We start from the raw sequence: 43088 nt of genomic DNA, 5'->3' as shown, positions 1-43088 counted from the left end.
TTGGCGGTCGAGCCGCAGGTACTGCTGATGGATGAGCCGCTGTCGAACCTCGACGCGCTTCTGCGCCTGGAGATGCGGACCGAGCTTAAGGCCGTATTGCAGGCATCAGGAACGACCACCGTCTATGTCACGCATGACCAGACCGAGGCCATGGGTCTCTCAGACCGTATCGCGGTCATGTACAACGGCCGTATCGAGCAGGTGGGGCCACCTGTCGAGATCTACAGCCATCCGGCGACCCGCTTCGTCGGCGGCTTCATCGGAAATCCGCCAATGAATTTCATCCGGCTGCCGGTCGAAGGCGGAGCGGTGAAGCTTGGGAGCCAGGCACAAGCCGTGCCGCAGGCAAGCGGCGATATCGTGCTTGGCCTGCGTGGCGAGGACGTAGCGCTTGCGCCTCTCTCCGAAGGCCTGCCGCTTGATGTGCGCGTCTCCGAGCCGATGGGCTCGCACCTGCTACTGACCGGAACGATCGCCGGCCAACCCGTCCGGGTGATCCTGCCGCCGGGCGAAAAGGTCAGAGCCGGCGACAGGATCGGGCTGAGGCCGGATCCAAGTCGTCTGACCTGGCTCTCGCCGGACACCGGCGTCGCGCTCAACGCCGCCGCCAACTGACCAGAATTCCATATAGGACCACGACATGACGGATTTTATCGCCCAGGCCCGCGCCATCCTGAAGACGAATGATCGCGGCGGCTACACGGTGCCGACCGACCGGCTCTATCCCTTCCAGTGGAACTGGGATTCCGCCTTCGTCGCGATGGGATTTGCGGCCTATGACGTACCCCGCGCCTATCGCGAGCTGGAACGCCTGGTGGAAGGCCAGTGGGCGGATGGCATGATACCTCATATCGTTTTTCATGCTCCGAGCGACAGCTACTTCCCTGGTCCGGATGTCTGGCGGACATCACATATTATCGCAACATCCGGCATCACCCAGCCGCCCGTCTTTGGCATGGCGCTGAAACGCGTTCATGATGCTGCGGTCGATAGCGGCCTTGCGAATGCCGCAGACCGATCCGCCCCGCTCTTTAAGGCAGCGCTGCGCTGGCATCGGTGGTGGTATGCGGCGCGGGACCCTGAGCATACAGGGCTTGTCGCCCTGCTGCACCCTTGGGAAAGCGGCAGCGACAACTCTCCGGCCTGGGATATCGGGCTGGCACGCGTGCCAACCACAACAGAGACCGCTGTCGTGCGCAAGGATACCGGCCATGTGGATCAGGCCATGCGCCCACGCGACGAGGACTACCGGCGGTTCATCCACCTCGTCGACACCTATGCGGCCTGCAGTTGGGATCCCGCGCACCAGTGGAAGGCGGCCCCCTTCAAGATCGCTGAGGTGCAGACGACTGCCATTCTCCTGAGGTCCGGCGAGGAGTTGGAGCGTCTTGCCGTCGCGCTTGGCCGAATTGAAGAAGCAGCCGAGCTGCGGCAGATGAATACACTGTCGAGAAAGGCATTGTTGGCACAGTGGCGCCCGCATCTGCGCCGCTTCGTCTCGCGCGATCTCATATCTGAAGAGGATGTGGAGGCTCCGACCCAGGCCGGGTTCATTCCGCTGCTGGCGCTTGATCTGGAACCTGCCATTCTTGATGCTGCCTGCGCGGAGATGGAAAGCTGGGCGAGTGGTCTGGCGGTGGCTTTTCCGTCAACACCGCAAGCCTTTGCCGGGTTTGAAGCCAAGCGCTACTGGCGCGGCCCGGTATGGGGCGTGATAAACTGGCTGTTGATTGCCGGCCTTCGCCGCAATGGCCGTGTCGATCTGGCCGAAGGGCTGCGCGCCGCGACGGTTCAGGCGGTCGAGCGACAGGGGTTCGCGGAGTATTTCGATCCACTGACCGGCGAAGGCTGCGGCGGCCTCGATTTCTCGTGGACGGCCGCAGCCTATATTGAGTTCACGCGAAAGGCGGCTTGAGGTTACTCGGTCGACGTCATGGTCGCCTGAGCTGATCTGTCGTTCGCTGGCAGATCGCGCCGGCCCCTGCATAAAGGGCCGGCGTGTCGCTGCGAGCCACGGTCATTTGCTGTGGCAGCAGTTCCCTTTTTCTTCCGACGATGACGGCTGCCGGTTGTCGATGCTGTGATGGTTTGTCTCGGCCGGCAGGTTCATTGCGATATTTTCGCCAAAAAAGCCGTTCGGCTTCAGCGTGAAGCCCGCATATTCGACCGGCATGATGGGAAAGTCCTCCGGCTTGCAGACATGCGTGTGGCCGAAGGAGTGCCACAGGACGACATCCGCGTTTTCAATCGGCCGGTTCTGCTTCACATAGTTCGGCAGTCCGTCACCGCCGGCATGGACGTTCGGATAGTCGCCGCTTGCATATTTCTCCTTGGGATCGAAGGCCGTGACCCAGATGTGCTTGGTCGCAAAGCCGCCGCGCTCGCGAACGGTCGAACCTTCCTGTGCCAGCATCAGCGGGCTCGGCATGACGGCGATCTTGTAGCCGGGAGCACGGCCGACGCTGTTTTTCTGGTTCGGGTTGCTGATCTTCCAGTATTTGCCGGTGATACCGTCGGCGACGGCAGGCGAATCCAGTTCGCGTGCCAGCACCTTCGTCGTGGTGTCGAAGACGTTGCCGTAAGGATTGTCCTTGCCCCAGGGGCGCGGCACGAATTCGTGCTCGCTCACCGTATTGCCGCCACCGTCGACATCCATGTGCAGGCGTGCGTTGAAGAAGTGCTGATGGGTCGGGCCGCCAAGGTTTTCGTCCACCATGCCGCCCCACGGATAGGTCTCGCCGGGCGCGACCGCCGCCGTCTGGATGATGCCGGTCAGCTTGGCCTCCAGCTGGATGGTGCCGTCCTGATAGAGATACCAGTAGAAGCCATAGTCGTAATTGCCGACCGTGGCGAAGAAGCTGATCACCAGGCGGCGCGAGCGGCGCACTTCGAAGATGTCATTGCGGAACTCGTAGTGCTTCCAGAGGATGCCGTAGTCCTCTTCGTGCATGCAGACCGCATTCTTCATGACGAACGGCTGGCCGAGGTCGTCGGTGGCCGGAATATCGAAATAGTGGATTTGCCCCAGGCAGTCGCAGCCGAGTTCCAGCGAGTTTGCCAGCCGGCCGAGGCCGTATTCACCGGCGTCGAAAGCGCTCTTCCAATAATGGTTCGCGGTCGGATCGGCATAGGGGACCACCATTTCCGTGACGCTGGCGCGGAAGATGACCGGCCGCAGCCGGCCCTTGTCGTTGATCGCCAGTTCGTGCAGCACAAGCCCCTCGCGCGGCGTGAAACCAACGCGGAAGCTCCAGTTCTGCCATTCGACCTTCCAGCCGTCGACGCTGAAGCTTGGACCGTCCGGCTGAACGATGTTGAGCGGCTTGACGTCCTTGCGCGTCTCCGGAAAGGCTTCGCGGCCATAGTTTCGCTTCTTCTTCGGAACCGGGGGCGCCTTCTCGTCATCGACGAGATCGACCACCTTGTTGCTGATCAGATCGACCACCGCGACGACACCCTCGATTGGGTGGGCGTAGCCGTTGTCGCGAATATCCTCGCGCCAATAGCTGACGGCACGGACGATGCGCTTGCCCTTCTCGAAGTCACAGCCGAAATAGCCCGAGGAAAAGGGATCGATTTGGACGAGGGGAATGTCTTCCTCGGTAATGCCGCGGCGCTTGACCGCCGCACGCCAGGCCGGATCGTTCTTAACGATCTCCTCGCAGCGCATGAATTCCTCGATCATGACAGGAGGCTGGCCGTAGGGCGCTTGATCGAGCGGCAGGCGCTCGAAGCTGTGCACCCGCTTGCGACTGAGATCGACAATCGCTTCAGTGACCTCGCCGGACAGGGTATCGAGTATCAGAATGAAAGCGAGACGCGGCAGCGTCGCACCGGATTTCCAACCGGCGATATCCACCTTCGTCGGCTCTTCCAGCCGGACGATCGGGAAGCGGCATTGCGGTCCGAGCTTGCGCTCCCCCCTGACGATCAGCACCGCTTCCTCGATTTCGATGAGGCCCAAGGGATCGAGTGGATGGGTGACGGAAACCTGAGCGTCCATGAAACTGTCCTTTCTGAATAAAGCGGCGATGACGGCTTTGGTGTTGGGATGATGGCAGCCCACGGCTGCCCTCAACGGCCAGCCGTGGCGGCGTGGCAGATATCGGCAGGCATCATCGCGTCTTCGCCATGAAGGCAGACGATGCCGCAGAGGAGGTGGAAATGAACGGACGCTGCAAAGAGCATCGCGATCACGGTGGTGGCGATGACCGCGGGAAACCCGCGATCATCGAAGGAGGGAAGAAGAGCCTGCATCATTCGAAGACCTTCCCGAGCGAAGCGTAGAGGGTAGGGCGGCTGGACTTCAGCCAGACTGCGAACGCAGCGCCCAACAGGCCGACAAGCGCAATGAGATAGGGGAAGGATGCGACGATCAGGCTTTCCGAGCCGGAGAGCAGCGACAGGTTGGCGCTGACGAGCCCGAGTGCACCGAGAAGGCCAAGCAGGCTGATCGCCGGAGCGATCAGGGTCTTCCAGAGGCTCAAGTCGCTCTTCGCCTTGCGGAAGAAGAGGATGATCGCCACGCAAACGAGTACCTGAACGGCGAGAATGCCGATCGTCGCCAGGGCCGCCATCCACGAGAAGACTACCGCATAGGGATCCTGCTCGCCGATGACGAAGCCCGCCAGGATGACTGCGGCTATGGCACTTTGAACCAGACCGGCAATATAGGGCGACCCATGCTTGGCGTGCACCGTGCCGAGGACTTGGAGCACGATCCCCTCGCGACCAAGTGCGAAGAAATAGCGGTTGATGGTGTTGTGGAACGACAGCACGCAGGCAAACAGGCTGGTGATCAGCAGGATGTTCATCACCTGCACCGACCAACTGCCCAGCACGGCGCCGGCGGCGTTGAAGAAGAAGGTGTCGAGGCCGGCTTGGGCCGCTCCCGAAACCTTCGATGGCCCGTAATATTGCACGATCGCCCAGGTGGAGAATGCGTAGAAGACGGTGATCAGCAGCACCGCGACATAGGTCGCGCGCGGAATGGTCTTCTCCGGCGTCTCGGCCTCTTCGGCGAAGATCGCCGTCGCTTCAAAGCCGATAAAGGAGCCTATGACGAAGACGAGCGCTACGCCGAGACCGGGTCCGAGAACGGTGGCGGGCGCAAAGGAGGTCAAACCCATGCCTTCCGGTCCGCCGCCGGAAAAGACGATGCCGATATCGAGCAGCAGCAGGATGGCGATCTCGGCGATCATGCAGACACCGAGAATATGACCACTGAAGGCGATGTTTCGCTGTCCACACAGGGTCACGATGACGATCGCCGCAAAGGAATAGACCCACCATGGCAGCGTCATGCCGAGCGGCGCGAGAGCCCCGCCGACAAACACGCCGAACAGCGCGTAGATCGCGATCTGGACGGCGCTATAGGTGACGATCGCCATCATCGCCCCGCCGACGCCGGCCGGTTTGCCGATGCCCTGTGCGATATAGGTGTAAAAGGCGCCTGCACCGCCGACATAGCGGCTCATGGCCGTAAAGCCGACGCTGAAGATCAGGTACAGCAATCCGGACAGCACAAAGGCGCCGGGGACGCCCGCACCGTTGCCGAATGCGAAGGCGGCGGGTGATGCGCCGACCACCGCCGTCAGCGGCGCTGCCGCCGCGACGACGAAGAAGACGATGTGAAGAAGACCGATCGAATTCTTCTGAAGCCGGCCTGATGGTTGATTGGGCATGCTCGTTTCGACAGACATGAGAACCCCTCTTTTTAGCTTTTATCAGCTCAGGCTAGGGATTCTGGTCTGGTCCAAGAATTGCAGGATACGCCATAGTTTCGATAAACCGCGCCACGCGGCGCCATGAAGGTGAATTGAATGGCAGGTGCATCCGATTTCAGCAGGCGCCCTCCCGCGATTGCCGCAATTCGCGCCTCCGTGCTTGTCCCTCTGGTTCAGGAACTGGATAAAAAACACGGCAAAACCGACGTTCTTCTCGCCTGCCACGGGATTTTACGGTCGCAGCTCGACGATCCCTACGCTTTTGTGCCACTGGCGCGCTATGTCGCCATCTTCGAAGAGGCCGCCGAAATCCTGCGTGAGCCGACGCTTGGCGCCCGGCTCGGCATCTCGTTCAAGCCGGCCGATATCGGTCCGTTGGGCATCTTGTTTTCCGCTTCCTCGACCATCCGGTCCGCCTTTCAACGCCTGTCGAAACACGTCGTTGCGCTACAGGGCGTGACGCGCGCCGGCCTGATCGAGGAAGGCGATCATCTGCTCTGGAGTTACAAATTGGAGGATCCGCGGCTTTGGCCGCGCCATCAGGATACGGAATATTCCCTTGCCGCATCCTGCCAGCTCGTCCGCAGTTCCTTCAGCGCGTCCTGGCGGCCCGTCGAAATTCACTTCGAGCATGCGGCGCCCCGCGACCGGGAGCCACTGCAGAGGATCTTCCGCGCGTCGCTTCTGTTTTCGCAGTCCAGCAACCGCATTGTCATGTTAAAGGCGGACGCCGACCGCCATTATCGCAACGAAGATCGCGATCTGACCGCCATTCTTGAGCGCCATATCGGCGATCTCTCCTCGGGCGATGTCGATCAGGACAGCGTGCGGGATCAGGTATTGTCGGTCATAGCGATCTATCTCGGCCATAAACCGATCACCATCGCAGCCGTTGCCGCGGAACTGAAGCTTTCGGTCAGGACCCTGCAGCGGCGCCTTAGCGACGAGAATACGTCGGTTCGTGCCCTCGTGCGGGAATATCGCGCCGGGATCGCGCAGCTCTATCTCAGGGCCGGCACATCGGGCTACTCCCGCCTCGCCGATACACTGGGCTATGCGGACAGTACGGTGTTCTGGAGGGCGTTCAAGGGTTGGACCGGCCTATCGCCGTCGACGGTGGCAGCGCAGGACGAGCGCATGCGGTCGTCCTGATCTCTTCTTTCCGATCAGGCGGCATGCCGGACAGAACACCCGACATGCCGGTGGAAAATGAACGCTACCGTGCCAGCGCGGCCTCGGTCAGCTTTGCCTTACGTAAGGCGGTCTGCCGGTTCAGCGCATCCCGTTCCGGATAAGGCGTCTGTGTCACGGGGTAGGCATAGCCATCGCGGAAGCGCATGAAAGCGCCCTTGTCGCTGACCGTTGTCTGCTGCCACCGCGGCAGCCCGTCGCCATTGGGATTGCCCGTTTTCACGAAATTGACGAGGTAGGACGACATGGTGTCGGCCATTCTGTAATCGGCGCCGGTCCATTTCCGCTGTCCCGGCACGTCCCGCATCGAATTGAAGAAATACCAGAGATCCGAGGAGTGGAAGGAGCCGTAGAATTCCGAGTTGCGGCCGGGCGGTGCGTGATTGAAGTAGAACGTATAGACGTTGAAATCCTTGTTGTGCGCCTTGGCATATTCCGCCGAGACGATGAAGTTCTGGAGATTATAGTCGGCACGCGCCCGAAGCCACAGGCGATAGGCGTCCTGGTCATTCGAGGGACGATAGACTTCTTTCCAGGCGTCGTCATAGCCGATCGTCTGGATCGCCTTGGCAAAATCCTCCGGCGCTAGCGTCTTGTCAGGCCCGCCCTCAAGCGAGGTATATTCGTCCGACGTACCGCCGATCATGATGTCGTGGCCGTTCAATGCATCGGGTTTCAGAAGGTCTATCGAATTCTTGGTGAAGACATAGCCGTCCAGCGTGTACTGCGACGTCTTGTTGATCGCGCCGTGCAGGGCATCGTAGAGCAGCGTTTTGCCATCCGACATGGTCTGCGTGACGATCGTGTCGGCAGGAATGGCGCGAAGGTCGGCAAGGCTCGTCGGCTTTCCGAAGACCGTTTCCATGGCCTTGGCGTCAACGGCTTCCCGCTCCTTCAGATCCATCATCGGCACCGGCATGAAGCCGGATGAGCCGCTCTCGATGACCGCGCGGCGGAACAGACCCTTGGCCAAGGGCGTGCGCAGCAGCATTGTCGTATTGCGCGCGCCCGCCGACTGGCCGCCAATGGTCACCTTCGATGGGTCTCCGCCAAAGCCGGCAATGTTGTCCTTCACCCAATGCAGCGCCTTGACCAGATCAAGCGTCGCATAATTGCCGGAGACGTGCTGCGGGCTTTCGTCTGAGAGTTCCTTCAGCGCCAGGAAGCCGAGCGCGCCGACCCGATACTGAACCGATACGACAACAATGCCCTTCGCCGCCAGCTTCGACGCATAGAACTCCATTTCCGAAGCGTAACCGTGGTGATTGGCGCCACCATGGATCCAGACATAGACCGGCAATTTGTCGCCGGCACTCTTTGCCGGGGTCCATACGTTCAGGTTCAGCCCGTTTTCGCTAGCTTTCGGCAGGAAGGCGGGGTCGAAATAAAACTCGTCTCCCCAGAAGGCCCCGACCGGATTGGTGTGAATATCCTGAAGCGCCTGGTCTCCCCATTGATCGGCAAGCTTCACCCCCTCCCAGGGGACGACCGGTTGCGGTGCGCGAAAGCGATTGTCGCCGCTTGTGGGGCCGGCAAACGGAATTCCCTTGAAAACCTGGACGCCGGAAATGTCGGTGGCCACCCCTTTGACCTTGCCCCCTTCGACGGTAACGGTGTCGACGCTAGCTTTTGAAGAGGCAGCCTGTGCCCAGTCCGGCATATGAATCACTCCGACCGCCAGCCCGATTGCCAGGGCGGCGGCATATGAAATTCTTATAAGCGACATCATTAGCACTCTCCTCGATGTGCAGAAATGGCGGTTCAATATTGCTCATCCCGTGATGACGGACAGAGATGGCCGGTTAGCCGTGCGGGGTGAACAGACCGCAGTGATGATCCCGCTGATACTGCTCCTCCGAGATCAGGCTGGTCTCTCCGCCCGGCAGGAAAAGCAGGCGTTGCGGCGATTGGGCGCCATAGGCCGGCCATGTAGGCAGGCCGCTGCCGGGGATGCCTTTCTTGCTGGCGAGACTGGTCCAGTAGCCGGTCATCAGCTTTGAAAGTTTCTGCTGCTTTGATGTCAGCGGCGTCATGACGTCGGATCCCCAGACAAAGGGGAGCTCCGAGGAATGGGCGCTGCCAATCTCGAATGATGCCGGCACCGTCATATAGGGGCGGATCGGCGCTGTCTCGTCGCGAAATTCATAGACATAAGTGGGCACCCATTTCGACAGCGCCTGTACCACGCCCGTGGTCGGGCAGGCCCAGCCGGCGTCCGTGCTGACATTGGCCATCGCCTCGCCGGGACTACGGGCTTCGACGGAAGCATAGGTCTTCAATACGTCATCAGCCCTGCCGGAATAGGTTTTGCGCACATACCCCTCGTAATCCTCCTTGGTCACCGGCTGGTTGGTGAGGTCGTTCGCCTCATAGGTAAAGGCGCGGGTCTCGTGCCGGTTGTTGCCGAAGATCACCGGGATCCGGATGAAGTTGCCGCTGCGATAGGCCTCCAGGGCCGGTTGCGGCTGCGCCCACCCGCCGGAGGTCGGCCGCCACGTCGCGCTCGAAGCCTTCTGCGCATCGAGGATCTCAGCCGGGCTTCTGCTGCGAAGGCAGGCCGCACGATCCTTGTCGTCGGCGCAGCCGATCGTCTTGATGAAACTCTCGCCCGAGGCCAGCGCGTCGGACTTCGGTATATTGGCACAATCGCGGATGCTCTCGATAACGGCACCCTGGATCAGTTCTTTCGCCGCCGGCGAGGCAAGGATCCAGCAGACAGAGCCTGCACCCGCCGATTGACCACCAATGGTCACCTGATCCGGATTGCCGCCGAAGGCTTTGATGTTCTTGTGAATCCAACGCAGAGCCTCGATCTTGTCGAGATCGCCATAATTGCCGCTGCTCTGCTTGTCCCGGGATTCGCTGTCAAATTCGGGAAGCGCCAGATAGCCGAGCGCGCCGAGGCGATAGTTCACCGTCACCGCGACATAGCCGGCACGCGCCAGTTCTTTCGGATCCCAGTCGGTCTTGGAGCCGTTCACCCAGCCGCCGCCATGAAAACCCACCATCACAGGCAGATCGGAGCCGCCTGTCGCCGGCGTGTAGACGGTGAGATTGAGGCAGTCCTCGGTCCAGCTTGCCGGCTTGCCGGGGCGCCAGAATGTCGCCAGTTGCACACATTCGTTGCCGGATTTGTCGGCACGGAAGGGTGTTGTCATCTTGTCGATGGGCTCAGGTGCGGCCCAGCGCAGCTTGCCGACAGGTGGCTTGGCATAGGGAATGCCCTGATAAAGATGTAATCCTTTGGCGTTGGTGCCGATATAGATACCATCGGGCGACGATACCTCAGCTGCCAGCGCCTGCCCGCCAGCCAACAACACAGTGAGGGCTGCCGCTGCCTGTACGGCACGTCTTGAATTCTTGATAATTCTTCGAATCATTGCACTCCTCCATGGATTGATCCGGATCGATGGGGCGCGCTCGAAATAGGCCGGCCGCAGAGCCGAACATCAGGCCGGGCGTCGCTCCTTGACGTTCATAGGAATTGTTTTGGCCTAGCCTCCATCACCAGACCTTCCGGGCAGATGTACATGCGGACTTTCGCCGCGAGCACGAAAGCAGCCGACACCCCCAGATATTTGCGATGTCGGCAATCATTTTGACTTTGCGCAATCCTCCCCGACCGTCAGCAAAGCCTCTACATTTTGCGAATGTGTGTTTATTGTCGACAATTGACAATATGAGGGAATAGTGGCGGGGTCACCCTAAAAGTCAAGGCGATAACCGTGAATTTGAGGTAGAAGAGCCGGTATGAACGCATCCATCGACGCACTTCAGATTCTCCAGACTCACTCGGTTTCCGATCTCGTGCGTGAGGAAATACTTCGGCAGATCAAGGCCGGCGAGCTTGCCGGCGGCGACAAGCTGAACGAGATCACCTTCGCACAACGGTTCAAGGTCAGCCGTGGACCTGTCCGCGAGGCATTCCGGGCTCTGGTGGAGGTCGGTCTCGTGAAGCTGGAAAAGAATCGCGGCGTCTTCGTGCGCGAGATAGGCGAGCCAGAAGCGCGAGAGCTCTATGAGTTGCGGGCAACGCTTGACGAGATGTCCGGACGGCTCCTGGCGGCCCGTATCACGGATGCGGACATTGCCGAGCTGCGCATCTGGCTCGTTCGTCTTGCCGAGTTGCCGGAGCATGAGGAGGGCGCGCAGTCTTTCCCGATGAATATCGCGTTCCATGACCGCATTGTCGAAATGGCCGCCAATGCCACGCTGCTGGAATTCTATCGACGGGTGGTCGACCGTATGCATCTGTTGCGGCGGCGGAATTTTTCGAGTGCCTCGGGCCGTGAGGTCTCCCAGGCTGAGCACGAGGCGATTGTCGATGCCTTGGCGACGCGCGATCCGATGCGCGCCGGGGACGTGATGCGCGCTCATGTCATGAACGGCTACCGCCGGTTCACATTGCATGCCGACAGGAAATGAGATGCGTCGGCATCCACGGCGCTAAACCTGCGTGGCAGGTGAAGCTTGGAGGTCCATTATCAGGCGGCCGATATAGCCGGCTATGGCGCCGACCATGTCAAAGGAGGTCGGATCGCGCAGCCAGAGCATCTGCAGGCCGTCCATCATGGCGATCACCTCGGCGGCGATCGCCGGACAGTCGACATCCCGCTTCACTTCGCCCCGCAGGACGCCATTTTCGAGTTTCGACGCGATATTCGCTTGCAACTGCTGTGCGCGATCGCTGAACCAGGCCTTTGCCGGATGGTTCTGCGTCAGGCTTTCGGCATTGAGGATCGCAAAGGCGCGGACGACCTCCGGGATGCTGGTGTTGTATTTCGCGATCTGGATCAAGCCGAGCAGGAAAGCGTGCCAATTCGCCTGACCGACATCGATCGCGACCGAACTTTCGAGATCCCGTTTGTCGAGGATCGCCAGCAGCAGATCCACCTTGGTCGGAAAATGATGCAGCAGGCCGGGAAGGGACAGGCCGACATCCTTGGCGACATCCGCGATGGCGGCGCTCTGGTAGCCGTCCCTGGAGAAACGGTGCATGGCGGCGGCAAGGATCGCCTCGCGCCGTGAAGCGCCCTTGGCGGAGTTCCGCCGCCGTATGCCTTTACCTTGAGTTTCGATGCCCGGTCCGACGGTCATTCTCTCTTCCCCCGATTTCGTTCCGTTCTACAGCGATTTGCATGGCCCGGCCAACCTGTCAGTACACATCTCTTGACTCTTTAAAAAGACCGATTACTCAGTAGGTTTAAGAGTGGAGGATATCTCATGACCATTGTACATGCCAGCCTCGGCAATACGGATGCCCATCAACCGGGCGCTCCGAGCAAGGCTGTCGGCATTCCGTTTATCGCCGGCTTTGCGCTCGCCAATCTCGGTTTCTTCATTGCCGTGATGACGCCGATTGCCGTCACCCTTGCTATTCGCGTGAGCGCGCTCGATCCAGTCGGCAAAGGCGCCAGCCTCGGTGCGATTCTCGGTAGCGGTGCCCTGTTTGCTCTGTTCGCCAATCCGATATTCGGGCAGCTTTCCGACCGTACGCGCTCTCGCTTCGGCCGCCGCCGGCCGTGGCTCATCGGCGGCGTCATCGTGGGCAGCCTTGCTCAGCTCGTGATTGCCTATTCCTCGAGCCTCCTGATGATAGGTATTGCCTGGTGTGCCGTGCAGGTCGCCTACAATGCGATGCTTGCGGCTCTGGTTGCCGTCGTGCCCGATCAGGTGCCGGAACAGCAGCGGGGGATGATATCGGCGCTTGCCGGCATGTCGGTCTATGTCGCCTTGCTGATCGGCAGTGCCGTCGTATCGCTGACGGGAACTGGCAGCAACGCCATGTTCCTGGTGCCGACCGCGATCGGCCTCGTCACGATTATCGGCTTCGCCCTGCTGCTGGATGATCGCCCCACCGACAATGAGCCGGCACCCAGAGGCAACCTGTTGGGCGAATTGGCGGCGAGCTTCTGGGTCAATCCGGTCAAGTATCGTGATTTCGGCTATGCCTGGCTCAGCCGCTTCCTGGTGTTCTTCGGCTTTGCAGTGCTGACCTCCTATCAGGTCTATTATCTCACCGACCAGCTCGGGGTCGCGGAGGCCGGCATCGGCCAGACTATGTTCTTCTCGATCCTGATCACCACCTGCTGTGTCGTCGCCTCCTCGATTGTGTCCGGCTATCTGTCCGATCGGACAGGCCGCCGCAAACCCTTTGTCTTTGCCGCCGCCGCCACCTATGCACTTGGCATCGCCGTGATCATGATGGCGCCCGACCTCACCATGTTCTTCGTCGGCGTCGCCATCTCCTCGCTCGGCTTTGGCGTGTATTATGCCGTGGACCAGGCGTTGGTCGTGGATATCCTGCCGGATCGCGAAACGAATGCGGCAAAGAACCTCGGCGTGCTCAACATCGCCAATGCGGTTCCGCAATCGATCGCGCCGGCCATCGCGCCGATCGTGCTCGCTATCGGCTCGGGACAGAATTACACGCTGCTCTATGCTGTGGCGGCGGTCAGCGCCTTCCTTGGCGCGCTGGCGATCGTGCCGGTTCGCGGCGCGCGCTGACAAGATCAATATTTCGGGCGGCAACGCCTGCCTGATGGTCCCGACAGGACCGGGTTAAGATGAGAGGATTCCCTATGATCGACGATATTCTCGACAAGATGACACTGGAGGAGCAGGTGTCGCTGCTCTCAGGCGCCGATTTCTGGACGACCGTTGCAATCGAGCGGCTCGGTGTGCCGAAGATCAAGGTCACCGACGGCCCCAATGGCGCACGCGGCGGTGGGTCGCTGGTCGGCGGCGTTAAGTCTGCCTGCTTCCCGGTTGCAATCGCGCTTGGAGCGACCTGGGATCCGGCGCTCATAGAGCGGGCCGGCGTGGCGCTCGGCGGACAGGCCAAGAGCAAGGGCGCGTCGGTGCTTCTGGCGCCGACCGTTAACATCCACCGTTCCGGCCTTAACGGCCGTAACTTCGAATGCTATTCGGAAGATCCGGCGCTGACGGCCGCCTGCGCCGTCGCCTATATCAAGGGCGTGCAGAGCCAGGGCGTGGCGGCAACGATCAAGCACTTCGTCGCCAACGAGTCCGAGATCGAGCGGCAGACCATGTCCTCCGATGTCGATGAGCGGACGCTGCGCGAAATCTATCTGCCGCCTTTCGAGGAGGCGGTGAAGAAGGCCGGCGTGAAGGCCGTCATGTCCTCCTACAACAAGCTCAACGGCACCTATACGAGCGAAAATCCCTGGCTGCTGACGAAAGTCCTGCGCGAGGAATGGGGCTTCGACGGCGTGGTCATGTCCGACTGGTTCGGCTCGCACTCGACGGCTGAAACCATCAATGCCGGGCTCGATCTGGAGATGCCGGGGCCTTGGCGGGATCGCGGCGAAAAGCTGGTCGCCGCAGTCCGGGAAGGCAAGGTAAAGGCCGAGACCGTGCGCGCTTCGGCACGGCGCATTCTCCTTCTGCTCGAACGCGTCGGCGCCTTTGAAAAGGCGCCTGATCTCACCGAAAACGCGCTTGATCTGCCGGAAGATCGTGCGCTCATCCGCCAGCTCGGTGCGGAGGGTGCTGTACTCCTGAAGAATGACGGAGTGCTGCCGCTTGCCAAATCGTCCTTCGACCAGATCGCCGTCATCGGCCCCAATGCGGCTTCCGCACGCGTCATGGGCGGAGGAAGCGCGCGGATTGCCGCGCATTATACGGTGAGCCCGCTTGAGGGCATTCGCGCGGCGCTGTCCAACGCCAACAGCCTCCGCCATGCGGCCGGCTGTAACAACAACCGGCTCATCGACGTCTTCAGCGGCGAGATGACGGTGGAATACTTCAAGGGACGCGGCTTCGAGAGCCGTCCGCTCCATGTCGAGACCGTCGAAAAGGGCGAATTCTTCTGGTTCGATCTTCCGTCCGGCGACCTTGATATCGCCGATTTTTCGGCGCGCATGACGGCGACCTTCGTACCGCAGGAAACCGGTGAACACATCTTCGGCATGACCAATGCTGGGCTTGCCCGCTTGTATGTGGACGGCGAACTGGTGGTCGATGGCTATGACGGTTGGACGAAGGGTGAGAACTTCTTTGGAACCGCGAACAGCGAGCAGCGTCGGGCGGTAACGCTTGAGGCCGGACGCCGCTACCGGGTTGTGGTCGAATATGAGGCGCCGAAGGCCAGCCTGGACGGCATCAACATATGTGCGCTCCGCTTCGGTGTCGAAAAGCCGCTCGGCGATGCCGGGATTGCGGAGGCGGTCGAAACCGCCCGCAAGTCCGATATCGTACTGCTCCTCGTCGGCCGCGAGGGCGAGTGGGACACCGAAGGTCTGGATTTGCCCGACATGCGCCTGCCGGGTCGCCAGGAGGAGCTGATCGAGGCGGTCGCCGAAGCCAATCCCAACGTGGTCGTGGTGTTGCAAACGGGTGGTCCCATCGAAATGCCATGGCTTGGCAAGGTGCGCGCGGTGCTGCAGATGTGGTATCCCGGCCAGGAACTCGGCAATGCGCTCGCAGATGTTCTCTTCGGTGACGTCGAGCCTGCCGGCCGCTTGCCGCAGACCTTCCCGAAGGCGCTCATTGATAATTCCGCCATCACCGGCGATCCGTCGATCTATCCCGGCCAGGACGGTCATGTGCGCTACGCGGAAGGGATCTTCGTCGGCTATCGCCATCACGATACAAGAGAGATCGAGCCACTCTTCCCCTTTGGCTTCGGTCTCGGCTACACCCGCTTTACCTGGGTTGCCCCGCAACTCTCGGGAACGGAAATGGGTCCGGATGGACTTACAGTAACGGTCGATGTCACCAATATCGGCGACAGGGCGGGATCGGACGTTGTGCAGCTCTATGTTCGTTCTCCCCATGCCAGGGTCGAGCGGCCGTTCAAGGAACTGCGTGCCTTTGCGAAGCTCAAGCTGGATCCGGGCGCGACCGGTACGGCGGTGCTGAAGGTCATTCCCCGAGATCTGGCTTACTTCGATGTCGAGGCCGGTCGTTTCCGGGCGGATGCGGGCAAGTACGAGCTGATCGTGGCGGCCAGCGCCATCGATATCCGGGCAAGCGTAAGTATTCACTTGCCGGTCGATCATGTGATGGAGCCGTAGCGCAAGCATTCAATATGAGCCGCGCCGCCTATCTTAGAAGGAGGCGGCGCGATCCGCGAAGTGAGTGGGACAGGGCCTGGCGATTGCTCTCTTAATGTACATACCTGGGATGTACATTTCCAGGCCGATGCGCTATGGTACATCCATGTACACACATGGGAGCATCCCGCTATGCAGATGACCAAGGCATTCAAGAACGGCAATTCCCAAGCCGTACGCATCCCGGCAGAGATTGCCTATGAGCGCACGGACATGGAGCTGGAGATTGAGCGGGTAGGCGATGAAATCCGCATTCGTCCTGTCCGCCAGTCGTTGGCCGGCGTCATGGATGTTTTCGCACGCTTTTCCCCCAATTTCATGAGCGAGGGCAGGGGTGACCAAGAGCAGGACGAGCGCGAGAAGATCTGATGCCGCGCTATATGCTCGATACGAATATGTGCATCTATCTGATGAAGAACCAGCCCGAGCAAGTCGCTCGTCGTTTTGCCGCTTGCTACGTCGGTGACGTGGTGATGTCGGCCATTACCTTCGCGGAGCTGGATTACGGTGTTGCCGCGTCTGATGCCCCGGAACGGGAGCGCGGCAACCTTGATGCCTTGGTGACCCTCATTGCGGTAGAGCCGTTCGATATCGCCGCTGCCCGCGCTTATGGCCCAGTACGCATGGCAACGCGAGAGCGCAAGAAAGACCATCTGGACAAGCTGATCGCATCACACGCCATTGCCTTGAATACGGTGCTTGTTACCAACAACACACGGGACTTCATGGCCTATCCCAACCTCAAAATCGAAAACTGGCTGGATACCTGAGGCTGCGTTCGCTGCTTACGGCAGCGCCGACTAAAGGGAACCATCGTCCCCTTTAGTCATCTCAGATCCATGCCTTCATCGGCATTGCGATCATGACACACGGCTCATTTCAGACTTGGAAACAGCCTAGAACAACCGCTCCAGCCAGCCGTGCTTGTCGGGCGCACGTCCGTTTTGAATGTCGAGGAGTGCCGCCTTCAGGCGCGTGGTCACCGGACCGGCGCCGCCGTCGCCAATGGTGAAATTGTGCTTGCGGCCCTTGAGCTTGCCGATCGGAGTCACCACCGCAGCTGTGCCGCAGGCGAAGGCTTCGCGCAGCCGGCCGCTGGCTGCATCCGCCTGCCACTGGTCGATCGCATAGGGCTCCTCGCGTACGGTGAGGCCGAGCTCGCGCGCCAGTATGATCAGGGAATCGCGGGTGATGCCCGGTAGGATCGTGCCGGTCAGCGGCGGGGTCTGGAGCGAGCCGTCATCGAAGACGAAGAAGACATTCATGCCGCCGAGTTCCTCGATGAAACGACGCTCCACCGCGTCGAGGAAGACGACCTGGTCGCAGCCTTCTTGGGTCGCTTCCGCCTGCGCGGAAAGGCTTGCCGCATAGTTGCCGCCGCACTTGGCTTCGCCGGTGCCGCCAGGGGCGGCGCGCGTATAATTCTCGGACAGCCAGATCGTCACGGCCGATGCGCCGCCCTTGAAGTAGGCGCCAACGGAGGAGGCAATGACGCAATAAATATAGTCGGAGGAAGGCTTTACGCCGAGCAGGCTTTCGGTCGCGATCATGAACGGCCGCAGATAGAGTGCAGCGCCATCGGTCGTCGGTATCCAGTCCCGATCGATCTTGACCAATTCTCGCACGGAATCGAGGAAGAGCTCCTCCGGCAGCGGCGCCATCGCCAGTCGCGTCGCGGAGTTGCGAAAGCGTCGCGCATTGGCGTCGGGACGGAAGAGCGTGGCGCCGCCGTCAGGCAGGCGATAGGCCTTCATGCCCTCGAAGATTTCCTGGCCATAGTGGAATACCAGCGTCGCCGGATCGAGATTGAACGGCTTGCGCGCCTCGATCTTTCCGTCATGCCAGCCGCGGCCCTCGGAATAGCGGATCGTCGCCATGTGATCGGTGAAGACACGACCGAAACCTGGGTTCTGGAGCAGCGCTTCGCGCTCGCTGGCCGGAACGGGGTTCGAATTTCTCTCAAATACCAGGGTCTGCGGGCCGCTGTCACTCATCGTCTATTCCTGTCTGTTCCTCATTCGTGGCGGGCCGATTCCCCGCTCGCTCCTGCAGGCTGGTTTAGCCTAAATCGAGTGGCATTTGTTTGCTTTTATATTTGTTCAAATGAAAGTTTTCGCGTTCTTCATCCCATTTTTCGCCATTTCTAGTATTTTCTGCTCGTGGCGGATAATTGGAGCATCGATCTGCTCTGATGTATTGGCCTCTCGTTTCCGGCAATATGGATGCGATCGAGAGCGGGCCGGATATCCATTCCGAGGCGCTGCGGCATTATACCGGCGATCTCAAGCACGAGCTTTCGACGGATCGCGACCGCATAATCCTCGATCCTGTCCGGGACAATCACGAAGGATCTCGGGCCGCCGATGACCTGCTGCCGGAAATAGCCGGGGAGATCGGCAGTAACTCCCGGTTCGCTGCGGGCAACGGCGATGACGTTGATCACGTAGCCCTTTTTCATGGCCGCGTCGCGGCTTTGCTCGACCGGCAGGCCGTCATTGTTGGTGCCGTTCGAGGATATGTCGATGATCTTCCTCGTGGCGTGTCCCGGCCAGCGTTCGAGCAGGAAGCTGCTGATGTCGATGGCAAAGGACAGCGAGGTCCCGCCGCGCCCCTGCCGCTTCAAACCTGCATTGCTGCTATGAAGGATAGCGTCCGCAGCAGCCTCCAGATCCGAGCGGCTGCATAGTTTCGTCCATGGCAGGACTGTGTCCAGGTCGCCGACGCCTGCCCATTCGACATAGGTGACTGCAATGCAGCCCGTCATCCCGCCCTCGATCGCGGACAGAACTTCTTTGGAACGAAGGGCGGTGGCATGACCATTGCGCTGAAAATCGGCCGTGGCTGGATCGATCGAGGAGGATTTGTCGACGGCCAGCACGATGGCCGCGTCGACCGTTCGCGGATCGGGGCTGGCCGCGAAAGAGGATATGGCAGGAATAAGCAGAGCCAATACGCCGACGAGAGTCGATAGACCCAGCCGCCAAGGGTGGCGGTGTCTTGTATCCATGGCGGGTGAGCATGCGCCCCTCGACCGGGAGATGTGTTGCCACCAGATCATGTCTCTTTCTCCTTGTTGATCAGCCATGTCGCTGTACGAGCGTGACGCCAAGCACGATGAGAATGGAGCCGCATGTTCTCGGCACGAGCCTCCCGAGACCGCCGCCGGTAAGCCGTCCGAGCGTCAGCGAGGCGAGGCCGACAGCGGCGATGTCGGCTGCCGAGAAGATGATGTTGACGACCGCGCCGAGGACGAGGAACTGCGTCCAGACCGGTATTGCGGCGACAGGATCGACGAATTGCGGCAGGAACGTCAGAAAGAAGAGCGCGGTCTTCGGATTGAGGATCTCGACGACCATGCTGTCACGCAGGACGGCGGGCTTGTGGTCGGCAGTTTCGCCGCCACTTTCGTGCCGGCCAAGGAGCATCGTCACGCCCAGCCAGACGAGATAGGCCGCGCCGGCGAATTTCATGACCGCGTAGACCGTTGGGGCCTGATCGAGGAGAGCAGCAAGGCCGATGGCCGCAGCGGCGATATGAACATAGCAACCGAGATGCACGCCAAGTGCTGCCATCAATCCGGCGCGACGGCCATGCGCTAGCGTCTGCGCGGTCATGTAGACAATGGCCGGTCCGGGCATACAGGCAAAGACAAGCGTCGCAAAGGCGAACGAAGTCCAGTATTCCAATGAAAGCATGGCGCATCCTCCGTTTTTTGAAGACCGCTCTCCTCACATGGAGCGGTTCGAAGCGGATGGACCCGTATGGGTTGCCGCTCATCGGAAGAGATACGCCTTGTGCGTGCCGAGACATATACGACGCCTGTCGTATTTCAGCGCGGGTGGAGGCTGATTATGGTGGGCTGGTCAAGGGGACGATATTCGGGCGCAAGCCGTCCAGGGAAGCGCGCATGCATGCTTTAACCAGCGGGCAATCCAAGGCGGACGGCATAGGCCGTGACCTCGGCCGTGCTGTGAAGATTGAGCTTGCGCATCAGGTTCTCCCGGTGCTTGCGCGCCGTCAGCGGGCTGATGCCGAGACGTTCCGCCATCTGCCTGGAAGTCTGCCCCTGTGCCGACAGAAGCAGGACCTGCCGCTCCCGCAATGTCAGCGGAATGGGCGATACGATCTCACCGGTGACCGGCATCTTGCCCAGACGTTCCGGATCGGCGACCGCAAACCGGATCGATTTCGCCAGATAGGTCTTGCCGCTCTTCACGGCATCGATGGCCGTATCGAGCTCCTCGGGGTCGCCGTCCTTGGTCAGATAGCCGTTCGCGCCGGCATCAAGCGCGGCCCGCACCGTCCTCGGTTCGATATTCGCCGTCAGCACCAGGATCTTCATGCGCGGCGCCAGTGCCCGTATGTCGGAGATGAACTGGATCCCGGCGACGCCCGGCATGCCGAGATCGAGGATCAGTAGGTCGGCGCGGGTGCTGCGCACGAGATCGAGCAACGTGTCGCCATTGGCCGCCTCGGCAACGATCGACACATTCGTCATGGCCGAGATCAGCAGCTTCAACCCTTCGCGCACGATGGCGTGGTCGTCGGCTATGATGGCGGTAAAGGGGCGATTCATCTGGATACCACTTATGGATGCGCGGCTTAAATTCTTTAATCGCTAATTTATTTGAAACAGGTTACCGATAAATCAACCCTACCGGGAAAGGTTGTTTTCAAGCCTTTGTTCGGCGAACTGGAGGGATCCCATGCAGGACGGCAAGATACGCCAGGCTTTGGTCGAGCTCCTGTATCGAAATTCCTATGGCGTGGTCGTCTCCAACATCGTCATTTCTCTGGCGGCCGCCTATATTCTGAGAACAGCCGTTTCCTCCACTTGGCTTCTCGGCTGGCTTGGTGGCCTGTATCTGCTGACCGCCATACGTGTACTTGCCTCCCGCAGCTTCTTCAGCCGTGAGCGAGAGCCGGGGTCGATCGCGTGGTGGGCTTGGCTCGCAGCAGCGTTTTCCTGGATCTCGGCTCTTCTGTGGGGCGCGATGGGGTGGGTCGGCTTTCTTCCCGAAGAGCCTGTCGTGCTTTCCTTTACGGTTATCGTGCTGACGGGACTTGTTTGCGGCACGGTGCCGTCGCTATCGGCTTTCCCACCGGCACTGATCGGCTCGATCATCATCACGGTGATACCGATCGCCCTGCGGTGCATCCTCAGCGGCAGCGACATGTCCGGCGCCTTTCTGTTTCTGCTCGTCTCCATGGTGTTCATCAACATCTACTATTGCCGCATCACCTACCGCATGCTCCGCGAAACCGTCGCGCTACGGCTGGAAAACGAGGAACTGGTCGTGAGCCTGCAGGAGGAACGCGACCGCGCCCAGACGGCCGATCGGTCGAAAACCCGTTTCCTGGCGGCGGCGAGCCACGATTTGCGCCAGCCGACCCATGCCTTGAGCCTGTTGGTGTCGACGCTGGCAATCCTTGGGCAGCGCGGCGATGTGGCCTCCCGTACCGCGCGCGAACTGGCGGCCAAGGCCAAAGCCGTCGTCGGCAATCTCAGCGGCTTGCTGAACGCCCTACTCGACATTTCCCGTCTCGATGCCGGCGTCGTCACGGTGACGAAGGAGCCAGTCTCGCTGAACAGGCTTTTCGCCGAGCTTCGTGATGAGTTCGCGAATGCCGCCGGGGAGCGCGGCCTTGGGTGGCGAACGGTGGACAGCACACTCTCGGTCGATAGCGACCCGATCATGCTCAAGCGCATTCTCGATAATTTGGTTTCGAACGCATTTCGATACAGCACAAAGGGGCGGGTTCTGCTTGGCTGTCGCCGCCGTGGCGCTTCGGTCGAAATCCAGGTCTGGGATACCGGCGCAGGCATCCCCGCCGATCAGCAAAAGGCGATCTTCGAGGAGTTCGTGCAGCTGCACAATCCGGAGCGCGACCGCACGCAGGGCCTCGGGTTGGGTCTGGCGATCGTGCGGCGAACCGCCCAGCTTCTCGGCCATCCGTTGCGTCTGGTCTCCACGGAGGGGCGTGGCTCCCTATTCGCCCTCACTGTGCCCGTTGCCGCTTCTGTTACTTCTGAGGCAAGGACTGACAATAGCAGGATCATAACTGAGAGCGCACTCGCGATTGCCGTGATCGACGACGAACGCGATGCGCTTGATGCGATCAGCTTGCTGCTCGAAACCCTTGGTTACAGGGTCTATGCCGGGCGCTCGGCGGCGGAGGCATGTCTTGCCCATGCCGAGGCGTCGCCGGATGGCACAGCACCCATCGATCTCGTCATCACCGATTATCGGCTGGAAGCCGGTACGACCGGCATCGAGGCGATCGAAGAGGTTCGTACCCATGCCGGACGTCGTTTGCCGGCGATCATCTTGACCGGCGATACCTCGCCGGCCCGCCTGCGGCAGGTCACCGAAAGCGGCCACCTGCTACTGCACAAGCCCGTCGATGCCGAACAGATGCTGCAAGCAATCACCGAATTATGTTCTCTGCAGCCGCTGGACAGTCGTGGAGGGTCGAGCAAAGGCTGATTTATTCCGCGCGGCTGATGCCGGTGCTGCGGGCGACCGTGTATTTCTTCCGGGTGATCGATCCGCTTGCTTCGCGGGGCTTCTGCTGGTAGTGAGCGCTCCCGCAGCTTTTGAAAAGCTCAGGTATCCGGTCGCAGCCCACCCGGTCAAAACAAGGGATCATAGATTATGAAGACCATCGTCGTCTGCTCCGGCGGACTGGACTCCGTTTCGCTCGCCCACAAGGTCGCCGCGGAACATCAGCTTATCGGCCTCGTCTCGTTCGACTACGGCCAACGGCACCGCAAGGAGCTGGATTTCGCCGCCGCCTGCGCCAAGCGCCTTGGCGTGCCGCATGAGATCATCGACATCACCACCATCGGCAAGCATCTGACCGGCTCGGCGCTCACAGACGACGTCGATGTGCCGGATGGGCATTATGCCGAGGAAACGATGAAGGCGACGGTCGTGCCCAACCGCAATGCCATCATGCTGGCGATCGCCTTTGGTCTTGCCGCCGCGCAGAAGGCGGATGCGGTTGCCGTCGCCGTTCATGGCGGCGATCACTTCATCTACCCGGATTGCCGGCCCGGTTTCATCGACGCCTTTCAGCAGATGCAGAACCAGGCGCTGGACGGCTATGCCAGCGTTTCGCTCTACGCGCCCTTTGTCATGACCTCCAAGGCTGACATTGTGACGGACGGCGCCCGCCACAAGACACCCTTTGCCGAGACATGGTCCTGCTACAAGGGCGGTGAGCGCCATTGCGGCCGCTGCGGCACCTGTGTCGAACGGCGCGAGGCCTTTCATCTCGCCGGCGTCGAGGATCCGACGGACTATGAGGATCCGGATTTCTGGGTGACGGCGACATCTGGCTTTTCGGCCCAAGAGGTGAAGTGATGTTTCGCATCACCAAGGAATTCCACTTTTCCGCCTCGCATCAGCTCACGCATCTGGCCGATGATCATCAATGCGCCCGCATGCATGGGCACAATTATATCGTCGAGGTCGAGCTTTCGTCCGCCGAGCTCGATGCCAATGGCTTCGTGCGTGACTATCATGAGCTCGCACCCCTGAAGCGCTATATCGACGGCAATTTCGATCATCGTCATCTCAACGACGTCCTCGGTCACGGCCGTGTCACCTCGGAATGTCTGGCCAAGCATTTCTATGACTGGTGCAAGGCGATGCTGCCCGAGACCTCGGCGGTACGCGTCAGCGAAACGCCGAAGACATGGGCGGAATACCGGCCATGAGCGAGGCACGCGAGGCCCGGATCCGCATCAGCGAGATATTCGGGCCGACGATCCAGGGCGAGGGCATATTGATTGGCCTGCCGACTGTCTTCGTGCGGACCGGTGGCTGCGATTATCGCTGTTCCTGGTGCGATACGCTGCATGCGGTCGATAGCGACTATCGCGATCAGTGGCAGCCGATGTCGGTCGACGAGATCTGGCAAGATGTGATCCGGCTTTCCGGCGGCAGACCGCTGACGGTCTCGTTGTCTGGCGGCAATCCGGCAATCCAGCCGCTTGGGCCGCTGATCGCCCGTGGTCATGGCGAAGGCTATAGCTTCGCGCTGGAAACACAGGGGAGCGTCGCCAAGGGCTGGTTCGCCGATCTCGATACTCTCGTGTTGAGCCCGAAGCCACCATCGAGCGGTATGGCGACCGATTGGGCCGTATTCGACGACTGTCTGCGCTTGGCGGCGAACAGGCCGCAGGTGGCGCTGAAGATCGTCGTGTTTGACGACCACGACTATGCCTATGCGCGAGAAGCCGCCGCCCGTTATCCGCATCTGCCGGTCTATCTCCAGCCCGGCAACCATACGCCGCCACCGCCCGACGCGGACGATGCGAGGATCGACATTGACGGGATCATGGACAGGATGCTTTGGCTCGTGGACAAGGTGACTGCCGACCGGTGGTTCGAGGCGCGCGTTTTGCCGCAATTGCACGTCCTGCTCTGGGGCAACAAACGCGGCGTCTGACCTTCTACGCGTGTGCCATCGGGGCACGGCGTTCATGCTTGGATAGGATATTCGAAACGCGCCCTGGGGATGAAGCGTCATTCCACGTTGCCGTGACAGCTCACGGGATGTCATGTTGGAGCACATCTACGGATGAGATGCCGACAAGAATCATTGACAATCATTGACGGGAGGGATGCTTGAAACAATTCATCGCTATTTGCGCCATCGGATCATCGATTGCCTTTGCGGTCCATGCGGCAGAGCAGCCTGCGCTCTCGGCCCATGCGGCCAAGACGCTGGCGTCGGACGGGCTTTCGTTCAAGGACCTCAATCGCAACGGCAAGCTCGATCCCTATGAGGATTGGCGCCTGCCGGCTGCCGAGCGCGCTGCCGATCTCGTCAAGCAGATGACACTCGAGGAAAAGGCCGGCCTGATGATGCATGGCACGGCGCCATCCGTCGGCGCTGGTGCCGGCATGGGCGTCGGCTCCGAGTATGATCTCGACCGAGCCCGGGACATGATCGACCGGCGGAAAGTCGTTACCTTCATCACCCGGCTAGGTGGCGATCCCGCTGTTCTGGCCGGAGAGAACAACAAGCTGCAGGAGATCGCCGAGGCCGGCCGTCTCGGCATTCCCGCCACCATAAGCACTGATCCGCGCAATCATTTCCAGTTCGTACTCGGTGCCAGCGTGTCGTCAGGCGGCTTCTCCAAATGGCCGGAAACGCTAGGATTTGCGGCCATTGGCGATGCCGCGCTGGTGCGGCGGTTTGGCGACATTGCCCGCCAGGAATATCGCGCTGTCGGCATTCAGGAAGCTCTGTCTCCCCAGATCGATCTCGCCAGCGAACCTCGCTGGCCGCGCATCAACGGCACCTTCGGTGAGGATGCGCAGATCGCCAAGACCATGGCCGAAGCCTATGTGGCCGGTTTCCAGAACGGCGAGGACGGTATCAAACGCGACAGCGTTATCGCCGTCGCCAAGCACTGGGTCGGCTATGGCGCGGCGAAAGACGGCTATGACAGCCACAATGCCTATGGCCGGCACGCCACTTTCCCCGGAAATGATTTCGCCGAGCATCTGATCCCCTTCGAGGGAGCCTTCAAGGCCAAGGTCGGCGGCGTCATGCCCACCTATTCGATCCTCGACGGCGTTACCATCGACGGCAAGCCGCTGGAACCAGTCGGCGCGGGATACAGCAAGCAGCTTCTGACTGACCTCTTGCGCGGTCATTACGGTTTCGATGGCGTCGTCCTCAGCGACTGGCTGATCAGCAACGATTGCAAGGATGTCTGCCTCGACGGCGAAAAGCCGGGCGTGAAGCCGACCCTGAACGAGGAGACCTTCGGCATGCCCTGGGGTGTCGAGGATCTGAGCCGCGTCGATCGTTTTGCCAAGGCCGTCAATGCCGGCGTCGACCAGTTCGGCGGCGTGACCTCCTCGGATCTTCTGGTTAAAGCGGTGAAAGAAAAGAAGATCAGTGAGCAGCGTCTCGATCAGTCGGCGACCCGGATCCTGATCCAGAAGTTCGAACAGGGCCTGTTTGAAAACCCTTATGTCGATCCGCAAAAGGCCCGCGCGATCGTCGGCAACCCGACCTTCGCAGCCGAGGCAACCGCTGCGCAGGCCCGCGCTATGGTGCTGCTCGACAACAAGGCCAAGCTTCTGCCGGTGAAGGACGGCAAGAAGGTATTCCTCTATGGCGTCGATCCGAAGGTGGCATCCGCCCGCGGCTTTATGGTCGTTGCGACCGCCCGCGAGGCCGACTTCGCGCTGGTGCGGCTAAATGCACCCTATCAGCAGCCGCATATGAACTATTTCTTCGGCTCCCGGCATCAGGAAGGCGACCTCGATTTCAAGGACGGCAATGCAGACTTCGAAGCCTTCAAGAGTGCGGCCAAAGAGGTTCCGACCATCGTAACCGTCTATCTGGCGCGGCCGGCGATCCTCACCGGCATTCGCGACCAGGCTAGCGCCATCCTCGGCAATTTCGGTGCCAGCGACGAGGCCTTGTTCGATGTGATCGAAGGAAAGCAGAAGGCGGAAGGAAAGCTGCCTTTCGAGCTTCCCTCCTCTATGGCGGAGGTGCTGGCGCAAAAGCCGGACGTCCCGCACGACACGCTTCATCCGCTCTATCCGATAGGCTACGGGCTGGCCTATTGATAGAAGCGCCATGAACTGGATCAGAGGCCGCGCGATTATGGGTCTTTGATCGCGTCCGGGAGAGCCATAGTTGCATTGGCGGCATCTCACGGTTAAGTATCTTGGTACGCCATAATACGGCTTACGAACGGCGGCCTCATGATGACGGCCAATGATCGTGACAAAAGGTGATGTCTTCGAGACCGGGGTGCAGGCATGAATGATGATTTGCGGGGCGCGGCAATTCGGGTGGAGCGTCCGGCGAAAACCTTGCGCGAGCTGGCGCTCGACAAGGTGCGCGAAGCGATAGTCAACGGATATTTTCGCCCGGGCGACCGTCTGGTGGAGCGTGATCTCTGCGCTCAATTGGGTGTCAGCCGTACGATCGTCCGCGAAGTTCTGCGCCACCTCGAGTCGGAAGGCCTTGTTGCCAATCTGCCGAACAAGGGGCCGATCGTCGCGCTGCTTGACCTTGGCGAGGCAAAGCAGATCTATGAGATCCGGGGTGCACTTGAAGGCATGGCCGCACGCCTTTGCGCCGAACAGGGCAATCCCGCAATCGCCGATGCCCTGGACAAATCACTGCAGGACATCCGCAGCAGCTATCAGGACAAGGATATGCCGGGCGTGCTCGCGCATACCTCGTCCTTCTATCAGACGCTGTTCAGCATGGTCGATCGGCATGTCGCCTGGGGGGTCGTCAACCTCCTGACCGTTCGCATCAATCATCTGCGTTCGATGACGATCAAGACGGAGAACCGTGGCGTCCAGGGTCCGGCACAAATGGCCCGTATCGTCGATGCCATTCGCCGCGGCGATGGGCCGGGGGCCTATCAGGCGGCAATGGATCATGTCGCCAGCGCCAGCGCCATTGCCGAGGCGGTTCTGTCCGGGCAACAATCGATCGACTGATCGGTCGCGGGCTGTGTTCCCGCAAGATATTTCCCTGAATATGAAAAGTGGGTCGGCTTCGCTAGCTGGCTTGTTGTCGCGCGAAATTGCGCCTGAAAACGCTCTGCCAGCTTGACACCGCACTTTGTTCAATGTGACGGTATGCCATAATCAAGAATACCAAAATGGAACGTCGATAAACTGGGATGTCGCCGTGGGCCATGCCCTCGCTTGAGAGCGGGCGGTTAGGTCTGTTTAGGCATCAATTTGTTGTTATCGTTGGATTTATCGAAAGGTTGTCGCGGATTTTTCGCGATCCGCAGAAAGCTGCTTGACAGTTTTGTATGATGGCATACCATCATATGTAATATCGAAAGCGAGATAGCCATGACCCTTCAAATCCGAAAGACCGTGCTGCAGATCGAAACGACGCTGATTGAGGGCGGGAAGGCGGCGGCCGTTCCGCTGAAGCTGTTTTCCGCGTTGGCGGTGGTTAAAAATCCCTGGACGGGTCGCGGTTTTGTCGAAGACCTGAAGCCCGAGATCCACGCGGTCGCCCCGGTTCTTGGCGAACTGCTGACGAAGATGATCATTGAGGCGGTTGGCTCTGGCGAAGCGGTCGAAGGCTACGGCAAGGCGGCAGTCGTCGGTGTCGACGGCGAGATCGAACATGCCTCGGCGCTCATCCATACGCTCCGCTTCGGCAATCACTATCGCCAGGCGGTCGGCGCCAAGTCGTACCTCGCCTTCAGCAATACGCGCGGCCCGGCCAGTGCTCCGATCATGATCCCGCTGATGGACAAGAACGACGAGGGTCGTCGCTCGCATTACCTGACGATCCAGACGTCCATTCCCGATGCTCCGGCCGCCGACGAGATCGTTGTGGCGCTGGGCGCTTCAGTCGGAGGCCGGCCGCATCACCGCATCGGCGACCGATATCAGGATCTGAGGGACTTGGGACAGGACGTCGCCAATCCCGCTGGCGTTTGAAGGATTTGGGCGCCGGGATGTCGACAGTGGAAACCATCGCGCAACACAATGCCGACGAAGCCGCGGCGAAGGGCCTGCCCCGCAGCAGGACGGCAAGTGGTACGGCCTATCATGAGGTCGGCAGCGGCGAGCCGCTGGTTCTCATCCATGGCGTCGGTATGCGTCTTGAAGCCTGGGCGCCGCAGATATCAGCCTTCGCGCGGACGCATCGCGTCATCGCCGTCGATATGCCCGGACACGGCGAAAGCAGCAAGTTGCCGGCTGTTAGCCCCCTCGAGGCGTTTGTCGATTGGTTCGGCGGTTTCCTGGATGAAATGGCACTCGACGGCGCAAATGTTGCCGGGCATTCGATGGGTGCATTAGTGGTCGGCGGAAGTGCTGCCACGTTCGGCCTCCGTATCAAGCGTGTTGCCTATTTGAATGGCGTCTACCGCCGCGATCCCGAAGCGAAGGCGGCGGTTCTTGCGCGTGCGGCGGCAATTCCGCTGACGGGCGTCGACAAGGAGGGGCCACTCTTGAGGTGGTTCGGCAATGACAGACAAAGTGCGGTTGCGCGAGACTTGACGCGCAACTGGCTAAGCCTCGTCGATCCGCAAGGCTATGCGACGGCCTATGCCGCCTTTGCCGGTGGTGACGAGACCTATGCGGATCGCTGGCCGGAGGTGCGTGTGCCGGCTCTGTTCCTGACCGGCTCGGACGATCCCAATTCGACGCCGCAAATGGCCGAGCAGATGGCGTCCATTACGCCGAAAGGCTGGGCAAGGATCGTCGAGGGCCATCGCCATATGGTGAACTTGACGGCGCCGGAGATCGTCAACGAGTTGCTCGCCGAGTGGCTCTTGAGCGGGGAGGATGCAGGATGACGATAGAGCAGTTGGATCCCAGAGCGCTGCGCGATGCTTTCGGTGCCTTTCCGACCGGGGTCACGGTGGTGACCACGCGCGATCAGGCCGGCGTACCGATCGGCTTTACGGCAAATTCGTTTACCTCGGTGTCGCTCGATCCGCCGCTTCTACTGGTCTGCCTGGCTAAGACATCGCGCAACTTCACGGCCATGACGAGCGCTACCTCCTTTGCGATCAACGTGTTGTCGGAGACGCAAAAGCATATATCCAACACCTTCGCGCGGCCGGTCGAAGACAGGTTCGCAACCGTGGAGTGGGCGTCGGGCTCTGCTGGCTGTCCGATCCTGGCCGATGTCGCGGCCTGGTTCGAATGCACTCTGGAGCAAGTCATCGAAGCCGGTGATCACGTTATTCTGATGGGGCGGATCGCCTCTTTCGAGAACAGCGGTCGCAACGGATTGGGCTATGCCCGCGGCGGTTATTTCACGCCGATCCTTGCCAGCAAGGCCGTCTCAGCGGCGGCGGAAGGCCATATCGAACTGGGTGCGGTTCTGGAGCGCCATGGCGAAGTGCTTCTCCTCGGCGATGACGTTCTTTCCCTGCCGGGTTGTGACGGCAAGGACGGCAGCCCGGCTGACCTCCTGCGGGACTATCTGGAAGAGCTTACCGGTCTCTCAGTGACGATCGGCTTTCTCTATTCGGTCTATGAGGGCAAGAGCGACGGAAAGCAGCACATCGTCTATCGTGCCTTCGCGTCCGATGGCGAGCCACGTAATGGCCGGTTCCTGAAGCCAGACACCTTGATCAAGGTCCGTTTCAAGACGAGTTCGACAGCCGATATCGTCGCGCGTTTCGCGGTTGAGAGTCAGATCGGCAATTTCGGCGTTTATTTCGGCGACGAGACCGTCGGCACGGTCCGCCCGGTTCCAGCAAAGGCGGCACGGCCATGAAATTCTCTCTCTTCGTTCACATGGAACGTCTCGACGCCGGCCAGAGCCACAAGAGCCTCTACGAGGAGTTCGTCGCGCTCTGCGAAATCGCCGACAAGGGCGGCATGCACGCGATCTGGACGGGCGAGCATCACGGCATGGATTTTACCATCGCCCCCAATCCCTTCGTGACCATCGCGGATCTGGCGCGCCGGACATCGCGGGCAAGGCTTGGGACGGGAACGGTGATCGCGCCGTTCTGGCATCCGATCAAGCTCGCGGGCGAGGCGGCCATGGCCGACATCATCTGCGACGGCAGGCTCGATATCGGCATTGCGCGGGGCGCCTATTCCTTCGAATACGAACGCCTGTTGCCGGGGCTCGATGCCTGGGGCGCCGGCCAGCGGATGCGCGAGCTCATCCCGGCGGTCAAGGGTATCTGGAAGGGCGACTACGCCCATGACGGCGAGTTCTTCAAATTCCCCTCGACCACATCGGCGCCGAAGCCACTGCAGGAGCCGAACCCGCCGATCTGGGTGGCCGCGCGCGATCCGAATTCGCACGAGTTCGCCGTTGCCAATGGCTGCAATGTCCAGGTGACGCCGCTCTGGCAGGGTGATGACGAGGTCGAAGGGCTGATGGGACGCTTCAACGATGCCTGCGCCAAGCATCCGGAGATCGAGCGGCCGAAAATCATGCTGCTGCGCCACACCTATGTCGGCTCTTCGGAAGCAGACATCGCACAGGCCGCGCACGAACTGAGCGTTTACTACAATTACTTCTTCGCCTGGTTCAAGAACGAGAAGCCCGTCAAGCAGGGCCTGATCGAGCGGATCCCCGAAGAGGAGATCAGCGCGAACGCGATGCTCTCCGATGCGGTCATGCGCAGCAACAACGTCGTCGGCAACGCCGAGACCGTCATTGCCCGCCTCAAGGCTTATGAAGCCCTCGGGTATGACGAGTATTCCTTCTGGATCGACACGGGCATGTCCTTCGAGCGAAAGAAAGCCTCGCTGGAGCGCTTCATCGCCGAGGTCATGCCGGTATTTGCGGAGTAAAGCCCATGCAGCGTTTCCAGTCTTATATCGACGGCGAATTTGTGGACGGAGAGGCTCGATTCCCGAGCATCGATCCGGCGACCGGCAAGATCTGGGCCGAGATGCCGGAAGCGCGCGAGAGCGACGTCGATCGCGCGGTCAGCGCCGCTGAAACGGCGCTCTATGACGGCCCCTGGTCGAAGCTGACGGCCACGCAGCGCGGCAAGCTCCTCTACAAGCTTGCGGATCTGGTTGCGGCCAATGCTCAAAAGCTTGCCGAGCTGGAGACCCGCGACACCGGCAAGATCATCCGCGAGACGTCAGCACAGATCGCTTATGTCGCCGACTATTACCGCTATTATGCCGGCCTTTCCGACAAGATCGAAGGGGCATACCTCCCCATCGACAAGCAGGATATGGACGTCTGGCTGCGGCGCGAACCCATCGGCGTCGTTGCCATGGTCGTGCCCTGGAACAGCCAGTTGTTTCTCTCCGCCGTCAAGATCGGTCCGGCGCTGGCGGCCGGCTGCACCATGGTCGTCAAGGCGTCCGAGGATGGGCCTGCACCGCTTCTGGAGTTCGCCCGCCTCGTTCATGAGGCAGGCTTTCCCGCCGGCGTCGTTAACATCATCACCGGTTTCGGTCCATCCTGCGGTTCTGCCCTCAGCCGGCATCCGAAAGTGGCGCATATCGCCTTCACGGGCGGGCCGGAAACGGCGCGTCATGTCGTACGCAATTCGGCGGAAAACCTTGCCTCCACTTCGCTCGAACTCGGCGGCAAGTCGCCCTTCATCGTCTTTGCCGATGCCGATCTCGAAAGTGCGGCCAACGCGCAGGTTGCTGGCATCTTCGCCGCGACCGGCCAGAGCTGCGTGGCCGGTTCGCGGCTGATTGTCGAGCGGAACGTCAAGGGCAAGTTCTTAGCCATGCTGAAGGCAAAGGCGGAAGCGATCCGGATTGGCATCCCTTCGGACATGGCGACCGAAGTCGGCCCGCTCGCAACGAAGCGCCAGCAGGATCATGTCGCGGCCCTCGTCGACAGGTCCGTTGAGAGCGGCGCCCGTCTTGTCACGGGCGGCCGGCGGCCGGACGGCGACGGATTTTACTTCCCGCCGACAATTCTTGACTGCGACGGCGTTGCCTCGCCGTCGCTCGCCGAGGAGTTCTTTGGCCCCGTCCTGTCGGTCGTTTCGTTCGAGACGGAAGCTGAAGCGCTGAGGCTCGCCAACGACACCGGTTATGGCCTTGCCTCCGGCGTCTTCACCCAGAACCTCACGCGCGCCCATCGCCTGATGAAAGGCCTGCGCGCCGGTATCGTCTGGGTCAATACCTACCGCGCGGTGTCGCCGATCGCGCCTTTTGGCGGCTTTGGCTTGTCCGGTCATGGCCGGGAAGGCGGGCTGGCGGCGGCCCTGGATTATACCCGCACGAAGACGATCTGGCTCAGAACGTCCGACGATCTGATCCCCGATCCGTTCGTGATGAGGTGACGCCGATGTTTTACGAAATCCGAACCTACCGGCTGAAGAACGGTACGATCCCGCAATATCTGAAGGTCGTCGAGGAGGAGGGGATCGCTATCCAGAAAGCCCATCTCGGCAATCTGGTCGGCTATTTCTTTTCCGAGATCGGGACCATCAACGAGATCGTTCATATCTGGGCCTTTACGAGCCTCGACGATCGCGAGGCGCGGCGGCAGAGACTGGCTGCCGATCCGCAATGGCGGGCCTTCCTGCCGAAAATCCGCGATCTGATCGAAGTGGCCGAGAACAAGATTATGAAGCCGGCTAGTTTCTCCCCTCAAGGGATCGTCTCGCCCGCCGCATAAGGCATGCCTGCAAGACATTAAAAACAAGGACAAGGGAACATGAAAGCAAGAATTGCACTCGCGGCCTTTGCCGCAGTAATAGCAGTGTCCGGGGCCGCCAAGGCCGACACGCTCGTCTTCACGAGCTGGGGAGGGACGACACAGGACGCGCAGAAGGCCGCCTGGGTGAACCCGTTCACCGACAAGACCGGCATCGCCGTCGCGCAGGACGGTCCGACCGACTACGGCAAGCTGAAGGCCATGGTCGAGGCAGGCCAGGTGACCTGGGACGTCGTCGACGTCGAGGGTGACTATGCCGCGCAGGCGGGCAAGACCGGGCTCCTCGAAAAGCTCGACTTCTCCGTCATCGACAAGTCCAAGCTCGATCCGCGTTTCGTTACGGACTATTCGGTCGGCAGCTTCTATTATTCCTTCGTCATCGGCTGCAATGCCGATGCGGTCAGCGCCTGCCCGAAGACATGGGCCGATCTGTTCGACACGGCGAAGTTTCCCGGCAAGCGCACGTTCTATAAGTGGTCGGCGCCAGGCGTGATCGAGGCGGCGCTGCTGGCAGACGGCGTTCCCGCCGACAAGCTCTATCCGCTCGATCTCGAGCGGGCGTTCAAGAAGCTGGATACGATCAAGTCGGACATCGTCTGGTGGTCGAGCGGCGCGCAGTCGCAACAGCTTCTTGCATCGGCCGAGGCCCCATTCGGCAGCATCTGGAACGGCCGCATGACCGCGCTTGCCGCCAGCGGCGTCAAAACGGACACGTCCTGGAACCAGAACATCACCGCCGCCGATTCACTCGTCGTGCCCAAGGGCGCGCCGAACCTCGAAGCGGCGATGAAGTTCATCGCTCTGGCAGCCTCTGCCCAGCCGCAGGCCGATCTGGCAAAGGCGACTGGCTATGCGCCTGTTAACATCGAGTCGGCAAGGCTGATGGATCCGGCAACGGCTAAGACCCTTCCGGATCAGCAGACGGCCAGCCAGGTCAATGCCGACATGTCATATTGGGCCGAAAACCGTGATGCCATCGGCAAGCGGTGGTATGCCTGGCAGGCCCAATAGGCTGAAGGACATCCGAAGGAGCGCCGCGGGCATCTGGCCCGCGGAGCAGGAGAGCAGGTCCGGCGCTTGGATGGGAGCCGGCCGTTCATCTGCGCCTGAGGCGGGAAAGGAATGCCATGTCGACATATATTGACGTCGCCAGCGAGAGCGCGCCCGCGTCGAGGGCAGCTAGACCCAATGGCTTCGGCGGAGTCATGCCGGCGCTGATCTTCGTTGCCATTTTCTTTGTCGTTCCGGTCATCGCCCTTCTGCTGCGCAGCGTGATGGAACCGGCTCCGGGCTTCGGCAATTATGCCGAACTGCTGGGCTCGGCGACCTATCTCAAGATATTTGCCAACACCTTCATCGTCTCCGGTCTTGTCACCGTCATCTCGCTGCTGATCGGCTTTCCCGTCGCCTGGACGCTGGCGATCATGCCGACGAGGCTGGCCTCATTGATTTTTGCGGTCCTGCTTCTGTCGATGTGGACCAACCTGCTCGCCCGGACCTATGCCTGGATGGTGCTGCTGCAACGCACCGGGCTGATCAACAAGATGCTGATGGCAACGGGGCTGATCGACAAGCCGCTGGCGCTGGTCAACAACCTGACCGGTGTGACCATCGGCATGACTTATATCATGCTGCCCTTCATCATCCTGCCGCTCTATGGCGTCATCCGCAAGATCGATCCGGCCATCCTGCAGGCGGCGGCACTTTGCGGCGCGAGCCGCTGGCAGTGCCTGACCCGTGTTCTCCTGCCCTTGGCCGCGCCGGGCATGGTGGCGGGCGCGCTGATGGTCTTCGTCATGTCGCTTGGCTACTATGTCACCCCGTCTCTTCTCGGCGGCACGGCGAACATGATGCTGGCGGAATTGATCGCCCAGTTCGTGCAGTCCCTGGTCAATTGGGGCATGGGCGGGGCCGCGGCCCTTGTTCTCCTCGTCGTCACGCTTTCGCTCTATGCGGTGCAACTACGGCTGTTCGGCGTGCAGAGCACGGGAGGACGCTGACATGCTGCTCAATTTCGACCGTCTCGGCTGGTGGAAATATGCACTTCTGGCAATAACCCTCCTGACGGCGGCCTTTCTGCTGCTGCCGATCGTCTTCATTGCGGCGCTGTCCTTTGGGTCGTCGCAATGGCTGATCTTTCCGCCTCCTGGCTGGACGCTGAAATGGTATGGCGAGCTTTTCTCCGATCCCCAATGGCTGGCATCGGCCTGGACAAGCTTCAAGATCGCCTCGATCGTCACGGTCCTCTCCGTGCTGCTCGGGCTCGTGACCTCCTTCGGGCTGGTGCGTGGCACCTTCCTGTTCCGCAATACGCTGAAAGCGCTCTTCCTGACACCGATGATCCTGCCCGTCGTCGTGCTCGCTGTGGCGCTCTATGCCTTTTTCCTGAGAATCGGCCTCGGCGGCACCTTGGCGGGCTTTATCATTTCCCATCTCGTTCTGGCGCTGCCCTTCTCCATTCTCTCCATTTCCAACGCGCTTGAGGGCTTCGATAAATCCATCGAGGATGCGGCGGTGCTGTGCGGTGCTTCACCGCTTGAGGCGAAGATCAGGGTGACGCTACCGGCGATCAGCCATGGGCTGTTTTCAGCCGCGGTCTTCTCGTTTCTGACCTCCTGGGACGAGGTGGTGGTGGCGATCTTCATGGCGAGCCCGACGCTGCAGACGTTGCCGGTGAAAGTCTGGGCGACGCTGCGGCAAGATCTGACGCCGGTCGTGGCGGCCGCCTCGTCCCTTCTCATCCTTTTGACGATCACGTTGATGGCGCTTGTCGCGATCGCACGCAAGGTACTGAAATCATGAGCGAACCCTTCCTGGAAATTAAAGGCATCCGCAAGGAGTACGGTCCTGTCGTCGCCGTGCACGATGTCAATCTCGAGGTTCGGCGCGGCGAGTTCCTGACCTTTCTCGGTCCATCCGGCTCGGGCAAGAGCACGACGCTCTACATATTGGCGGGCTTCGAAAATCCGACCAGGGGCGACATCACCCTCGATGGGCAGACCCTGTTGGCGACCCCGTCGCACAAGCGCAATATCGGCATGGTCTTCCAGCGTTACACCCTGTTTCCGCATCTGACCGTCGGCGAGAATATTGCCTTTCCCCTGAAGGTGCGGCGAAAGTCCAAGGCCGAGGTCGATGCCAAGGTGAAGGAGATGCTGCGGCTCGTCAGGCTCGAAGGCTTCGAGGATCGCAAACCTGCGCAGATGTCGGGCGGCCAACAGCAGCGCGTCGCGCTTGCCAGGGCGTTGTCCTACGACCCGCCGGTGCTTTTGATGGACGAGCCGCTGTCGGCGCTCGACAAGAAGCTGCGCGAGGAAATCCAGCACGAGATACGCCGCATCCACCAGCAGACCGAGGTGACGATCCTCTACGTGACCCATGACCAGGAAGAGGCGTTGCGGCTTTCCGATCGTATCGCCGTTTTCTCCAAGGGCATCATCGACCAGATCGGCACCGGGCCGGAGCTTTACGCCAATCCGCGCACCCGCTTCGTCGCCGAGTTCATCGGCGACAGCGACTTCATCTCCTGTGACCTCCTGTCGTCCAGCAATGGTCAGGCGACGATCTCGCTCGGCGGCAAGACGGTTTTTGAGCGGATCCCCGTCCATGGCATGGCGCCCTCCGCCGGCAAGGCGGCTCTGATGCTGCGGCCGGAGCGGATCCGGCTGGGGCGCGGCAACGGCACGAATGATGGCTTCAGCGCGACGGTCAGCGACATCACCTTTCTCGGCAACAATGTCCATGTGGCGACGGAGACGGCGACCGGAGAAGCCCTGTCCGTGCGATTGCCGTTCGGTCACGAGGCGATTTCGGGCTTGAGCCGTGGCGACCATGTGCATCTCGAATTCGACCCGGATGCCGCACATGTGTTCTGCTGACGGTGTCGCCTTAAGTTCGGCCGGGCACAGGATGGCTATGCCTCGTTCTCGTCGTCGAATAGCCAGATGCGAATTCTCCACACGGTTATTCAGGCCCTGATGCGAAGGATGCTCAACGCCGAGCATGGTTTGCCTATTTTCCGTCCTTGATAACAACGACCATTTCGTCGAGATGCCATTTGTCGGGTGCTTGCCAACTGACAAGCTCTCCCTCCACGGCCAAGTCTACCAGCCCTGCGGCATTGCCACTTTCCGGAGGCAGGTCTTCGTCCGAAGGGCTGTTTTTCACCGGTGAAAAATATGCCGCGAATTTGGCGGTTTACAGTCTACTCGATCATTCCTATCTCGTTTCCAACACTGGACAATCGAGGAGGATGCGATGCTGACGAAACCCGATAAGGCGACGACGATCAGTCTTTGGAATGGGCGCGAGATTCCGCGGCTCGGCATGGGCTGCTGGGCGATAGGCGGCCCGTTCTACGCGGGCGACGTGCCGCTTGGCTGGGGAGAGGTCGACGACGATGAATCGATCCGCGCCATCCATCGCGCTGTCGATCTCGGCATCCGTTTCTTCGATACGGCTTCTAACTACGGGGCGGGACATTCCGAGAAGGTCGTTGGCCGCGCAATTGGCAATCGCGACGATATTGTCATCGCTACGAAGTTCGGTTTCGCAACCGACGAGGAAAGCAAGCAGGCGACGGGTGCCTTCGCCGATCCTGCCTTCATTCGTCGATCCGCCGAGACGTCACTGAAGCGGCTGAAGCGCGAGCGGCTGGATCTGCTGCAGTTTCACCTGAACGACTTTCCGCTGGAGGCCTCCGACGAAGTCTTCGAAACGCTTGAGGCCTTGAAAGCCGAAGGCAAGATCGATGCGTTCGGTTGGAGCACCGATCACTCCGATCGCGCGGCCAGGCATGCCGCGCGGACGGGTTTCGTCTCCGTCCAGCACACGATGAACGTCTTCGAGCCGGTTCCTGACATGATCGACGTGATCGAAAAGAACGGCCTGATCTCTATCAATCGCGGCCCGCTGGCCATGGGACTTCTCACCGGCAAATTCACGACTGAAAAAACCGTCGGCGCAAAGGATGTACGCGGCGCGAGCCTCGATTGGATGGTCTATTTCAAGGATGGCAAGATCGCGCCGGAATTTGCGGCGCGGCTGGATGCGGTGCGCAACCTGCTGACGGCGGATGGGCGTACGTTGACGCAGGGCGCACTTGCCTGGCTCTGGGCGCGCTCCAGCCGCACACTGCCGATACCGGGCTTCCGGACCGTCGCCCAGGTGGAAGAAAATGCCGGGGCATTGCAGAAAGGTCCTCTGCCGCAGGAGGCCATGGATGGTATCGACGCAGCCCTCGTCGGCCTCTAGGGACGATCACTTCCCTTGAACGTGGTAGCCCTGTCTTAACTTGGGCCGGTCACGATGAGGTCGGTTTAGGTCGTGGTCGATACGGTGATTGTGGACCAGAATGCTCCATAGCCAGTGGCTTGGAAGTGGAGCAGGCTGGCGCTGGCGTCTTTAATGGCTTCCCGAGCGCCCCGGATCCAGTGGGCTGTAAACCGGCTTCGATTCAGTCGACGGAGAAAGGTATCCGTCGTCCTCAGAAAGACAAGAAATGTCGCTTTAGCTAGTCTGCATAAGCAGACTTCTCTCTTCATTGAGCAAATTATTCCGCTGAAGACGCCGTCGATGTATTCGATCGATCTCTTGCGCGTCCAACATTGGTACGTCTTTGCCTTTCAAAATACCACTAAATCTATAGGGTATTAGAATAATTTGGAGAGCAGGAGACGGGAATGACATTGTCCAACATCGCCAACGAAGCGGTCAAATTTGCCTACTGGGTGCCGAATGTCTCGGGTGGCCTGGTGATCTCGAATATTGAGCAGCGTACGAGCTGGACGATCGAGTATAACAGAAAGCTCGCGCAGATCGCAGAAGCCAGCGGTTTCGAATATGCGCTAAGCCAGATCCGCTTCACCGCCGGCTACGGCGCGGAATTCCAGCATGAATCGGTTGCCTTCAGCCATGCGCTGCTGGAATCGACGACCACACTTAAAGTCATCGCGGCGCTTCTTCCCGGACCGTGGAACCCGGCCCTTGCGGCCAAGCAGATCGCGACGATCAATCATCTGACCAACGGGCGCGTCGCCGTCAACATTGTCAGTGGCTGGTTCCGCGGCGAGTTTGCGGCAATCGGCGAACATTGGCTCGACCATGACGAGCGCTATCGCCGCTCGGAAGAATTCATCCGGGCACTTCGCGGCATCTGGACGGAAGACAACTATACCTTCCGCGGCGACTTCTATCGCTTCAACGAATATTCGCTGAAGCCGAAGCCGATCGATCCGCAGCCGGAAATCTTCCAGGGCGGCTCTTCGCGGGCTGCCCGCGACATGGCGGCGCGCGTATCCGACTGGTATTTCACCAACGGCAATACGCCTGCCGAAATCCGCAAGCAGGTCGACGACCTCAAGTCGAAGGCGCGTGAGAACGGTCATTCCGTCCGTGTCGGGGTTAATGCCTTTGCCATCGTCCGCGAGACGGAAGAGGAAGCCAAGGCCGTTCTTGCCGAGATCATCGAGAAGGCCAATCCGGATGCGGTGAAGGCCTTCGGTCATGAGGTGAAGAATGCCGGCAAGGCATCGCCGGAAGGCGAGGGCAACTGGGCAAAATCCTCCTTCGAGGATCTCGTTCAGTACAATGACGGCTTCCGCTCAAACCTCATCGGCACGCCGCAACAGGTCGCGGAGCGGGTCGTGGAGCTGAAGCGGGCAGGCGCGGACCTGATCCTGCTCGGCTTCCTGCATTTCCAGGAAGAGGTCGAATATTTCGGCAAGCATGTGATCCCGCTGGTTCGTGAACTCGAAGAAGCCGCTAGCGCGCAGGCGGTGGCGGCCGAGTAGAGGCCAGCCAGCCCCTTATCTCTCGCAAGAGACTGATCATGAGAGCGTGGACCGGAAGCGGTCCACGCAACGGGGAAACTGCGCGCTGGTTTGCGCGACACCCGAAAGCCGTATGGAGGACAGCCAGTGCCCGCCGCAAATTATTCCTTCGACGCGCTGCCGACCGGCGCTTCGCGGGAGGATGCTGTCGAACAGATCGGCCGCAGCTCCTCTTCGTCTGTAGATGAAAAGAGCGTGCAGAACGCGTCCGACGATACCAGCGGCCTCGCATTGCACGGCATCAGCCTGTCGTTTGGCGGTGTCGCGGCTCTCATCGACGTCGATCTGTCGGTCAAGCCCGGCGAGATCCGTGCGGTCATCGGGCCGAACGGCGCCGGCAAGAGCTCGCTGATCAACGTCATCAGCGGCGTCTATCGCTCCGACCGGGGTCATGTACGCATCGGCTCCACCTCGTATCGACATGTGCCGACCGAAAGGCTGGCATCCCTCGGCGTGAGCCGAACCTTCCAGAACCTGGCCCTGTTCAAGGGATTGAGCGTTATCGACAATGTTGTCGCTGGTCTTGCGCATCGGGTGCGCTCGACTTTTGCCGAACAGGTTCTGGGTCTTCCCCGTGCCCGTCGGGAAGAGGCGGATACGCGCGAGCGCGCAATTCGCATCCTTGAATTCCTCCATCTCGACCATGTCGGTAACCGGCTGGCGGGAACGCTGCCCTATGGTTTGCAAAAGCGCGTCGAGCTTGCCCGCGCCCTCGTAGCCGCCCCGAAGATCCTGCTGCTGGACGAGCCGATGGCAGGCATGACGGCGACGGAGAAGAGCGACATGGCGGACTTCATCCGGGCCGCCCGCGATCAATATGAAACGACTGTGATCCTCATCGAGCACGATATCGGCGTGGTCATGCAGCTTTCCGACCGGATCGCGGTCCTGGATTACGGCCGCAAGATCGCTGAGGGAACGCCGGACGAGATCCGCGCCGATCAGCGCGTCATCGATGCCTATCTCGGCGTTGCGCCGGAAAACGAAGACGGGGAGGGCATATGATGGCGGATTTCGACTGGTCGTTTTTCATCGAGGTGCTGGTTGGCGGCTTGCTGTCCGGTGTCATGTATTCGCTCGTCGCGATCGGATTCGTGCTGATCTACAAGACCTCGGGCGTACTGAATTTTGCCCAGGGGTCGATGCTGCTGTTTGCGGCGCTGACCTTCGTCAGCCTTGTCGAACGCGGCGTGCCCTTCGCATTGGCCTTCGCCATCACCTTCGCAGTCATGGTGCTGATCGGCATCGCCATCGAACGCACCGTGCTGCGCCCGCTGACCAACAAGCCGCCGATCACGTTGTTCATGGCGACGCTCGGACTTTCCTACATCATCGAGGGGGCTGCCCAATTGATCTGGGGCACGCAGGTGCATGGACTTGACCTTGGGATCGAGGATGTACCCTTCGAGGTCGGCGGCGTGTTGATCAGCCAGTTCGACATGTTCGCCGCCGCCGTTGCCGCGGGAATGGTGGCGCTGCTGTCGGTCTTTTTCCGCTACACGCGTGTCGGCCTGGCATTCAGGGCCGTGGCGGACGATCAGTTCGCGGCTCTTGCGGTCGGGCTGAAACTGCCCTGGATCTGGGCGACGGTTTGGGCTGCCGCAGGTATCGTGGCGCTCGTTGCGGGCCTGCTGTGGGGCGCGCGGCTCGGCGTACAGTTCTCGCTGTCGCTGGTGGTGCTGAAAGCGCTTCCCGTCCTCGTGCTCGGCGGCTTCGATTCCATCCTGGGCGCGATCGTCGGCGGCCTGCTGATCGGCGCGACTGAGAAGCTCGCGGAAGTCTATATCGGCGAATATTTCGGCGGCGGCATCGAAAGCTGGTTTGCCTATGTCGTGGCGCTCGCCTTCCTGCTCATCCGCCCCTCCGGTCTTTTCGGACAAAAGCTCGTGGAAAGGGTCTGACCATGGCCGTCGTCACCGCCGATCTTCATTCCACGCTGCCGTCCTATCGTTGGCTGGCGCCGGCAGCGGTGATTGCGGTTGCCTATCTCGTCGTCCCATTCATCGGCTCGACCTATCTCTATGAGGCGATCCTCGTACCGTTCCTGGCGCTCAGCCTGGCGGGCGTCGGCTTGAACTTGCTCACCGGCTATGCCGGGCAGGTCTCGCTCGGAAGTGCCGCCTTCATGGCGGTTGGTGCTTTCGCCGCCTATAATTTCAATCTGCGTGTCGACGGCCTGCCGCTGATCGTCAGCATTCTGCTGGCTGGTCTCTGCGCGGCGGCGGTCGGCATTGTCTTCGGCCTGCCGAGCCTCCGGTTGAAAGGCTTCTATCTTGCCGTTTCGACGCTTGCCGCGCAGTTCTTCGTGCAATGGGCACTGACCAAGTTCAGCTGGTTTTCCAACGACTCGGCCTCCGGCGTCATCGACGCGCCGCCTTTGACGCTGGCGGGCGTGGAGTTCACAGGTCCGGTCGGGCGCTATCTCTTTTCACTGACGGTCGTCGTCGTGTTGACCTTCCTTGCCCATCGGCTGGCGACATCGCAGACCGGCCGCAACTTCATCGCGGTCCGGGACAACGAGACGGCGGCGAGGATCATCGGCGTGCCCGTGTTGAAGACCAAGCTGCTGGCCTTTGCCATTTCCTCCTTCATCATTGCTGTCGCGGGCGTTCTCTGGGCCTTCGCCTATCTGCGGACCGTAGAGCCTGCCGGCTTCAATCTCGACCGGTCGTTCCAGATCCTGTTCATCATCATCATCGGCGGGCTTGCCTCGACCCGCGGCGCCTTTTTCGGCGCGGCGTTGATTGTTGTCTTCCCGCTCGTCCTCTCCCGCCTTGGTTCCTTCCTGCTTGGCGACCTGTTCGATTCCGGCGTGCTCGACATGAGCCAGCGCATCGTGCTCGGCGCCCTCATCATTCTGTTTCTGATCCTCGAACCGGACGGGCTTTCCTCGCTTTGGGGCAAGATCCGAAGGCGGTTCGGCGCTGCCGTCAGCAGAGCCGCCTGAGTCACGCTGGAGCGCAAGCTCCCAAGACCAACAAACGCATCATTCACTCATTCAAACCAGATCCGGTCTTCGTACCGGACAACACCCGGAGTGTATCCAGACATGACCATGCTTGCGAAACTCAAAGCCGCTGTCTTCGCGGCCGGTCTGGCCGTCTCGGCCGCCATACCGGCGG

39 protein-coding genes and 1 pseudogene are annotated in these 43088 nt (G+C 60.8%); 29 read left to right on the top strand and 11 right to left on the bottom strand.

Going from position 1 to position 43088, the window contains the following annotated elements:
- The coding region (locus tag PMI03_RS28150; protein ID WP_039974822.1) for an ABC transporter ATP-binding protein at positions 1-615 on the top strand (615 nt) is incomplete at its 5' end.
- 25 nt (positions 616-640) lie between these two features.
- Positions 641-1915, top strand: coding sequence for an MGH1-like glycoside hydrolase domain-containing protein (locus PMI03_RS28145; RefSeq protein ID WP_007702133.1), 1275 nt, complete (start codon positions 641-643; stop codon positions 1913-1915).
- Positions 1916-2017: 102 nt separating this feature from the next.
- Here the strand turns inward: PMI03_RS28145 and PMI03_RS28140 are convergent, their stop codons facing one another.
- The 3 genes from PMI03_RS28140 to PMI03_RS28130 form a co-directional block, all read right to left on the bottom strand.
- Positions 2018-4003: a primary-amine oxidase gene (locus tag PMI03_RS28140; protein ID WP_007702131.1), complete on the bottom strand. Its 1986-nt coding sequence runs from the start codon at positions 4001-4003 to the stop codon at positions 2018-2020.
- A gap of 71 nt (positions 4004-4074) precedes the next feature.
- Positions 4075-4260: a hypothetical protein gene (locus PMI03_RS28135; RefSeq protein WP_007702128.1), complete on the bottom strand. Its 186-nt coding sequence runs from the start codon at positions 4258-4260 to the stop codon at positions 4075-4077.
- Positions 4257-5702, bottom strand: coding sequence for an APC family permease (locus PMI03_RS28130; RefSeq protein ID WP_007702123.1), 1446 nt, complete (start codon positions 5700-5702; stop codon positions 4257-4259). Before PMI03_RS28130 ends, PMI03_RS28135 begins: the two co-directional genes overlap by 4 nt.
- A gap of 120 nt (positions 5703-5822) precedes the next feature.
- Here PMI03_RS28130 and PMI03_RS28125 point away from each other — a divergent pair, with 120 nt between their 5' ends.
- Entirely contained in the window at positions 5823-6878 is a 1056-nt protein-coding gene (locus PMI03_RS28125) for an AraC family transcriptional regulator (RefSeq protein ID WP_007702120.1), read from the top strand.
- A gap of 64 nt (positions 6879-6942) precedes the next feature.
- On the opposite strand, the gene PMI03_RS28120 is transcribed toward PMI03_RS28125, so the two are convergent.
- Entirely contained in the window at positions 6943-8643 is a 1701-nt protein-coding gene (locus PMI03_RS28120; protein ID WP_309574492.1) for a carboxylesterase family protein, read from the bottom strand.
- A 76-nt stretch (positions 8644-8719) separates the two neighbouring features.
- Entirely contained in the window at positions 8720-10297 is a 1578-nt protein-coding gene (locus PMI03_RS28115) for a carboxylesterase/lipase family protein (RefSeq protein WP_007702114.1), read from the bottom strand.
- A 370-nt stretch (positions 10298-10667) separates the two neighbouring features.
- Here PMI03_RS28115 and PMI03_RS28110 point away from each other — a divergent pair, with 370 nt between their 5' ends.
- Entirely contained in the window at positions 10668-11342 is a 675-nt protein-coding gene (locus PMI03_RS28110; RefSeq protein ID WP_007702111.1) for an FCD domain-containing protein, read from the top strand.
- A gap of 21 nt (positions 11343-11363) precedes the next feature.
- Here the strand turns inward: PMI03_RS28110 and PMI03_RS28105 are convergent, their stop codons facing one another.
- Positions 11364-12014 carry a TetR/AcrR family transcriptional regulator gene (locus tag PMI03_RS28105; protein WP_007702107.1) on the bottom strand — a complete coding sequence of 217 codons (651 nt, stop codon included), beginning with the start codon at positions 12012-12014 and terminating at the stop codon, positions 11364-11366.
- 126 nt (positions 12015-12140) lie between these two features.
- Here PMI03_RS28105 and PMI03_RS28100 point away from each other — a divergent pair, with 126 nt between their 5' ends.
- From PMI03_RS28100 to PMI03_RS28085, 4 genes are all read left to right on the top strand, one after another.
- Positions 12141-13424 carry an MFS transporter gene (locus tag PMI03_RS28100; protein ID WP_007702104.1) on the top strand — a complete coding sequence of 428 codons (1284 nt, stop codon included), beginning with the start codon at positions 12141-12143 and terminating at the stop codon, positions 13422-13424.
- A 74-nt stretch (positions 13425-13498) separates the two neighbouring features.
- Positions 13499-15955, top strand: coding sequence for a beta-glucosidase (locus tag PMI03_RS28095; protein WP_007702102.1), 2457 nt, complete (start codon positions 13499-13501; stop codon positions 15953-15955).
- Positions 15956-16126: 171 nt separating this feature from the next.
- The gene (vapB, locus tag PMI03_RS28090) at positions 16127-16363 is read left to right on the top strand and encodes a type II toxin-antitoxin system VapB family antitoxin (protein ID WP_007702100.1); all 237 of its coding nucleotides are present in this window, start codon (positions 16127-16129) and stop codon (positions 16361-16363) included.
- Entirely contained in the window at positions 16363-16764 is a 402-nt protein-coding gene (locus PMI03_RS28085) for a type II toxin-antitoxin system VapC family toxin (RefSeq protein ID WP_007702098.1), read from the top strand. Before vapB ends, PMI03_RS28085 begins: the two co-directional genes overlap by 1 nt.
- Positions 16765-16890: 126 nt before the next feature.
- On the opposite strand, the gene PMI03_RS28080 is transcribed toward PMI03_RS28085, so the two are convergent.
- The 4 genes from PMI03_RS28080 to PMI03_RS28065 all read right to left on the bottom strand — a co-directional run bounded on the left by PMI03_RS28080 (position 16891) and on the right by PMI03_RS28065 (position 20570).
- Positions 16891-17988, bottom strand: a complete 1098-nt coding sequence (locus PMI03_RS28080; RefSeq protein ID WP_007702095.1) for a branched-chain amino acid aminotransferase — start codon at positions 17986-17988, stop codon at positions 16891-16893.
- A gap of 149 nt (positions 17989-18137) precedes the next feature.
- The gene (locus PMI03_RS28075) at positions 18138-19001 is read right to left on the bottom strand and encodes a DUF1194 domain-containing protein (RefSeq protein WP_309574491.1); all 864 of its coding nucleotides are present in this window, start codon (positions 18999-19001) and stop codon (positions 18138-18140) included.
- Between the two features lie 70 nt (positions 19002-19071).
- Positions 19072-19689 (bottom strand): LysE family translocator, encoded by a 618-nt coding sequence (locus PMI03_RS28070; protein WP_007702090.1) that lies wholly within the window; start codon positions 19687-19689, stop codon positions 19072-19074.
- 221 nt (positions 19690-19910) lie between these two features.
- Positions 19911-20570 carry a response regulator transcription factor gene (locus PMI03_RS28065; protein WP_007702087.1) on the bottom strand — a complete coding sequence of 220 codons (660 nt, stop codon included), beginning with the start codon at positions 20568-20570 and terminating at the stop codon, positions 19911-19913.
- 130 nt (positions 20571-20700) lie between these two features.
- Between PMI03_RS28065 and PMI03_RS28060 the strand changes: the two genes are divergently transcribed.
- The 16 genes from PMI03_RS28060 to PMI03_RS27985 all read left to right on the top strand — a co-directional run bounded on the left by PMI03_RS28060 (position 20701) and on the right by PMI03_RS27985 (position 37014).
- Positions 20701-22482, top strand: a complete 1782-nt coding sequence (locus PMI03_RS28060; RefSeq protein WP_007702085.1) for a hybrid sensor histidine kinase/response regulator — start codon at positions 20701-20703, stop codon at positions 22480-22482.
- Between the two features lie 168 nt (positions 22483-22650).
- Positions 22651-23361 carry a 7-cyano-7-deazaguanine synthase QueC gene (queC, locus tag PMI03_RS28055; protein WP_007702082.1) on the top strand — a complete coding sequence of 237 codons (711 nt, stop codon included), beginning with the start codon at positions 22651-22653 and terminating at the stop codon, positions 23359-23361.
- Positions 23361-23717 carry a 6-carboxytetrahydropterin synthase QueD gene (gene queD, locus PMI03_RS28050; protein WP_007702079.1) on the top strand — a complete coding sequence of 119 codons (357 nt, stop codon included), beginning with the start codon at positions 23361-23363 and terminating at the stop codon, positions 23715-23717. Before queC ends, queD begins: the two co-directional genes overlap by 1 nt.
- Complete coding sequence (gene queE, locus PMI03_RS28045; RefSeq protein WP_007702074.1) at positions 23714-24451, top strand: 7-carboxy-7-deazaguanine synthase QueE; 738 nt, start codon at positions 23714-23716, stop codon at positions 24449-24451. The genes queD and queE overlap by 4 nt, the downstream gene beginning before the upstream one ends.
- A gap of 179 nt (positions 24452-24630) precedes the next feature.
- Positions 24631-26598, top strand: coding sequence for a glycoside hydrolase family 3 N-terminal domain-containing protein (locus PMI03_RS28040; protein ID WP_007702071.1), 1968 nt, complete (start codon positions 24631-24633; stop codon positions 26596-26598).
- Positions 26599-26793: 195 nt separating this feature from the next.
- Entirely contained in the window at positions 26794-27489 is a 696-nt protein-coding gene (locus PMI03_RS28035; protein WP_007702066.1) for a GntR family transcriptional regulator, read from the top strand.
- Positions 27490-27855: 366 nt separating this feature from the next.
- On the top strand, positions 27856-28458 hold the full coding sequence (locus tag PMI03_RS28030) for an amino acid synthesis family protein (RefSeq protein WP_007702062.1): 603 nt from the start codon (positions 27856-27858) through the stop codon (positions 28456-28458).
- 17 nt (positions 28459-28475) lie between these two features.
- Complete coding sequence (locus PMI03_RS28025) at positions 28476-29321, top strand: alpha/beta fold hydrolase (protein WP_007702060.1); 846 nt, start codon at positions 28476-28478, stop codon at positions 29319-29321.
- Complete coding sequence (locus PMI03_RS28020; RefSeq protein WP_007702057.1) at positions 29318-30253, top strand: flavin reductase family protein; 936 nt, start codon at positions 29318-29320, stop codon at positions 30251-30253. The genes PMI03_RS28025 and PMI03_RS28020 overlap by 4 nt, the downstream gene beginning before the upstream one ends.
- Positions 30250-31290, top strand: coding sequence for an LLM class flavin-dependent oxidoreductase (locus PMI03_RS28015; RefSeq protein ID WP_007702056.1), 1041 nt, complete (start codon positions 30250-30252; stop codon positions 31288-31290). Before PMI03_RS28020 ends, PMI03_RS28015 begins: the two co-directional genes overlap by 4 nt.
- A 5-nt stretch (positions 31291-31295) precedes the next feature.
- A complete protein-coding gene (locus PMI03_RS28010; RefSeq protein ID WP_007702055.1) occupies positions 31296-32759 on the top strand; it encodes an aldehyde dehydrogenase in 1464 nt (487 codons plus the stop codon).
- A 5-nt stretch (positions 32760-32764) separates the two neighbouring features.
- On the top strand, positions 32765-33097 hold the full coding sequence (locus PMI03_RS28005; RefSeq protein WP_007702054.1) for an NIPSNAP family protein: 333 nt from the start codon (positions 32765-32767) through the stop codon (positions 33095-33097).
- A 39-nt stretch (positions 33098-33136) separates the two neighbouring features.
- Complete coding sequence (locus PMI03_RS28000; protein ID WP_007702053.1) at positions 33137-34147, top strand: ABC transporter substrate-binding protein; 1011 nt, start codon at positions 33137-33139, stop codon at positions 34145-34147.
- A 116-nt stretch (positions 34148-34263) separates the two neighbouring features.
- A complete protein-coding gene (locus PMI03_RS27995) occupies positions 34264-35136 on the top strand; it encodes an ABC transporter permease (RefSeq protein ID WP_007702052.1) in 873 nt (290 codons plus the stop codon).
- 1 nt (position 35137) lies between these two features.
- On the top strand, positions 35138-35938 hold the full coding sequence (locus PMI03_RS27990) for an ABC transporter permease (RefSeq protein WP_007702050.1): 801 nt from the start codon (positions 35138-35140) through the stop codon (positions 35936-35938).
- Positions 35935-37014, top strand: a complete 1080-nt coding sequence (locus PMI03_RS27985; protein WP_007702049.1) for an ABC transporter ATP-binding protein — start codon at positions 35935-35937, stop codon at positions 37012-37014. Before PMI03_RS27990 ends, PMI03_RS27985 begins: the two co-directional genes overlap by 4 nt.
- A 42-nt stretch (positions 37015-37056) precedes the next feature.
- Here PMI03_RS27985 and PMI03_RS31940 read toward each other — a convergent pair.
- Positions 37057-37149 (bottom strand): annotated as a pseudogene (locus PMI03_RS31940) (IS6 family transposase); the annotation flags it as partial.
- Between the two features lie 244 nt (positions 37150-37393).
- On the opposite strand from PMI03_RS31940, the gene PMI03_RS27980 reads away from it, so the two are divergent.
- The 5 genes from PMI03_RS27980 (at position 37394) to PMI03_RS27960 (ending at position 42913) form a co-directional block, all read left to right on the top strand.
- On the top strand, positions 37394-38389 hold the full coding sequence (locus PMI03_RS27980; protein WP_007702046.1) for an aldo/keto reductase: 996 nt from the start codon (positions 37394-37396) through the stop codon (positions 38387-38389).
- A 428-nt stretch (positions 38390-38817) separates the two neighbouring features.
- On the top strand, positions 38818-39927 hold the full coding sequence (gene sfnG, locus PMI03_RS27975; RefSeq protein ID WP_007702044.1) for a dimethylsulfone monooxygenase SfnG: 1110 nt from the start codon (positions 38818-38820) through the stop codon (positions 39925-39927).
- 234 nt (positions 39928-40161) lie between these two features.
- Positions 40162-40971 carry an ABC transporter ATP-binding protein gene (locus tag PMI03_RS27970; protein WP_409033809.1) on the top strand — a complete coding sequence of 270 codons (810 nt, stop codon included), beginning with the start codon at positions 40162-40164 and terminating at the stop codon, positions 40969-40971.
- Complete coding sequence (locus PMI03_RS27965; protein ID WP_007702037.1) at positions 40971-41867, top strand: branched-chain amino acid ABC transporter permease; 897 nt, start codon at positions 40971-40973, stop codon at positions 41865-41867. Before PMI03_RS27970 ends, PMI03_RS27965 begins: the two co-directional genes overlap by 1 nt.
- A 2-nt stretch (positions 41868-41869) precedes the next feature.
- Positions 41870-42913 carry a branched-chain amino acid ABC transporter permease gene (locus PMI03_RS27960; RefSeq protein WP_007702033.1) on the top strand — a complete coding sequence of 348 codons (1044 nt, stop codon included), beginning with the start codon at positions 41870-41872 and terminating at the stop codon, positions 42911-42913.
- Positions 42914-43088: the final 175 nt, after the last annotated feature.

It is taken from the genome of Rhizobium sp. AP16 (genome assembly GCF_000281735.1).
Lineage (GTDB): Bacteria > Pseudomonadota > Alphaproteobacteria > Rhizobiales > Rhizobiaceae > Rhizobium > Rhizobium rhizogenes.
Note: the sequence above shows the minus strand (reverse complement) of the source record. Positions and strands in the feature narration are given on the sequence as shown.

Excerpts from the sequence above, each read along its gene's own strand:
- PMI03_RS28145 (WP_007702133.1), top strand. The coding sequence starts at position 641 with ATGACGGATTTTATCGCCCAGGCCCGCGCCATCCTGAAGACGAATGAT.
- PMI03_RS28140 (WP_007702131.1), bottom strand. The coding sequence starts at position 4,003 with ATGGACGCTCAGGTTTCCGTCACCCATCCACTCGATCCCTTGGGCCTC.
- PMI03_RS28135 (WP_007702128.1), bottom strand. The coding sequence starts at position 4,260 with ATGATGCAGGCTCTTCTTCCCTCCTTCGATGATCGCGGGTTTCCCGCG.
- PMI03_RS28130 (WP_007702123.1), bottom strand. The coding sequence starts at position 5,702 with ATGTCTGTCGAAACGAGCATGCCCAATCAACCATCAGGCCGGCTTCAG.
- PMI03_RS28125 (WP_007702120.1), top strand. The coding sequence starts at position 5,823 with ATGGCAGGTGCATCCGATTTCAGCAGGCGCCCTCCCGCGATTGCCGCA.
- PMI03_RS28120 (WP_309574492.1), bottom strand. The coding sequence starts at position 8,643 with ATGTCGCTTATAAGAATTTCATATGCCGCCGCCCTGGCAATCGGGCTG.
- PMI03_RS28115 (WP_007702114.1), bottom strand. The coding sequence starts at position 10,297 with ATGATTCGAAGAATTATCAAGAATTCAAGACGTGCCGTACAGGCAGCG.
- PMI03_RS28110 (WP_007702111.1), top strand. The coding sequence starts at position 10,668 with ATGAACGCATCCATCGACGCACTTCAGATTCTCCAGACTCACTCGGTT.
- PMI03_RS28105 (WP_007702107.1), bottom strand. The coding sequence starts at position 12,014 with ATGACCGTCGGACCGGGCATCGAAACTCAAGGTAAAGGCATACGGCGG.
- PMI03_RS28100 (WP_007702104.1), top strand. The coding sequence starts at position 12,141 with ATGACCATTGTACATGCCAGCCTCGGCAATACGGATGCCCATCAACCG.
- PMI03_RS28095 (WP_007702102.1), top strand. The coding sequence starts at position 13,499 with ATGATCGACGATATTCTCGACAAGATGACACTGGAGGAGCAGGTGTCG.
- vapB (WP_007702100.1), top strand. The coding sequence starts at position 16,127 with ATGCAGATGACCAAGGCATTCAAGAACGGCAATTCCCAAGCCGTACGC.
- PMI03_RS28085 (WP_007702098.1), top strand. The coding sequence starts at position 16,363 with ATGCCGCGCTATATGCTCGATACGAATATGTGCATCTATCTGATGAAG.
- PMI03_RS28080 (WP_007702095.1), bottom strand. The coding sequence starts at position 17,988 with ATGAGTGACAGCGGCCCGCAGACCCTGGTATTTGAGAGAAATTCGAAC.
- PMI03_RS28075 (WP_309574491.1), bottom strand. The coding sequence starts at position 19,001 with ATGGATACAAGACACCGCCACCCTTGGCGGCTGGGTCTATCGACTCTC.
- PMI03_RS28070 (WP_007702090.1), bottom strand. The coding sequence starts at position 19,689 with ATGCTTTCATTGGAATACTGGACTTCGTTCGCCTTTGCGACGCTTGTC.
- PMI03_RS28065 (WP_007702087.1), bottom strand. The coding sequence starts at position 20,570 with ATGAATCGCCCCTTTACCGCCATCATAGCCGACGACCACGCCATCGTG.
- PMI03_RS28060 (WP_007702085.1), top strand. The coding sequence starts at position 20,701 with ATGCAGGACGGCAAGATACGCCAGGCTTTGGTCGAGCTCCTGTATCGA.
- queC (WP_007702082.1), top strand. The coding sequence starts at position 22,651 with ATGAAGACCATCGTCGTCTGCTCCGGCGGACTGGACTCCGTTTCGCTC.
- queD (WP_007702079.1), top strand. The coding sequence starts at position 23,361 with ATGTTTCGCATCACCAAGGAATTCCACTTTTCCGCCTCGCATCAGCTC.
- queE (WP_007702074.1), top strand. The coding sequence starts at position 23,714 with ATGAGCGAGGCACGCGAGGCCCGGATCCGCATCAGCGAGATATTCGGG.
- PMI03_RS28035 (WP_007702066.1), top strand. The coding sequence starts at position 26,794 with ATGAATGATGATTTGCGGGGCGCGGCAATTCGGGTGGAGCGTCCGGCG.
- PMI03_RS28030 (WP_007702062.1), top strand. The coding sequence starts at position 27,856 with ATGACCCTTCAAATCCGAAAGACCGTGCTGCAGATCGAAACGACGCTG.
- PMI03_RS28025 (WP_007702060.1), top strand. The coding sequence starts at position 28,476 with ATGTCGACAGTGGAAACCATCGCGCAACACAATGCCGACGAAGCCGCG.
- PMI03_RS28020 (WP_007702057.1), top strand. The coding sequence starts at position 29,318 with ATGACGATAGAGCAGTTGGATCCCAGAGCGCTGCGCGATGCTTTCGGT.
- PMI03_RS28015 (WP_007702056.1), top strand. The coding sequence starts at position 30,250 with ATGAAATTCTCTCTCTTCGTTCACATGGAACGTCTCGACGCCGGCCAG.
- PMI03_RS28010 (WP_007702055.1), top strand. The coding sequence starts at position 31,296 with ATGCAGCGTTTCCAGTCTTATATCGACGGCGAATTTGTGGACGGAGAG.
- PMI03_RS28005 (WP_007702054.1), top strand. The coding sequence starts at position 32,765 with ATGTTTTACGAAATCCGAACCTACCGGCTGAAGAACGGTACGATCCCG.
- PMI03_RS28000 (WP_007702053.1), top strand. The coding sequence starts at position 33,137 with ATGAAAGCAAGAATTGCACTCGCGGCCTTTGCCGCAGTAATAGCAGTG.
- PMI03_RS27995 (WP_007702052.1), top strand. The coding sequence starts at position 34,264 with ATGTCGACATATATTGACGTCGCCAGCGAGAGCGCGCCCGCGTCGAGG.
- PMI03_RS27990 (WP_007702050.1), top strand. The coding sequence starts at position 35,138 with ATGCTGCTCAATTTCGACCGTCTCGGCTGGTGGAAATATGCACTTCTG.
- PMI03_RS27985 (WP_007702049.1), top strand. The coding sequence starts at position 35,935 with ATGAGCGAACCCTTCCTGGAAATTAAAGGCATCCGCAAGGAGTACGGT.
- PMI03_RS27980 (WP_007702046.1), top strand. The coding sequence starts at position 37,394 with ATGCTGACGAAACCCGATAAGGCGACGACGATCAGTCTTTGGAATGGG.
- sfnG (WP_007702044.1), top strand. The coding sequence starts at position 38,818 with ATGACATTGTCCAACATCGCCAACGAAGCGGTCAAATTTGCCTACTGG.
- PMI03_RS27965 (WP_007702037.1), top strand. The coding sequence starts at position 40,971 with ATGGCGGATTTCGACTGGTCGTTTTTCATCGAGGTGCTGGTTGGCGGC.
- PMI03_RS27960 (WP_007702033.1), top strand. The coding sequence starts at position 41,870 with ATGGCCGTCGTCACCGCCGATCTTCATTCCACGCTGCCGTCCTATCGT.